This is a genomic window from Desulfatibacillum aliphaticivorans DSM 15576, assembly GCF_000429905.1.
In the GTDB taxonomy this organism is placed as follows: Bacteria; Desulfobacterota; Desulfobacteria; order Desulfobacterales; family Desulfatibacillaceae; genus Desulfatibacillum; species Desulfatibacillum aliphaticivorans.
In genome coordinates, this window is sequence record NZ_AUCT01000023.1 from 1 (window position 1) to 57671 (window position 57671).

General features: G+C 52.8%; 50 protein-coding genes, 1 tRNA gene and 2 CRISPR repeat arrays (1 of these 53 running past the window's edge). Of the genes, 10 read left to right on the forward strand and 41 right to left on the reverse strand.

Going from position 1 to position 57671, the window contains the following annotated elements:
* The first annotated feature begins 393 nt into the window (after positions 1–393).
* The 3 genes from G491_RS0118915 (at position 394) to G491_RS0118925 (ending at position 3817) form a co-directional block, all read left to right on the forward strand.
* Entirely contained in the window at positions 394–1287 is an 894-nt protein-coding gene (locus G491_RS0118915; protein WP_028315686.1) for a metallophosphoesterase family protein, read from the forward strand.
* A 523-nt stretch (positions 1288–1810) separates the two neighbouring features.
* Positions 1811–2896, forward strand: a complete 1086-nt coding sequence (locus G491_RS0118920) for a flavin monoamine oxidase family protein (protein ID WP_028315687.1) — start codon at positions 1811–1813, stop codon at positions 2894–2896.
* A gap of 489 nt (positions 2897–3385) precedes the next feature.
* The gene (locus tag G491_RS0118925; RefSeq protein ID WP_169829476.1) at positions 3386–3817 is read left to right on the forward strand and encodes a helix-turn-helix domain-containing protein; all 432 of its coding nucleotides are present in this window, start codon (positions 3386–3388) and stop codon (positions 3815–3817) included.
* 111 nt (positions 3818–3928) lie between these two features.
* Here the strand turns inward: G491_RS0118925 and G491_RS34215 are convergent, their stop codons facing one another.
* On the reverse strand, positions 3929–5128 hold the full coding sequence (locus tag G491_RS34215) for a GGDEF domain-containing protein (RefSeq protein WP_015946864.1): 1200 nt from the start codon (positions 5126–5128) through the stop codon (positions 3929–3931).
* Between the two features lie 272 nt (positions 5129–5400).
* Between G491_RS34215 and G491_RS0118935 the strand changes: the two genes are divergently transcribed.
* On the forward strand, positions 5401–7671 hold the full coding sequence (locus G491_RS0118935; RefSeq protein WP_028315689.1) for a cyclic nucleotide-binding domain-containing protein: 2271 nt from the start codon (positions 5401–5403) through the stop codon (positions 7669–7671).
* Here the strand turns inward: G491_RS0118935 and G491_RS0118940 are convergent.
* Positions 7668–8345, reverse strand: a complete 678-nt coding sequence (locus G491_RS0118940; protein WP_015946866.1) for a DUF554 domain-containing protein — start codon at positions 8343–8345, stop codon at positions 7668–7670. The genes G491_RS0118935 and G491_RS0118940 overlap by 4 nt on opposite strands.
* Before the next feature lie 50 nt (positions 8346–8395).
* Positions 8396–8815 carry a PilZ domain-containing protein gene (locus G491_RS0118945; protein WP_015946867.1) on the reverse strand — a complete coding sequence of 140 codons (420 nt, stop codon included), beginning with the start codon at positions 8813–8815 and terminating at the stop codon, positions 8396–8398.
* 284 nt (positions 8816–9099) lie between these two features.
* On the opposite strand from G491_RS0118945, the gene G491_RS0118950 reads away from it, so the two are divergent.
* Entirely contained in the window at positions 9100–11064 is a 1965-nt protein-coding gene (locus tag G491_RS0118950) for a peptidase U32 family protein (protein ID WP_028315690.1), read from the forward strand.
* Between the two features lie 30 nt (positions 11065–11094).
* Here G491_RS0118950 and G491_RS0118955 read toward each other — a convergent pair whose 3' ends face one another.
* The 7 genes from G491_RS0118955 to G491_RS31540 form a co-directional block, all read right to left on the reverse strand.
* A complete protein-coding gene (locus G491_RS0118955; RefSeq protein WP_028315691.1) occupies positions 11095–11463 on the reverse strand; it encodes a DUF6713 family protein in 369 nt (122 codons plus the stop codon).
* A gap of 155 nt (positions 11464–11618) precedes the next feature.
* Entirely contained in the window at positions 11619–13010 is a 1392-nt protein-coding gene (locus G491_RS0118960; RefSeq protein WP_028315692.1) for a sodium/glutamate symporter, read from the reverse strand.
* 271 nt (positions 13011–13281) lie between these two features.
* Positions 13282–14442 carry an acyl-CoA dehydrogenase family protein gene (locus tag G491_RS0118965; protein ID WP_028315693.1) on the reverse strand — a complete coding sequence of 387 codons (1161 nt, stop codon included), beginning with the start codon at positions 14440–14442 and terminating at the stop codon, positions 13282–13284.
* A 48-nt stretch (positions 14443–14490) separates the two neighbouring features.
* Complete coding sequence (locus G491_RS0118970) at positions 14491–15876, reverse strand: MmgE/PrpD family protein (RefSeq protein ID WP_028315694.1); 1386 nt, start codon at positions 15874–15876, stop codon at positions 14491–14493.
* Positions 15877–15933: 57 nt separating this feature from the next.
* The gene (locus G491_RS0118975) at positions 15934–16734 is read right to left on the reverse strand and encodes a CoA-transferase subunit beta (RefSeq protein WP_028315695.1); all 801 of its coding nucleotides are present in this window, start codon (positions 16732–16734) and stop codon (positions 15934–15936) included.
* Positions 16735–16767: 33 nt separating this feature from the next.
* Positions 16768–17703: a CoA transferase subunit A gene (locus G491_RS0118980; RefSeq protein ID WP_015946874.1), complete on the reverse strand. Its 936-nt coding sequence runs from the start codon at positions 17701–17703 to the stop codon at positions 16768–16770.
* Between the two features lie 96 nt (positions 17704–17799).
* Positions 17800–18336: a PadR family transcriptional regulator gene (locus G491_RS31540; protein ID WP_051327380.1), complete on the reverse strand. Its 537-nt coding sequence runs from the start codon at positions 18334–18336 to the stop codon at positions 17800–17802.
* A 392-nt stretch (positions 18337–18728) separates the two neighbouring features.
* On the opposite strand from G491_RS31540, the gene G491_RS0118990 reads away from it, so the two are divergent.
* Positions 18729–18816, forward strand: a tRNA-Leu gene (locus G491_RS0118990).
* Between the two features lie 8 nt (positions 18817–18824).
* Here the strand turns inward: G491_RS0118990 and G491_RS0118995 are convergent.
* The 20 genes from G491_RS0118995 to cas6 all read right to left on the reverse strand — a co-directional run bounded on the left by G491_RS0118995 (position 18825) and on the right by cas6 (position 42707).
* Positions 18825–19760 (reverse strand): tyrosine-type recombinase/integrase, encoded by a 936-nt coding sequence (locus tag G491_RS0118995; RefSeq protein WP_248635453.1) that lies wholly within the window; start codon positions 19758–19760, stop codon positions 18825–18827.
* A 269-nt stretch (positions 19761–20029) separates the two neighbouring features.
* On the reverse strand, positions 20030–20224 hold the full coding sequence (locus G491_RS0119000) for a hypothetical protein (protein WP_015946877.1): 195 nt from the start codon (positions 20222–20224) through the stop codon (positions 20030–20032).
* A gap of 302 nt (positions 20225–20526) precedes the next feature.
* Positions 20527–21117, reverse strand: a complete 591-nt coding sequence (locus G491_RS0119010; protein ID WP_028315698.1) for a tyrosine-type recombinase/integrase — start codon at positions 21115–21117, stop codon at positions 20527–20529.
* Positions 21118–21304: 187 nt separating this feature from the next.
* A complete protein-coding gene (locus G491_RS0119020) occupies positions 21305–22825 on the reverse strand; it encodes a DEAD/DEAH box helicase (RefSeq protein WP_028315699.1) in 1521 nt (506 codons plus the stop codon).
* A 350-nt stretch (positions 22826–23175) separates the two neighbouring features.
* A complete protein-coding gene (locus G491_RS0119025) occupies positions 23176–25941 on the reverse strand; it encodes a toprim domain-containing protein (protein ID WP_028315700.1) in 2766 nt (921 codons plus the stop codon).
* Between the two features lie 12 nt (positions 25942–25953).
* Positions 25954–26214, reverse strand: coding sequence for a hypothetical protein (locus tag G491_RS0119030; protein ID WP_028315701.1), 261 nt, complete (start codon positions 26212–26214; stop codon positions 25954–25956).
* Between the two features lie 66 nt (positions 26215–26280).
* Entirely contained in the window at positions 26281–26844 is a 564-nt protein-coding gene (locus tag G491_RS0119035) for a MerR family transcriptional regulator (RefSeq protein ID WP_028315702.1), read from the reverse strand.
* A gap of 123 nt (positions 26845–26967) precedes the next feature.
* A CRISPR array of direct repeats spans positions 26968–27660; the repeat unit is 35 nt; unit sequence GTCGCAATCCCTTCGTAAGTCAGGTCAATTCCTAC.
* Positions 27661–27901: 241 nt separating this feature from the next.
* Entirely contained in the window at positions 27902–28180 is a 279-nt protein-coding gene (gene cas2, locus G491_RS31545; protein WP_035219515.1) for a CRISPR-associated endonuclease Cas2, read from the reverse strand.
* A gap of 1 nt (position 28181) precedes the next feature.
* Complete coding sequence (cas2, locus tag G491_RS0119045; protein ID WP_028315703.1) at positions 28182–28457, reverse strand: CRISPR-associated endonuclease Cas2; 276 nt, start codon at positions 28455–28457, stop codon at positions 28182–28184.
* Complete coding sequence (cas1, locus tag G491_RS31550) at positions 28454–29599, reverse strand: CRISPR-associated endonuclease Cas1 (RefSeq protein WP_028315704.1); 1146 nt, start codon at positions 29597–29599, stop codon at positions 28454–28456. Before cas1 ends, cas2 (G491_RS0119045) begins: the two co-directional genes overlap by 4 nt.
* Positions 29600–29714: 115 nt before the next feature.
* On the reverse strand, positions 29715–30299 hold the full coding sequence (locus G491_RS0119055) for an EcsC family protein (protein ID WP_169829477.1): 585 nt from the start codon (positions 30297–30299) through the stop codon (positions 29715–29717).
* Positions 30300–30673: 374 nt separating this feature from the next.
* Positions 30674–32016: direct repeats of the CRISPR family, unit length 35 nt; unit sequence GTCGCAATCCCTTCGTAAGTCAGGTCAATTCCTAC.
* Between the two features lie 319 nt (positions 32017–32335).
* Entirely contained in the window at positions 32336–33649 is a 1314-nt protein-coding gene (gene csx2 / locus G491_RS0119065; protein WP_028315706.1) for a TIGR02221 family CRISPR-associated protein, read from the reverse strand.
* Positions 33650–33651: 2 nt separating this feature from the next.
* Positions 33652–34041, reverse strand: a complete 390-nt coding sequence (csx20, locus tag G491_RS0119070; RefSeq protein ID WP_028315707.1) for a CRISPR-associated protein Csx20 — start codon at positions 34039–34041, stop codon at positions 33652–33654.
* A gap of 326 nt (positions 34042–34367) precedes the next feature.
* Positions 34368–35801 carry a type III-A CRISPR-associated RAMP protein Csm5 gene (gene csm5 / locus G491_RS0119075; RefSeq protein WP_028315708.1) on the reverse strand — a complete coding sequence of 478 codons (1434 nt, stop codon included), beginning with the start codon at positions 35799–35801 and terminating at the stop codon, positions 34368–34370.
* Entirely contained in the window at positions 35782–36810 is a 1029-nt protein-coding gene (csm4, locus tag G491_RS0119080; RefSeq protein ID WP_028315709.1) for a type III-A CRISPR-associated RAMP protein Csm4, read from the reverse strand. Before csm4 ends, csm5 begins: the two co-directional genes overlap by 20 nt.
* 13 nt (positions 36811–36823) lie before the next feature.
* Entirely contained in the window at positions 36824–37522 is a 699-nt protein-coding gene (gene csm3, locus G491_RS0119085) for a type III-A CRISPR-associated RAMP protein Csm3 (RefSeq protein WP_028315710.1), read from the reverse strand.
* A gap of 16 nt (positions 37523–37538) precedes the next feature.
* Positions 37539–37958: a type III-A CRISPR-associated protein Csm2 gene (gene csm2, locus G491_RS31555; RefSeq protein ID WP_051327382.1), complete on the reverse strand. Its 420-nt coding sequence runs from the start codon at positions 37956–37958 to the stop codon at positions 37539–37541.
* Between the two features lie 42 nt (positions 37959–38000).
* Positions 38001–40457, reverse strand: a complete 2457-nt coding sequence (gene cas10 / locus G491_RS0119095; RefSeq protein WP_028315711.1) for a type III-A CRISPR-associated protein Cas10/Csm1 — start codon at positions 40455–40457, stop codon at positions 38001–38003.
* Positions 40458–40587: 130 nt separating this feature from the next.
* Entirely contained in the window at positions 40588–41718 is a 1131-nt protein-coding gene (csm6, locus tag G491_RS0119100; RefSeq protein ID WP_028315712.1) for a CRISPR-associated ring nuclease Csm6, read from the reverse strand.
* Entirely contained in the window at positions 41715–42707 is a 993-nt protein-coding gene (cas6, locus tag G491_RS0119105) for a CRISPR system precrRNA processing endoribonuclease RAMP protein Cas6 (protein WP_051327383.1), read from the reverse strand. Before cas6 ends, csm6 begins: the two co-directional genes overlap by 4 nt.
* A gap of 1079 nt (positions 42708–43786) precedes the next feature.
* Here cas6 and fliD point away from each other — a divergent pair.
* On the forward strand, positions 43787–45079 hold the full coding sequence (fliD, locus tag G491_RS0119110; RefSeq protein WP_028315714.1) for a flagellar filament capping protein FliD: 1293 nt from the start codon (positions 43787–43789) through the stop codon (positions 45077–45079).
* Between the two features lie 111 nt (positions 45080–45190).
* Here the strand turns inward: fliD and G491_RS0119115 are convergent, their stop codons facing one another.
* The 4 genes from G491_RS0119115 to G491_RS35575 form a co-directional block, all read right to left on the reverse strand.
* On the reverse strand, positions 45191–45385 hold the full coding sequence (locus G491_RS0119115; protein WP_015946906.1) for a hypothetical protein: 195 nt from the start codon (positions 45383–45385) through the stop codon (positions 45191–45193).
* A 10-nt stretch (positions 45386–45395) separates the two neighbouring features.
* Positions 45396–46493, reverse strand: coding sequence for an AI-2E family transporter (locus tag G491_RS0119120; protein WP_015946907.1), 1098 nt, complete (start codon positions 46491–46493; stop codon positions 45396–45398).
* Between the two features lie 93 nt (positions 46494–46586).
* A complete protein-coding gene (locus tag G491_RS0119125) occupies positions 46587–46994 on the reverse strand; it encodes a hypothetical protein (protein ID WP_015946908.1) in 408 nt (135 codons plus the stop codon).
* Between the two features lie 235 nt (positions 46995–47229).
* A complete protein-coding gene (locus tag G491_RS35575) occupies positions 47230–47421 on the reverse strand; it encodes a hypothetical protein (protein ID WP_157468404.1) in 192 nt (63 codons plus the stop codon).
* A gap of 144 nt (positions 47422–47565) precedes the next feature.
* On the opposite strand from G491_RS35575, the gene G491_RS31560 reads away from it, so the two are divergent.
* On the forward strand, positions 47566–48528 hold the full coding sequence (locus G491_RS31560; protein ID WP_035219520.1) for a LysR family transcriptional regulator: 963 nt from the start codon (positions 47566–47568) through the stop codon (positions 48526–48528).
* 92 nt (positions 48529–48620) lie between these two features.
* Here the strand turns inward: G491_RS31560 and G491_RS0119155 are convergent, their stop codons facing one another.
* From G491_RS0119155 to G491_RS0119175, 5 genes are all read right to left on the reverse strand, one after another.
* The gene (locus G491_RS0119155; RefSeq protein ID WP_028315718.1) at positions 48621–48998 is read right to left on the reverse strand and encodes a GxxExxY protein; all 378 of its coding nucleotides are present in this window, start codon (positions 48996–48998) and stop codon (positions 48621–48623) included.
* A 363-nt stretch (positions 48999–49361) separates the two neighbouring features.
* On the reverse strand, positions 49362–49949 hold the full coding sequence (locus G491_RS0119160; protein ID WP_169829478.1) for a DUF2284 domain-containing protein: 588 nt from the start codon (positions 49947–49949) through the stop codon (positions 49362–49364).
* Positions 49906–51186, reverse strand: a complete 1281-nt coding sequence (locus G491_RS0119165; RefSeq protein WP_028315720.1) for a GAF domain-containing sensor histidine kinase — start codon at positions 51184–51186, stop codon at positions 49906–49908. Before G491_RS0119165 ends, G491_RS0119160 begins: the two co-directional genes overlap by 44 nt.
* A gap of 12 nt (positions 51187–51198) precedes the next feature.
* Positions 51199–52350, reverse strand: a complete 1152-nt coding sequence (locus tag G491_RS0119170; protein ID WP_028315721.1) for a tetratricopeptide repeat protein — start codon at positions 52348–52350, stop codon at positions 51199–51201.
* A 135-nt stretch (positions 52351–52485) separates the two neighbouring features.
* On the reverse strand, positions 52486–54486 hold the full coding sequence (locus G491_RS0119175; RefSeq protein ID WP_028315722.1) for an ABC-F family ATP-binding cassette domain-containing protein: 2001 nt from the start codon (positions 54484–54486) through the stop codon (positions 52486–52488).
* 290 nt (positions 54487–54776) lie between these two features.
* Here G491_RS0119175 and G491_RS0119180 point away from each other — a divergent pair, with 290 nt between their 5' ends.
* A complete protein-coding gene (locus G491_RS0119180) occupies positions 54777–56096 on the forward strand; it encodes a DUF1015 domain-containing protein (protein WP_028315723.1) in 1320 nt (439 codons plus the stop codon).
* A gap of 80 nt (positions 56097–56176) precedes the next feature.
* Complete coding sequence (locus tag G491_RS0119185) at positions 56177–56545, forward strand: translation initiation factor Sui1 (protein WP_028315724.1); 369 nt, start codon at positions 56177–56179, stop codon at positions 56543–56545.
* Positions 56546–56573: 28 nt separating this feature from the next.
* Here the strand turns inward: G491_RS0119185 and G491_RS0119190 are convergent, their stop codons facing one another.
* Both G491_RS0119190 and G491_RS0119195 read right to left on the reverse strand, forming a co-directional pair.
* The gene (locus G491_RS0119190; protein WP_028315725.1) at positions 56574–57212 is read right to left on the reverse strand and encodes a hypothetical protein; all 639 of its coding nucleotides are present in this window, start codon (positions 57210–57212) and stop codon (positions 56574–56576) included.
* Between the two features lie 324 nt (positions 57213–57536).
* A protein-coding gene (locus G491_RS0119195) for a BON domain-containing protein (protein WP_028315726.1) crosses the window boundary here: on the reverse strand, positions 57537–57671 show its 3' portion. The gene runs 423 nt beyond the window's last position; 135 of the gene's 558 nt are visible here — the last part of the coding sequence; the start codon falls outside the window, past its right edge; the stop codon is at positions 57537–57539.

Below are 57671 nucleotides of genomic sequence, written 5' to 3' on the forward strand. Positions count from 1 at the left end.
ACAAAAACATTAGCCCGACCGTGTCATATCCCCGTTTTTTGACAATGCCGCTGCGTCTCAGGAGCGACCGGAATTTCAGTTCCCTGAATGCTGAATTGATTTCAGAATCCATGGAAATGCTGGTGTTTTGAATTTGTTTTTGCATTGAGAGGGAAAATGTTTTACTTGTATTCATAGCGGCTCTTTCTTGTGTGTTATTAGGTGTTTGGCGATGTCTAATATTACACAATTAAGGCCGCTTTTCAAGTATTTTTTATATTATTTCAAATGGTTATATCTGTCCCCCTCCCATATTTCTTGTGCGAAACTTGAGATATTTAGTTGCCACCGCATTTTCTCCCTGATATAAATTGCTAAACTTACAAAACAAGATCATAAATGGGAGAGAAGTATATGCCTAAGAAAACGTACTTTCAAATCGCCCATCTGACAGACCTTCATCTTACGAAGAAGGATTCCATGGCGCGGTCGGAACCCAAGCTATTTGGCAAGCTGAAAGGCATGAACAAATCCTTCCGGGCGATCATGGCCTCCCCCAAGATTCTAAAATCCGACTGGCTGGCGTTTACCGGCGACATTACCGACAATGGAGACCTGGACACATGGAAAATGTTCTGGGACGTAATTTCAAAGGCAAACTTTTCGGATAAATGCTCCGTCATCCCTGGAAATCATGATGTATGCAACCTGGGCTTTTTTCCGGCAAGCCATGAAAACGACACTAATGAAAGAATAGAGCGCGTGAGGAAGGGCCTTAAAATGGGAAAGCAGGAGGTCAGATTTCCCTGGGTCAAACAGATTCATGAAGCTGTCGCTCTCATTGGAATCGATTCATGCAACCATGGAAACTTTACCGGCGTGACAAACGCCGTGGGGAAAATTGGCTTCCACCAATTGGAGAAGTTGGCCAGGGACCTGAAAAAAATCAGGCATATTCCCGTTAAAATCCTAATGCTGCACCACAGTCCGAACATACCTGAAACCTGGACGGAGGAAGCGCGAGGCTTAAAACCGACTTCCAAAGCAGGCAGATGGGGGCATGAAGTCCCTGAGGAGGACCGGCGGGCGCTCCGATTATTATGCATTACCAACGACGTCCGGTTGATATTGCATGGGCATCTTCATCGTCAGGAAGACCGCCGGGTCAATGGAGTAAGAATCATCGGCGGGGCCGCAACGACGGCGCCGTCCGATCCGGATGAAAAGACCGGCTTTCCGGTAACGTTCTACAAAGTTTATACGGAATCAGAGAAAAAGATAATACGCCAAGAGCAAGTCCTCATATAGACGGCGTTGAAAAAGGCCCTCCCCAAAGTAGCAGACGACTAAGGGCGCGGCAAGCAGCGCCCCTACGGCGCGGGGACCGCGCAACTGCGGCGGGGAGACCCCGCAACTACGGCGCAGGGACCGCGTAACCACGGCGGGGAAACACCGCAACTACAGCGCAGGAACCGCGCAACTGCGGCGGGGAGACCCTGCAACTACGTAATGACGGTGTTGAACCAGCCTATTCGCCCGCCTGGCATCCTAAATTTAAACAATCATACAAGCCGCCCTTATTGGCCTGACGGCCTCAGGCATTGCATGCCGGGGCTGGCTATGTAACGCACTTGACGGTCTGATCCGTTTCCCAAAAAACGCAGGGCAAGGCCTATATTGCCAATTATACCTGTATTGGATTCATTGAATGTTTTGGCGCAGGCAGGGGGCGCCCCGCCTTGATTTTTCGGCCGTACAGGCGCATAAGATATGCGCTGTACAGGATTTTGCCGTCGGGAGGCAAAAAAATGAAGGGTTCCATTTATACAATATGCAAGCGGAAAAAGTTGATGTAATCGTTGTGGGGGCCGGCCTCAGCGGGCTGTATGCAGCCTGTCTGCTGGCGGCGCAAAATAAATCCGTCATCGTCCTGGAAGCGCGAAGCCGCGTGGGAGGCAGGATATTCTGCCCGGAGCACGAGGGCTTTTTCGCGGACCTGGGGCCTTCCTGGTACTGGCCGGCCTTGAACCCCAGGGTGGTCGCCCTTATTCAGGCCTTGGGGCTTCAATCATACCCCCAGTTTGAAAAAGGCATGGCCCGGTTCATGGCCAAGGACGGCCATGTGGAAAACTTTCCGGGCTATCCCATGGATCCCCCCGGACGCAGGCTGGAAGGCGGCATGGCCGCCCTGGTCAAGGGGCTGAGCGCCCGGCTTTCCCAGGACGTTGTCCGCCTGAATCATCCGGTCTGCGAAATCCAGCGCCAAGACCATGGCGTCCGGGTCCATGTGGGCATTCTGGATCAGGCGCCCCAATGCGTGCTGGAGGCGGGCCATCTTATACTGGCCATGCCGCCCCGGCTGGCGGCCAGCTCCGTCCTGTTCACGCCGGATTTATCCTACGACCTCACCCAGGCCATGCTGAAAGCCAGCACCTGGATGGCCGGGCACGCCAAATTTTTCGCCCTGTACGACAAAGCGGACTGGCTGAGCATGGGCTTTTCCGGCCAGGGCTTCAGCCTGTGCGGCCCCATCGGGGAGTTTCACGATGGCTCCGCCCCGGAAGGCGCGCCGTACGGGCTCACCGGCTTTTCAAACATCCCCGCCTTAAGGCGCAGGGACGACGAAACCATGATCCAGGCCGTCCTGGCCCAGCTTCCCTGTCTTTTCGGAGAGGACGCCGGAGCTCCGGTGAAAATCTACTACCGGGATTGGGCGCGGGAAAAATATACGGCCGCGGAATACGACCAGCGCTCCGCCCATAATCACCCCGAATTCCATCCGCCCGGAGGAAAAACAAGCATCTGGAACGGCTCCTTCCACTTTGCGGGCAGTGAAACCGCCGATTACTACGGAGGATACCTGGAAGGCGCCCTGTCCAGCGCGGAGCGGGCCGTATCGGCCATAGTTCAAAACTGAGGAACTGCGGAACTTCGAAAAAGAGGAACTGCGGAAAAGGATTTTTTTGCCTCCGGCGGCAAACTGCAAAGGAGTTGCCTTCGGCGATGAAATACAAAAAGACCTGCCTTCGGCGAGTCGCTTTCTTGAAAGAAAGCTCCGCAAAGAAATTTTCAATGGCGCTTCGCGCACGGGCGGATAGGCAATGAAAAGTGTTACGCCCCGGCTGGTATGTTAATGAACAGTATAGGATAGTCCAGAGCCCTGCAGTGGGTGGCCCAGGCATCGCAGTTTGATGCCTGGATTGCGTAAGCAACAAAAGGTGCGGCCTGAAAAGGCTATCAAAACCCCAGGCCCCTGGCGGACGAAAACCCCGACCGAAAAGCCATTTGTTGTTTTTTCAGAAGTACTGAGCAAGGAAGAAAATTATTGAGTTTTTGAGAGACGTCCCCCGAAATTCGGGAACTGCACACTCTGATCGGCTCTATCCTTATCAATAAAAGGGCTTTGTTGACCGGGAAGGAAATCATCTTCCTTCGCAAAAATTTAAGATTGCGTATCAAAGAATTTGCCCAGAGAATTGGGGTGCAGCATGAAACCGTGTCTCGCTGGGAGAAGGATGCGCAACAGCACAACATCCACGTTGATTTGGCAATCCGTTTATTTTACGCAACAAAGAAGGGGCTTGACGTCATAGGAGTGATGGAAAATGCGTGGCCCGCTGTCGCGGCGGGAGGCGATATTTCTGAGGAAGCCATTGTTCTACAGGAATCTGATTGGGTTAATCGTTCCCTTGCCCCTGGGCGCATGGCGCGCTCTGAACCGTCTTTTGAAGTTGCGGAACTGAAGGATGCCGTGCACACACTTGAGAAAAAAATTGACCACATAAATGATAAACTTGGGGAACATCATAATGTTTTCCATGAACCCAAGGATCTTTAACCCTCAAACTGTGGCTCAACACCTTAGGAATTCCCGAACACCCGTTTACGAGCATCCTGAAAACGCCATGAAGAAAACTTACCAGTAAGGCGCCAGCTAGCACACGGCAATTTACGCCGGCAGTTGTTCCACGCAGTTGCGGCCTTTGGTTTTGGCTTGATAGAGAGCTTTGTCCGCCCTTTGGATGGTGTCTTCTATGGACTCGCCGTGGGTGTACTGGGCCGCGCCGAAACTGGCCGTGGCTTTTACGCCGTGGGGAAAGGTATATTCTTCAATCAAAAGCCTCAGCTTGTCGGCCAGGGCCGCCGCATCTTCCAGAGCGGTTTCCGGCGACAATATGATGAACTCCTCGCCGCCCCACCGGAATAAGATGTCCGTCTTTCGGATGTTCTGCTGTATCAGCTCCGCCGTGTGCACCAGGACCGCATCCCCGGCGCTGTGCCCGGACTGGTCGTTAATGCATTTGAAGTTGTCAAAATCAAAAATAATCAGAGACAAGGGCCCTGCATGCCTTCTTGACCTGGCTGTCTCAACCTCTGAAATCTCCGCAAAACTCCTGCGATTCAGGACATTGGTGAGATGATCTTTGTTTGACAGCTCCAAAAGTCTTTGTTTTTGACTTTTTATCAACTTCCGGTTTTTAAAGTCCCGCACATGCGCATAATAAAGCACCCTGGAAAGCGCGACGGCGAGCACGGTAAAGGTGACGATGTTGATCTGCTGGATGCCGAAGTCCTTGCCCGTGTAATCGGCGGCGACATTCACAAAATAGACCATGACCGCCATATTGGAAAGATAAAGAAAGAGGCAAAACCGGTTGGAAATAATGAAAATGGCGGCGAATGAAAAAGCCATTCCAATATATGCGGCGGTGGACCCGCTAATCAATACGTCGGCGATGGAAATAGCGACCAAGTTCAACATGCCCAACCACAAAAACGCCGTGATGAGCACATGATGGTAATGGGACGGCCGCTCCGTTTTTTCCGGCCGTTTCATCCAGGCCAGACCGATTCCCCCGGACAAAAGCATGAAGACCGACATATGGGAGTAAAACAAAATGGGGTAGCCGATGGAAACTTCCCACTTGTCCGTCTGGTAATAATGCAGGTCGAAAAGCATGATAAGGCCGAAGGCGAAAATGGACAGCAGTCCGAAAATTGTCCCGCGAATCCAGTTCAGGTAAACCAGTTCGGCTTTAAATTCCAGGTAATCCTCGCCAAGCCCGTCCTTGACCCTGACGCCTGTTTTCACACGGGAGATGCAGTGGGCCCATGAATTTTCAACGTTGTCTTTTTCAGATAGATCCATAGCATTGTCAAATAGTTATTAGGACCGGCAATTATAAACACCCGTAAATTTTTAGGCAAAAAGCATACCATGCATGACGGAAGAGGCGGCCTGTCCCTACTTTAGTTACTGATATCACCTTTATGGCCTTGTTGGCGACCCCTTTTCAAAACGAAAATATTTTCATCTGAAAACCCTTTATTCAGATGGCATTTTACGATATACTTCCATAGCGTCAACAATCCCACTATCATTTGGGTCCAAATAATACTTCATGTTTAAAGAGGGACGAAATGAGCAATGACACGCCGCAATCCGCAATGCTTAATACCCTCAAGGGAACCTATTTATTCCGGGAAACCTTCAGCGACTCCCTGCTTGGGGAAATCCTGGAAAACAGCACCTTCATGGACCTGCCCAAGGACGCCTGCCTGTTTCACCAGGGAGATCCCGGGGACGCCATGTATATTGTCGCCGAGGGCGAGCTTCGCGTTGTGGTGGCTTCGGAAAACGGCGGGGAGTATTGCGCGGCCCGCATAGGCCCGGGAGAGCCCGTGGGGGAGATCCAGCTTTTGACGGGCGGCAAACGCACGGCGAGCGTTTTAGCGGAGCAAGACGCCAAACTTTTATGCATAAGCAGGGAATGCATGGAGCCTCTGGCCGCCGGGCGCTCCCAATTTTTCGACGAACTCAATCGCATTGTGTTGCAAAGGCTGCGGGAAAACCAATTACTGACCATCCTGCCTCACTTATTCGGACATTTGGATGGACAAAAACTCCAATTTCTAAAAAAGCAGTTGGATTGGGTCATCGTAAAAAAAGGGGAGAGGCTCTTTAGCCAGGGAGAGCAGAGCGACTGCTTTTATATACTGACCAACGGCCGCTTAAGCGTTGTCATGGAAGACGCTTCGGGCCGAAAAAAGCACGTGAACGTAATCCGCCCCGGGGAATGCGTGGGCGAAATGGGCATGATCACCGAAGCCCCGCGCAACGCCACGATTTTCGCCATTCGGGACAGCCAGTTGGTCAGAATGGATAAGGCCTCCTTTGAGAAGATAATCGATCAGTATCCCCGGATTTCCATGCATTTCATGCGCGGGCTTGTGGACCGGACCAAAAAAATGGAGGAGCCCGGGCATCAAAAGCGCACCCAGATCAACGTGGCCGTCATTCCCGCCAGCCAGGGCCTGTCCCTCACGGATTTCACGGTCCGCATGAGCCGGTCATTCTCCAAATACGGCAGGGTGCTGCATTTGTCCAGCCAGCGCTTGGACCGCCATTGGGGCATGCCCGAGATGAGCCAGGTTCCGGCGGAGGATCCCAAATACAACCGTCTTTCCACGTGGCTGGACGAGCAGGAAGACAAATACCAGTTCATCATATACGAAAGCGACCTGGCTTCCTCCAATTGGTCCAGCCGCTGCCTGCAGCAAGCCGATCATATACTGGTTGTCGGGCGTGCGGATGACAATCCCGCCATCAAGGAAATCGAGTGGGAGATCTATGCCGATTCCGACAATCTGACTCGCCCGAAAATCAGCCTCGTCCTGATCCATTCGGACGACTCCAGGCTGCCCCATGGAACCCGCCATTGGCTGGCCCCCCGGCAGGTGGACGTGCATCACCATCTTTGCTGGAATAAGGACGGGGATTTCGACAGGGTGGCCCGATTCGTCTCGGGCAATCCCGTGGGACTTGTGTTGGGCGGAGGCGGCGCCAGGGGCTTCGCCCATCTGGGCGTTATCAGGGCCCTGGAGGAATTCGGCATTCCCATAGACATGGTGTGCGGCGCCAGCATAGGCGCCATCATGGGAGGCTTTCTGGCCATGGGCCTGGACCACCAAACCCGCATGAAAGAATGCCGCAAAGGCTTTGTGGACATCAACCCCCTGGGCGATTACACCCTGCCCCTGGTGGCCCTGGTTAAAAGCAGAATCCTGGACCGGCAGTTAAAGCTCCAATACGGAGACGCCCGCATTGAAGACCTGTGGCTGAACTTTTTTTGCGTTTCATCCAACCTGACCAACGCAAAAATGGTGGTTCATAAGTCCGGCCCTTTGTGGAAAGCCGCCCGGGCCAGCATATCCCTGCCCGGTATTCTCATGCCCGTCTTCCACAGGGGAGGCCTGCTTGTGGACGGCGGGGTGATAAACAACCTGCCTGCGGACGTCATGAAAAACCGGTACGGCGGATTTATCATGCTGGTGGACGTGAGCCCGGACGAAGATCTGCAAATGCCCAAAGGCCTGGATAGAATTCCATCAACCCGGTCATTGCTTTGGAGCCGCATTAATCCGCGCAAGAAAAAAATTCAGGTTCCCGGCATTTTGGACATCATGATGCGGACCATCCTGCTTTCCAGCATCCATCAATCCGGAAAAATCAAAAAAGAGGTGGACCACTTTTTCTACCCGCCTACGGAAGGCTTCGGGCTTCTGGATTTCAAGCTGTTGGATAAGATTTACCAGGCCGGCTACGAATACGCCTTCCAGGAACTGCAGGGCTGGAAAATGCTGACGGAAGATCTATGGGAATTCAAGCTCTCCCAAAGCGCCCGCCATTAGCCCCAAAGCATCCCCCCTATTACGGCGTATACAATGGCGGGCAGCAGGTTGGCGGTCCGTATTCTTTTGACGTCCAGAATGGTGACGCCGATGCCCATGACCAGGATGCCGCCCACGGAAGTCAGGGCCGCCAGCACGGCAGGCTCCGTCAAAAAGACCATATAAGACGCGGTCAGGGTCAGCGCGCCCTGAACCACAAACACGGAAAGGGCGGAAAAAGCCACCCCGATCCCCAAAGAGGAAGCCAGGGCCAGGGAGCCCACGCCGTCCAGGATGGATTTGATGAACAACAAGGTAGGATCGTTTTTGACGCCGTCGTCAATGCAGCCTAAAATCATCATGGCGCCTACGAGGTAGATCACGGAGGCGGTCACAAAACCTTCCACAAAAGTCGGGGAGGCGGAGCCCATCATGTTTTTCAGCTTTTCCGCCAACTTCTCCAAAAGCCGCTCAATCTGCATCAACTCGCCGGTGACGGCTCCAAGCAGCACAGCTCCTACGGTTAGCAGAGCCTTCTCCCCCTCCAGGGCCATGCTCATTCCCAAATAAATGATGCAAAGCCCCATGCCTTGCATAAGAATTTCTTTAATCCGCGAAGGCAGACGTTTGCCTGCGGCCATGCCGGCGAGGCTGCCGGCCAGAATCGCCCCGGTGTTTACGATAGTGCCTAACACAATGGCCTCAAAACGAGAAAAACCGGGGCGAGGCAGGTTTGTTAAGCCTCTTATTCGCCCAGGCCTCCCATGAGGATCTTATAATCATCCTCAAAGATGTCCACGAATCGCACGCCCACCTCGTATCCCGAGCCGTCAGCCATTGGCTGGCACCGCACAACCTCCCCCTCCGCTGCAATGGGAATGGAGGAAACCGCAAGATACATAGGCAGGCGGCGTTTTACCTGGTCCAGGTCCGAAATCCGTATGATCAGGCCCAGTACCGCCTTAACCTCGTAAGGAATCCGGCTGAAAAAACACAAGCCGCCCTCACTGATATCCTTCCCCATTACCACTTCCGCAGCCCTGGCGCCACTTTCTTTTTTTCCGTAATCCAAAACGCTTAAGGAGCGGTCATTTATCTGGATGCTTATCTTTTTTGGAAACCGCGGATGCTTCCTTCTTTCCTCCCGGCCTTTCTCGACTGCCATTGGACGCCTCCCCCTCTTCATCCTCTTCACCCTCTGATAGGCGGCCCCTGCTATTTCTCTGGGCCTAAGAACATAAAACAGAAATTCATTAACACACCACACTGCAAATTTGTCAAGAAATCACGACAAAAATTCAATTTTGTAAAACTCGCCCTATTACAACGCGGAAAAAACTTTTATTCCGGAATCAATTATGACAGAATAAAAGTTTGGGCTTAGGCCGCCGAAACGCATGGGGCGAGCCGGCTGCAAAGCCCTGTTAAGACTGCAATCAAGGAAAGCCCATGGCTCTCGATAAACCGGAAATCCTGGCCCCGGCAGGCGATAAAACCTGCTTTTTGGCCGCCGTGGCGGGCGGCGCCGACGCTGTATACATGGGGCTGAAGCATTTCTCCGCCCGCATGGCTGCACAAAATTTTTCCATGGCCGAACTGGCCCAGTTGCGGCATCTGGCCGACGAAAAAAATGTGCGCATGTACATTGCCATGAACGTCATGGCCAAGTCCGGGGATCTGAACGCCGTGGGCAGGCAGGTGGACAAGCTCCGCCGCTACGCCAAGCCCGACGCTCTCATTGTCCAGGACCTGGGCGTGGCTGCTGCAGCCCGGCAGGCCGGATACGCCGGAGAAATCCACCTCTCCACCCTGGCCAACGTGACTCACCCGGCAGCCCTGCCCCTGGTGCACGAAAAACTGGGGATCAACCGGGTGATCCTGCCCCGGGAGCTTTCCATCGACGAGATCAAACAATGCGACCAGGCCTGCCCCGACTCCATGACCCTGGAGGTCTTCGTCCATGGCGCCCTGTGTTACGGGGTTTCCGGCCGATGCTACTGGAGCACCTACCTGGGCGGAAAAAGCAGCCTGAGAGGCCGCTGCGTCCAGCCCTGTCGCAGAATGTACTCCCAGGGCGGGGGCAAGGCCCGGCTTTTTTCCTGCCAGGATTTGAGCATGGACGTGCTGGCCAAAATCATGCACGAAGCCCCCAAGGTGGCGGGCTGGAAGATCGAAGGCCGAAAAAAAGGGCCCCATTACGTGTATCACGCAACCAGGGCCTATAAACTGCTGCGGGACGACCCCGGCCCGGAAGAAAAAAAAGAAGCCCTGGCCTTGCTGGAAAGAGCCTTGGGCCGCCAGGGAACCCGGTACAATTTCCTGCCCCAGAGGCCCATCAGCGCGGTGGCGCCGGAAAAATCCACGGCTTCCGGCCTGCAGATCGGCAGGACCAAAAGAGAGCGCAAAGGATTCTCCATATCTTGCCGGGAAAAGCTCCTGGGCGGCGACGTGCTGCGCGTGGGCTTTGAAGACGAGCCCTGGCACCAGACCGTCCTGGTCCGCAAAAGGCAGCCCAAGGCCAAGCCCCTGCCCTGCTCCGCCGTAAAGGCTCTGCCGCCGGACAACACGCCCGTGTTTCTTATCGACCGGAAAGAGCCGGAGTTGATGCAGGAAATCAAGGAATTGCAGGCGAAAACGGACAAATTTCCCAGTCCGAAAATTGAGCCTTCCCAATTTTCCGTATACAAGCCCAAGCCCCATAAAGGGCGCGTACGCACCCAGACCATGCACGTGAATAGGCGGGCGCCCCAGGGCAGAATTCCCGGCAATCGCGGTCTTTGGCTGGATTCGTTCAATTTAAAAAGCGTTCCCCAAAAATCAGTGTCCGACATCTGGTGGTGGCTGCCGCCGGTGATCTGGCCCAACGAAGAGGAATGGTTCGCCGGCATGGTGGGCAAAGCCCTGGCCAAAGGCGCCAGAAAGTTCGTGGCCAACGCCCCCTGGCAGGCGGCTTTTCTGCAATCATCCAAAAAGCCGTTGGTCGCATGGGCCGGCCCCTTTTGCAATGCAGGCAATGTATTGGCAATTAACCAAATGAAAAAGCTGGATTTCAAAGGCGTGATTTTAAGCCCCGAACTCACCCGGGAGGATTATTTGAGGCTGCCCCGGGAAAGCCCCCTGCCCCTGGGAATCGTCACGGAAGGCTTGTGGCCCTTGTGCGTGTCCCGCACCATCGCCGAGGGAGTTAAGGAGGAATCCGCCATCACCAGCCCCATGAACGAAACCCTGTGGGTGAGAAAATACGGCCAGAACTATTGGGTCTTTCCCGGCTGGCCCATGAGTCTGTCCGCGGAAAAGAAAACCCTGGCAAACGCGGGCTACGCCTTGTTCATCGCCATGCACGAGCCCTGGCCCAAGGCGGTTCCCCGCGCCAACCGCACCAGCCAGATCAATTGGAATTTGAAGCTGTTGTAGATGAAAATCGAGGTTAGACGGCCATGCTATTCATGTTGTTATTATGATCAAATGAATCAAACCGATCAGCGCCGCAGCCCCCATGATAATCCGTGAAACGGAATTGGCGAACTCGTTTTTGTCGTGCCCCTTAAGCAGAAGATGCAGGCCCAGGTGCACCACAAGAAAGCCGTCCACCACCGCTTGGAACCAAAACTGCACCGTGTCCGAGGGATGCCCGGCCAAAATCAGCAGCAGCAGAAACAATGGGATGTGGGCCAGGGCGAAGGCGGGATAAGCCACTTCCTCCCTAAGCCTGGACAGGCCGGGGAACATCCGCCATTCGTGCCGGTGGATGGCGTCCAGTTCGTGGACGAATAAAAGAGACAAGCCGCAATAAAAAAGAATCTCCGCCGCCATGGCCCTGCTCCTTGCTTGTTAAGATGATCCGCATACAATCTGCGCGAAGAATAGGGTAGCTTAGCAGCCCCTAAAAAGCAAGGGGCCTCCCGGCCGGGAAGCCCCCATATTCATTCCGTCATATTTGGATGCACGCCGACGAGGCTATGCGCCTATCACTCCTTGCGCAACTTTAATCGGCTGTAAATTACTGCGCCGACTATACACGCCGCACACACCCCGCCTGTCAGGCAGAATATGGCGAAGGAGTTTGGCAGCAATTTGATCACCGGCAGCAGCAGGGCGTAGCAAACCAGGGTGGCCAGGGCGTAGCTGATGGAAAAATCCTTCAACACCGGCGTGGACAGGTTGGAGTCGCAAATCCTCAGCAAGAGAATGCCCGTCATGATAACGCCCGTGCTCTGTCCGAAAAGGGCGATGCTGCGCTCGAACTCGTAATCCTTGAACAAGCGAATTCCCAGCACCATAATGATCAAATACACCATGAGCAGCCCCAGGATGAACATGACGATCATGGGAACGGCGTACTTGAGGACGGCGCTCACCGGCAGGCTGGCAATAGCCGCCACAATGGAATAATCCACCAAAAGGGACGCGAACTTTGTTTTGATTCTTCCGTCGATAAGAAAGCCCAGGTCCAGCCTTTTAATAATGTTGTTCACTATCAGCATCAGGGCGATGGCGTAAGCCCATTCGGCGATGTTGGAAAGCAGGGGCACGTGATGCGCTTTGAGAAAAGCCACCAGCACGTAAGAAACCCCGCATACTCCCAGGATGATGGCCACATGCAGGGCCAGGGAGTCCACGGAGGAGGAATGAGTTGTTTCGCGGCACACTGCGGTTTGTTCATCCAGACGCTGCTGGTAGCCCTTGCGCATTTCCTCGGGCAGGTCTCTGGGATCGGTCAGGTTGCTGATTTTGTTTTTCCGGGCCGCGATATTGATGAAAATCATCCCGAACAGGATGCCGAAGACCAGCCCCACGGTGGCGGACGTGACGGCCACGCCCTGGGCCACTTCCCAGGCCGGTTGATTCAGCTTTTGCAGGATGTTTCCGATAAGCCCGGCCGTTCCGTGGCCGCCGAAAAAGCCGAGCGCCAGCTCCATGCCAAAGGCCGGGTAGATTTCCAGTTCCGGCATGATGCGGGAAAAAACCATTTTTGTGGCGAATCCCAAAGCGAAGAGCCCGAACGCGCAGCCCACGCTTAATAGAAACATGGGCAGCACCTGGCTTTTCTGCTTTTTGTCCAAAGGCGTCTGCATGGGGTCCAACCCAAGCCCCAAAGGCACGGACGCGATAATGGGCAGAATCAGTATGCCGGGAATCAATGCAAAGTCCTTGATGAATTCGTCCGGTATGGGCAGGACGGCGTGCGTCTTCAAAACCACGGGGCCCAGCAAAAGGCCTAAAAATCCGCCGATTACCGACGCGGGAAGAAACAGGTTCTGAAACAGTTTGATTTTAGCTCGCAGAAAAAAACCGGCCAGCAGCAATCCGCTGAGGATGCTGAATTCCTGAACCAAACGGGTGAAAAGTTCTGACGTCATTGGCGCCTCCCCTGGATGTATTTGGTTAGACAGGCCTTGGCCCTTTGCGGGGCCGCCCCTGTATTGACGGAAGGGAAGAGGAGCGTTTACCCCCTCTGATGCTGCGCTAAAGTCCTTTGCCTGGCGTATAAAGATTTAAAACCGAAAAGATTTCCTGCGGCATGGTATCCCCCCCTCGCCTTGAACCTTGTGCGTCACGGCGCCGCGCCGGAGAAGGCGAAGCCCCCCCCCGGCATGGCGACCGTTAAAAGTCTGTTAAAAGTCTTGTTTACTAAGCCCGCTGATTGAAGCGGCGGCCGAATAACACGCTGGCTATGGTGACCCGGAGCATTTGCAGGCTTCCTCCCGCCACCTGCCACGCTCTGGCGTCCCGCACCATTCTTTCCAGGGGGTAGTCCGTGCTGTAACCGTATCCCCCGAGGATTTGCAGGGCGGCGTCGGTCACTTCCTTGACCATTTCGTTGGCGTAGCACTTGCCCATGGAGGCCTCGTAAATGGAGGGCAGGCCCTGCCCAGCCCCGGACGCGGCCCGGTAGACCAGCAGCCTGGCGGCATCCAGTTTCATGGCCATGTCCGCGAAGGTGAACTGCAGGCCCTGGAACTCGCAGATAGGCCTGCCGAATGCCTGGCGCTCCATGGCGTAACGGCGGGCTTCCTCAAAGGCGCCGCCGGCCGTTCCCAGGCACATGGCCGCGTTGCCGCAGCGCTCGATGTCAAAGGCCAGCATGAGCTTTCCGAAGTCTCCGGCTTTTATCACTACGTTTTCCTTGGGGATTTTTACGTTGTCGAAATACAGGGCGCAGGATGGCATGCCGCGCAATCCCAAAAACACCTCCTGCTTGCCAAAGGTGAATCCCTCGGCGCCGCTTTCCACCAGCACCGCGCCAATGCCTTTATGCCCCTTGATCCCCTCGAACCGGGTATAGACCAAATAATGGCTGGCCATGCCTCCGCCGGTGATGAACACCTTGGTTCCGTTCAGGACGTAGTGACCGTCTTTCTCCTCCACGTTGGTATCCAGGCTGGTAAGGTCGGAGCCGGCCTGGGGCTCGGTCATGCATACGGAGACGCTCAGGTCTCCCGAGCATACGCCGGGGATCACGGCTTTTTTCTGCTCTTCGGTCCCGAACAGGCTGATCACCCGGGCCGGCCCCACATTGGACTCAAACACGGGAGCCGCGATCATGGGGCTGAACTTGGCAAGCTCTTCAATGGCCAGGATCGCCGTAAGGGCGTCCATGTCCGCGCCGCCGTGCTCGGCCGAAAGGGTCATGCCAAGCAAATCCATCTGGGCGTATTTTTTCATGAGTTCGTGGGGGAACTCGCCGGTTTTGTCGATTTCAACGGCCAGCTCCTTAAAATTTTCGCGTTTTCCCATGTCCCGGAGGCTTTCCAGCAACATGGCTTGTTCTTTGGATAGCGAGAAATCCATTTATATCTCCTTGCAGCAAAATTTAACGAAATAACAAACTATTAAAAATCAGATCATGGCCGCCAGCTCCCGGACGTCATCCATCTTTTCCAGGTTGAGGACAGCTTCTCCGATGCGCTCCATCTTGGCGTCATCCCTGTGGCCGGAGAATCTTTTCAGCTTGTCCAGGACGTCTCCGTATTCCATGGGATCCCTGGGATCTCCCTTGGGGATGTCCACTTGCTTCACAAGCTCCGTCCCGTCTTTCAGACGGATCATCACCCGGCTGGACGTTTTTTCGGGATAAGCGGCGTTCAACTCGTCGTCCGCCTCTACCGTCACTTTTCGGGAAAACGCCACAAGCTCTTTGTCGGCCAGGCGCTTTTCCGTAAGCTGGGAAGGCCCCAGGTCGCCGTCAAACAGGCATGCGGAAACCACGTAGGGGATGGAAAACTGGGCGGAGACAAAGGTGTCTTCCGGCGCGATTTGCTTGCCCACGGCCAGTTGGGCGATGCCGTAAGTGAAAACCTTGATGGATTCCACGGCTGCCGGATCTATTTTGCTCTCCCTACAAAGGCCGAGAGTCGCCTGGGCGGCCCCGTGGGTGTGGCGGCAGGCGGTGTAGGGCTTAAAGTAAACGTCTTCCAGGGAATACGGCTCGCCCAAGTTTTGCACGAGCCTGTTTAGGGTGGGATCGGCGGCCGTGGTGATCTTGGCGAACCCGCCGTTCAGGTGGGAGCCTTCCACAATATAAGGCGCGCCGGTGATGTTTCGTTGAGCTAGGCCCGCGGCCATAAGGCCTGCGCTGGCGGATTGGCCGCCTTGAACGATTTTGACGGTAAAGCCGCCCATGAGGGTTTCGGCCGTGGATATGGGCAGCAAATATCCTGCATTGCCGAACGCCGAAGCCATGACCGCCGGTTCGAAATCAAGCAGCCTGCCCGCGGCGGCGGCCGCGCCGAAGGTTCCACAGGTTCCGGTGGGTAAAAAGCCTCCCAGGGTGTGCCAGGGATGCATGGCCGCGGCGATTCGGTCGGCGGCTTCGTATCCGGCGGCGATGGCTTCGATCACCTTTTTTCCGTCCAGGCCTTTGCTTTCGGCCAGGGCCAAAGCCGCCGGAATGACGGACACGCCCGGGTGATTTCCGCCAAACCGCACCCCGTCCTGGGCCTCGATGGCTTCGGCGGCGGTTCCGTTAATAAAAGCGGCGTTGTGGATGTCGGTCCTGAAGCCGCAGCCGAAAGCCGAGGCGGCGCCGCTGGTTCCCAGGGATTTGATGTATTCCACGACCTGGTTTACGGCGTCCATCTCCAAAGAGCCGTAGATGTTGGCGATATAATCAAGGATGCAGAGCTTGGCTTTGAGCGCAATTTCCGCGGGCAAAGCCTCAAACCGGATGTTTGCGCAAAACGCGGCCAGTTGCTCCGTGTATTTAACTTCTTCAGGTGCATTCATAGACAACCTCCCATTTTTCAAGGCCGGAAAGGCGGTTCAATGCATTAGACGGCGACGCTATACATATCCTTTTTTCTCGTAGATGGAGATCATGCGGAAGGGGTCCAATTTCTCCCGGAGCGCCCTCAACTCCTCCTCCGTGGGGGGCAAGGTTTCGTGAACCGAATCCGAAACCTTCAAATCCCACGGGGTGTTGTCCCTGATCTCCTCAATGGTGCTGCCGGGATGGTACGAGGCCAGGTAGGCCTCCTTGGTATCCTTGTCAAAACGCAGCACCGCCTTGTTGGTGATAAGCACATGAGGGCCGGTGTTTTCCGGCATGCCCCATTTTTCCCGGGCGCCCGGGCCGTCGATGTAGCCGGGCGTGGTGATGAAATCCACCTTATGGGCCAGCCTGCGTTTGTCGTGCAGGGCGATGATGAGGGTCTTCCTGGCCAGGCAGCCGATAGGATTGGCGCCCCCGCTGCCGGGAAGGCGGGTTTTCGGCGCCTCGTAAGGGCCGATGACCGTGGTGTTGATGTTCCCGAACCGGTCCACCTGGCTGCCTGATAAAAACCCCACGTCCACATGGCCTGCCTGAAGCAGCATGCCCATGATGTCCACCAGGCCGCCGATCATGGCGGCTCCGGGGTTCAGGCAGGGATCGCCCACGGAAAGCGCCGGCCTTTTGGGCTGGGCGTCGATCACGCCGGACTCCTGCATCAAAACCGCATTGGGCGCATGGGTGTATTTGGCGATGTTGGCCGACATGGTGGGGAACCCCGTGCCCACGATCACCACATTGTTATCCTCAATCTCCCGGGCGCCGCAGCACGCCATAAGCTCGGGCTTGATATAATCTCCGGAAAAATCGCTCATTTTCATTCTCCTTTTGCAGCAGATGAGATTCCCTTAATAGGCGTAGCTTACGGGAAAGCTGTAATCGAACTCGGCGCCCAGTTTTTTGTAGGCTTCGTATCCGAACTTTTGGATGTAGTGCTGGATATACGCGGTGCGATCCTCCATCCCATACACCCACTCATCCAAAAAAGCCTTGAACCCCTCCTCCGTGTTGGAGGCCTGCTGGTAAAGATATCCGAACGAGAAATCCGCGTCGTAAAAGCCCGGCGTGTAACCGGGATGAGAGCCGTAGGGTTCTTCCACCACCGCAACCACTCTGCCGCCCGGCACGATGGTCCGGGAAGGGTCTTTGCCCACGGTCTCGCGGCTTACGATTCTCTCGCATGACACGATGACCTTTTTGGATGCGTTGGCCCCGTACATGCAATCCCCACCGATTCCCCACATCTGGGCGTTGCCGAACTCGTCCGCCTGCTGCACATGGATGATGCCCACGTCAGGATTCAAAGCCGGAACCAGGATGGTGGGCCTGCCGTCAAAGGGGGATTCGATCAGCTTGTACTTGTCCTCCCCCATGAACGACTTGACCTTAAGAAGGTCGCTGCCCGCCATGTCCCGGATGGGAACGAAAGGCATGCCCATGGCGCCGGCCATGAGCATCATGGGCAGGGCCAGGTTGGTGTACTCCTCCAACTCAATCTTACGGGGAATCCCCTTTTCCAAAGAGCGGCGGAAGCATCGGCCGAGACCGTACACTCCCAGAGAAAGAAAGGTTGCAATAAAACGTTTGACGCATCCCGCTCCGATCATCATGTCAAAATCATCCGCCGCATTGCTGCGGGTGATGGTCAGATCCGTAATCCTCTGACGGATGATTTCATGAATGGCGGAAAATGGAGTGCGGCAAACATAGCCGCCAATGAACAGAAAATCTCCGCTGCGCACATTGGCTGCTATGGCCTCCTTCATGGACATGACTTTGCTCATAAGTCGCCTCCTCCCAAACCGACTGCAAAATTCCAAACATCCATTCCCAAAGGAATTGGGTGATTATTCAATTCCGGCGGACGGCCCGCCGATTTCTTATTGATCCTGAACCTCGGCCGCGACCTTTTGGCGGGTTTCCTTCAGCCAGGCCAGCATCATTTTGTTCATTTCAATGCCCAGTTCGGCCAATTGATTGACAAAAACGTCCTTGGTCCGCCATTTTTCCTTTTTGGAAAGCCGGCCGGCCAGGTCCCATTCGTAGGCTGTAATTTGCTCGTCTATAAGCTCCAGAGCGCGTTCCTTGTCCCCGAATCCGAAAAAAACGAACCGCATCAAAAAGGGATCGCGCAACAGCATGCTTCTTTCCGGCGAACCGGCCAGCCATTCCTGAAACGCATCCCGCCCCGCCTCGGTCAGGGAGTACAGTTTTTTCGGCGGCCCTTTTTTGCCGTTCTGGACCTCTTCCCGCATGGATATGAGGCCTTCCTGCTCCAGTTTTTTCAGGTTGGGATAAATCTGCCCGTAGTTTACGGACCACATATACCCGAAATTCTTCTCAATATGCTCTTTGATACGGTATCCGTGCATGTCTTCGTAATGAAGCAGGCCGAGGATGGAGTATTTAACCGACATGATTTTCTCCGTAGGGGGATTGGCTTTGAAAGCAATATATACTTTCAATATATTAAAAGTATATATTAGCCCCAACCCGTCCGTCAAGACGCTTTTTCAAAATAAATCGCCGTAGGATCTTAAAAATGCACTCTCATCCGAAATTTTTCGGGACGTCGGAACGGCTTGTTAAAAAAAGATGAGGCTTCAAGCCTTGGGAATGCATCAATATGTTGCGCGGGAAAAGGCTTTGTGTTATGCCATTTTTCGCTGGGCGACTATTGATTTTTCGGTGCACAAGGGCTATGGACCCGCCTGACCGCTTTTTGGGAAGACCTGCGGTTGGACGAATCATTGGCCGCAGCCGAAAGGCCGATAATCAACCGGCGGTCGGATTATACAATTCAGGAATTGCCCGGGTGGCGGAATAGGTAGACGCAAGGGACTTAAAATCCCTCGGTGCTGCGCACTGTACGAGTTCGATTCTCGTCCCGGGCACCAAAAATCCTTTATAATCCCGAACGGTTGCGATTTTTACCATCGCCGCAGCCAACCTGCGTGTTTTGCTCCAACCCCGAAATTGCGCCTAAATTGTGCCCGCAGCATTTTGCCAGGTATTTCTCACGTAGTTCTGTAGCCATCAAAAGATCCCGTTCATCCACTATATTGTAGCGGTCAAAAACCGCCCGGGTCTTATGTCCTGACACCCGCATAGCCACATTTTCAGGGACTCCGGCCCTGACCATGTTTCGCACCGCAGTCCGTCTTAAATCGTGAAACAGTTTGTACGAGACCCCGGCTTCTTTCAGGGCGTTTTTCCAGGCAAATCTGATTTCCACTATTTTTCCGGTATGCCTTCGGTTTGGAAAAACATAAGGTAAAATGTTTATGTGTTTGGAGCGCTGCTTCCATTGGGTCTTAAAGATCTCAATCAGTTCCGGATCCAAAAACACCATGCGCCCGGCCTTGTTCTTGGTAGTCCCGACTTCAAGCCGTGCGGTCCAGCGGTCTCGATCAACCTGCGCCCAGGTCAGACCGGCTATTTCCTGAAAGCGCCACCCATATTTGTATCCGAAGGTGACAAAGCCTTGAAGGTAGTCGGGAAGCGCATCTCGGACGCCCAAAAACTCATCATGCTCGAAAAAACCCGTTCGGACATTATCCTCTTGCAGCATTTTGATTTTTGGAACTCTATCCACTAACGGCGGCGTCTGTTCTGCGCCCAAGTTCAGCATTCTCTTTAATGCTGATAGCTCCCGATTGATGGTGGCGTTGGCCGCTCCTTCCTCCATCCGCTTTTCAATGTACTGATTGATGCGAGGGGTGGTTATGGCTGGCACAGAATCCCTGCCAAAACTGCGCTTCAGTTTTCGTACGCACAGGTCGGCTCTGGCCAAAGAGCGCTTTTTGTTGATTCGGTAGTCACGCAAAAAGTCTTCTGCCAAATCCTTGAAAAGCACCTTCTCAAAATGAACCCCGGGCGTCCTTCCATAGGCTATATCGGCCTCCCTTTTGGCAAGCAGTTCTTTGGCAATCATTTTCTTGCCGCTGCCCGAACTTTCCCGGACCATCTCTCCATTGTGGTAATACTTGATCCACCATGTTTTCCCCCTAAGGTATAAGGTTCCCATATATTCCTCCATCAAGAGCCTGGCGGGCGCAAGATGGATGCCGTAAGCATCTCACATCCCGAGCCTGCAATCAAGGCTCCCGTTCAGTTGGCAACGTGCTTGTTCTGCTCGATAAACGCCTCAATGTCTCGTCTATCCAGCAACTGTTTGTTGCCCGCTGTGAGAACCGGCAGTTCTTTCCGCCATACACGGGTTCTCCAAAACCATAGGGTTGCTCCGTACTCTTTCACCACTTCCTTCAATGTCATCAAACGCGGTTCTTTGCTTTCAGTCGCCATTCATAATGCCTTCTCAAATTTGCGGCCGATCGAATCTCGGCATGGTGGAGTGCTGATTGTCTGCGCACCCGTGCAGTTGAATGGATTTGATTTGGAACTCCCCTACGCAAGGCTGCTGCCCCCCGGGCCCCCGGGTCATCCGCCATAACGCCTGCGGCTGACAAAGCCTAAAAACTTTGAAAAATCCCATGCACACCAGGTTGATAGGGGGGGAGGGAGTCCCAGTCCTGGGGTTTTTGTCCTGGTGCATGATTTTGTCCAAGGGCAGGCATGGGCCCGCCCATAGTCGATATATGTGACGCCTATATCTCATTGGCATAGATGCTCCTCACTTCCTCCGGCTGGATGCAGAGGTAATCCAGGGTTTGCTTCTGGGAACTGTGGTTGAAAGCCACCATCAATTCCGGAAGCCCGACTCCAAACCGAACCCGTTGCTGATATCCAAAAGTCTTGCGCAGGGTGTGGCTTCCATAATTGCCCTTCAGGTTGATGGCCCTGCACCAGCCCTTCACCAGCCGATTTACGGACGGCACCGTCAATGGGCCTCGTTGCCCGGTAAAGAGAAGGTCACCATCTTCCATGGGCCTGGATTCCAGCAACTGGGTGATGGCCGTGATGCAGGCCTTGTTCAAGGAAATCCTCCTGGGCTTGCCGGTCTTCTTCTCGTTGATTTCGATCTCGTCCAAAGGTTTCAGCCCACGTACCTGGCCTGCACGGATTCGGAGAAGGTCGCTGGCCCGTAAGTTGGTATTGATCCCCAGGGTGAACAGGGCCAGGTCCCGGGGCTTGTTCGCCAGCAGGGTCTTGATGGCTTTGATGTCCTTTTCCTTGCGAATGGGCTCCACCTTGATTTTTGATCCCTTGACCGGATGATTCGGGTTTCTTGGGCTCATGATTTTGACCCTCATTTGTTGTTAAGTTTTATATTTAAAATATATAAAACTTAACAAGTAATCAAGGCCTATTTCTATAGCTTCTCTGGGTTTTTGGGGATAACCACTCAATATTGTTTCTTATTGTCATCATTTTTAGTGCCTGAATTCTTGTTAACTTTTATGATAAAGTTAACAAGTTTGATTTTCATTTTTCGTCTTTTTCCAGGGTCGTTTCATGAGCCAGGCCCATGGATCTGTAATATTTTACCCGCTGCCTCAAAGAGTTCATAAGCACCTTGAGCGGATCCCGATAGTCGTGGATCACCAGCTGATCGTTCTTGGGCGCCGCCTTCATCAGGGCGCCCATGGCCTGGAACAGGTGGTCGCCGTATTTGATGGGAGACGCCACAAACAAATGATTGGTCCGGTTGGTTTCCAATTTGTGGATGCTCTTTTGGATTGTGATGATGACCTGCAGGTTCCCTTGGCCATATTTTCGCTGGACTGATTCAATCTGCGATCTGGGAGTTCTTCCCTTGACAATGGCCGCCTTGGCGAACCTGGCTTCCAGCAAATCCTTCAAAGTTTGGGCGTGTTCAATCCGGTCGCAGACCACCAGGGTTCGTGCCTGAGGGTTTGCAATGCACTCCAGGATGTCCGTAACGACCAAATCGTTTCTGGTTTGATCCTGGATTAGAGCGGTGGTGAGTTCTCCATAGTTATCCAGAAAATCAAACTGGAAATCCGTAGGCCTCACCACAAGGATGAGGTTTCCCGTCCCCTCTCCCCCGGTTTTGGAAGGACACTTAAGCTCGCAAAGCAAAGGGCCCAGGCAGGCCTTCATAGGGCCGTCCAGACCGTCCAGGCGCTTGTCAGAACGTCCCAAACCCAACAGGTAAGCCGACTCCATGGGTATGACGGCATCCGTGAAGATCTTCAAATTGGCCCGTTCGCATTGATCCACAATCACCATGCCGGCCTGGCTCTTGAGATTGTCCACATGCCTGTACAAAGTCCGGTCTATGGCGATGGCGATTCCCTCGCCAAAATCCTGGCGTCCGTCTCCCAGCATCCCAACCTGGCTGCCGTGGATATTCAAAAACCGGCATGCCGCTTCCTTCCACTGGTACATCCTGGCTTTGGTCTTGACGATCACCAGGGCGTCCACGTTTCGGGCGGCCGCCAGCTTTAGCGCCAAAACCTTTTTGCCCGATCCCCTGGGCCCGGCCACTATGCCGAACCGCCTATTACGTATGGCTTCCAAGGCCTCAATTTGGTCCGGGTTGAGACTTCCTTTGAATTTCAAACAAAAGGATTGGGGACGCACAGTCCGATTCTGGATCTCGAACTGCACCCTGTTTGCGTGAAAGATCCTAATCAGTTCGTGCATGAAGCCCCTGGCCAAGATCAGCTTGCCATCCTGGTTCCAGGCGTATTGGAGATACCGGGTGGTTCCTGGCTTGATGCGCCCAAACCGAGCCTCGTGAAAGTACCGTGGATTGTCAAAGGTCAGGCGCTTCATGATTTCCTCGTGAACCTTGATAGGCAAGGCCCTGGCTTCCATTTCAATCACATTGCCCAAGGCCACAGTCACGGGTCCTGACGGAGCCTGCTCCTCCGGAAGAGACTCCAATGCCGCCTTTGCCTGGGCCTCCATGGCTTGCGCCGCTTCCTCGGCTTTCTTCCTGGCCTCAATTTCCTGAATCAAATTTTCTAAGAATGACATATATGCCCCCAGCTCCTAACATGTACGACAGCTCTAACAGACATAGCCGCAAGGAAGTAATTGGATAACATTTTGAAATCAAAGAAATTATTTCTTATATCTAACAATCTAACGCCATTTTCCAAAAACAATACCAATGGCAACCCTCTATTCAATGGCTTTATAATGGACATAGGATTCATGCTTCTTTTTTTCGTATAGGTTGTTTTTATATTTTGGCGTCATATGTGTTGGATTGAATTCCCTTTCTATATATAATATATTAATATTATTAATAAAAATATATATAAAAGAAGGGTTTTTAATCTAACGTTCACTCTAACAAGCCCCTGATCAACGATGTTAGCTTGTTAGATGGACGCCTCCTCATCCGAGCTCAAAGGGTTGGGATCCAGGCCAAAAAGCCCCCAGGGAATTACGTATCCCCTTTGCTGGCGCCTGGCTATGACGCGAAATCGCGCTTTTACGCCTTCCACTCTCTTTAGAATGGGACCGATGCTCAGCTTGTGCCATTTGGTGTCCTTCAGGAGTTTGTTGGCCACAACCGTGTGATGAAGAAAAACGCCGTCCTCGCAGCGTTTGACGCCGCATGCTTCCAAGACATCCTTATTCATAGAATACAAAGGTTCCGCCAAGGCCTGGCTAACGGTTCTTTCTGTTCGAATGATGCGTGTATAGCCGTTTGGGTCGGATTGCTCTTGAGCGACTTGAACGACGGACGTCAAAATATCCTCCACCAGACTTTCCTCATCCTCCAAAGGCGTCTCATCTTCGTTTTGCTTCCATTCTTCCAAATAGTTTTTTACCATGTATTGCAAACACTGCTTTGGATTGGAATCGCTCACGGCCAGCATGGAGTAGGGGACGGCCACGCTTTCAGCAAAACGGTTGTCAACGCCTTCAAAACGTCCAATCTCAGCCACGGCCTTTTTGGCTTTTTGAATAGCCCATAACGCGTAGGCAACCATGTCCGTTCTTACTTCTTCCAATTCGCGCCAATCCGGAATCTTCGGTTTTCTGGCCGGGTCCTTTTTTGTGCAAATGGAGAGAAAGCGGGAATTGTCCGCAGCTCTGGGCAGGCTTTTTTCGATGCTCGCCAGAAGCACCATGTGCCTGGACTGAAAAGAAACCGCCTGCTGATGCGTTGTGCCTTTGTAGGTTGTCCCTCCCCGGCCTGCGCTTCTGAAGATCTCGATCAGCCTCTCTCTGGATTGGGACTGTTCAAATTCATCGATCATGCAAAGCCGGGAGTCATTGCCCACGCTTTGCCTGAATCCCGCTTCCGTAAGAGACTGGCCCTCATGGCGCAACGAGAGCCTGCCGCCAAGGGCCTCAAAGAATTGTATAAGGCTGGTTTTTCCGCTTCCCTGGGGGCCGGTCACCCACAAATGAGGCCGCCATTTCCATGAGGTCTGGACAACCTGAGCAAGAGACCATCCAGCAGCTAAGATATGGTCCTGATTTTTTTCAAAACCCCATTGACTAAACAGATTTGCCAGGCGGGTCAGGATCTGGTTGCCTTTATCGGTATCCATAGACGCGGTTTTATTCTTTACTTTTTCAAAATCAATCCACTCCCAGCCTTTTTGGATTTCTATGACCTTGCCGTCCGATAGGGGGATGTCCTGATACTGAAATCTTCCGCCTTCCCATGTGTAAATGTTCGAGCCATTTACAACCAAAAGGATATCGCCGCCGATGTAATGCACCCCCTGGCCGATCATTTTAAGGTCTCCTAACTGAGTTTTGTTTGCCCGAAGAATGATCTGCCTCTTCAAATGATCAAAGTAAATCTTGCCCTCCGCTTGTTTGCGGGACACTGCGCCCGCCACTTCTTCCCCCCCGATCTGAATCATTTGGTCGTACCGCAGGTCCCGGAGGCCCACCGTGTACACCTTGCCGCTAACCCGGCTCCACATAACGATGCGCGATAGCTTGTCCTCTCCCAAGACTTCGAAAGACTTGAAAGCAGCTAATAGATCCATAGGTGAGTCTTGTTTGCTTGAGGCTGGTTGCAAAATTTTTGCGGAATCAATCAGGCATTGAAAGGCGTCCTCAGGATTTTCAGAAGAGCGAAGATACTCGTCAATATCCTTGTGAGGAGAAGGGATTTCCAGCTTGAAGGCCTGGCCGTTCGCAGCATGGATGGCGGCTGCAAACCTGCGGGTGTATTTATCCCCGGCCTGGTCATTGTCAAACGCCAGGTAAAAGGTCCAGCCTTGGCAGTTTTCTTTGATGTGTTTCGAAGGGGCGGTGGTGTTGGCGTTGCCGTTAGTTGCAATCACCCGGGGCCATTTGCCTTTGTCCACCACAGACAAATAATCGTTCTCGCCTTCCACGATCACCACTGGCCCTTTGCTTGTCAGGCAGTCCTGTCCAAGACATACATACCCGGGATCTTTGAATTCCTTGTTGAGTTGGTATTTGAGCTTGCCGGCGGGATCCTTGAAGGTGAAAAAGCGAACCTCCCCGTTTCCAAAATGGGGAAACACATAGGCGCCCTGCGGGATGACCAGGCGAACGCCATTGTCTTTGGGCTTAACAAGACCGACGCCCTTCAAATCCTCCACGGTATATCCCAAGGATTTGGCATGCTTGATTAGGTTTCCGGAGGCGTATCCAACTTGACATACATTGAGGATTTCTGAGGAGTGCTTCCTTTTGGACGTCAGATATTCTAGTCCCTTGGGATTGGAAAAAAGCTGGGCATGATAAAACTCGGCGGCCATGCGACGGATTTCAAAGGCCCTGGCTTGCTCTAATTTGGGAATCATGGAGTCGTTCTTGTTTTCTGCTTTGGACGGTCTGAATGGCGGTTTAGATGTGTTGGCGTCAATGTTGTACTTTCCAGCCAGGCGTTTAGCGGCGTCTCCCGGGCTTTCATGGCCATGAATGATCTGCTCTGCATTGATGACATCGCCGGTTATTGTGCAGGAAAAACAATGAAAGGTGTGGTCCGAGTAAAGGGTCAGGCAATCGTTGTGACCGCAGGCAAAACATGGGTTGACCCGTTTGGTTCCATCCCCGACCGGCTTGATCTGGCATTGGACTTCCGCCGCAAGGTAGCTTTCCAACGGGATTGCTTGTTTCAGGCGATCAAACAACGAATTATCCATACTTTTTTCCCTTTAAGCTGCACTGAAATATTTGATGCCAAAATCCGCGAAAACGATCTTTTTCCGCCAAAATCCTCTACACGAGGCATGTCTCTCGGGCTTTTCGCCCCAATGACCGCCTTTCCCGCCCCAGAACGCGTGGTCCGGCGGCTTTGGGGGCGGTTTATTTGTTTTGTTAGGTGTCTCAGAAAGATCGATTCTAAAGGGATCTTTCTTTACAAAATTATTCAGGGGGATGGGGATGTAACCCACATAGACGATTATGTCATTCATAGAAATTAAAACTCCATGGCCTAAATATCATTTATCAGTGACATTTGATAACTTGATTGAAAAAAATTAACTGGATTGGATAGAGCGTTTTTCTGGGGTCTCATTGGCCCAATTATCGAGATTAACGCCCGCCATTTCCATAGCTTGTTTTTTTATACGGCCTATAAACAGAATTGAAAAACCGATAACAGCTTCGGTTTCTGAAAACGGTTGAACAAGATTTTCTAACCCTGCAAAGTCCTTACCCTTTTCTTTAGTCATGACAATCAATTGATTGCCGCCTCCCATTGACGATGCGTTGATGCTCATGACATATAACATCTCTTTGGAATTTCCATAAGAGGGATCTGTGTAAAAATCTTTGAATCCACTTGGCGTTTCTCCCAAGTCGTCTTGACGAAGAAGAAGAAACATGGACTGCAATTGGGTTAATTTAATATTGTAGTCCTTCGCCAAAATTTTAACCATAGCAAACTCCAATAGATTGCGCTCGGAATAGAGCCTGGCGATACCTTTCCCTGAGGCAGCCCTCACATCTGGAAAAACTATTCCCTGGTCTGTCCAGAGTTGAATAGTTCTAATGGGCAGATTAAGTTTTTCGGCGATTTCCCGTTTTGTAAGTTCAAGCATTGACCGCTCCTTTCTGTTACCAATGATAACTGATAATACAGAATGCTATAACACATTGTCAACTATTTTTTCATGGTTCCAAAAGCAGTTCTTTTTATACCCTATAAAGATTCTGAAATCTTGGTCGCAATCCCTTCGTAAGTCAGGTCAATTCCTACCTTGATAGCAACGTTTCGTTGCAAAATCAACAAAATCAAGTCGCAATCCCTTCGTAAGTCAGGTCAATTCCTACACCATGAGTGAAAGAGTAGTAAGAGTCTATCAAGAGTCGCAATCCCTTCGTAAGTCAGGTCAATTCCTACGATAGATATGGGTACTATGTTGCATCCCACAGGGGTCGCAATCCCTTCGTAAGTCAGGTCAATTCCTACTCATGCAAGACGCAATGTACCAATACTTTGGACTGTAAGTCGCAATCCCTTCGTAAGTCAGGTCAATTCCTACGTGCGGCAAGCCCGTTAGGGCTAAGGGATTATGCAGGCAGTCGCAATCCCTTCGTAAGTCAGGTCAATTCCTACGAAATCTGTAGTGGCTTCAGACCTATCAAAAGCACCTTCAAGTCGCAATCCCTTCGTAAGTCAGGTCAATTCCTACCCCATTATCTGGGAATGGACATGCAACACTCTTTTGGAGTCGCAATCCCTTCGTAAGTCAGGTCAATTCCTACAAATGAATATCGACGACTTAACCATCAAGCAGGCCCGCGAGTCGCAATCCCTTCGTAAGTCAGGTCAATTCCTACTCAAGAAGCAATCGCGCTGAATGACGTTCCCGAAAAATTGTCGCAATCCCTTCGTAAGTCAGGTCAATTCCTACTGCACCCTTAGAATAGGCTTAAAAACCAGCCTATTGCAACCCCATTTCCGCAGACCTCCGGGAAAAAACTCATGTATTCCATAAAACGCCTCCTTTTCTGTTGTGGGTATAGAGCTTAACTATTTGAAAACATGTATGATTTCCCATTTCCGCAGACATCCTGATGGTCGATTTCGGTAAATGTCGTTATTTCAGTAGGTTATAAAAATCGCCTCTTTTCGCCCGGAGGTCTGCGGAAAAGTCACAGAATCAGGAATTCATGGTCCGGGTCCAGAAAGTGGCCCTGCCCGATGACTTCCAGGGTTCCGGCGCATTTTTCGCACAGGGGAAAATACTTGATGCCGTCCGTCTTTGGGTCGATAATGCTTTCCAGGCGCTTTTTCATGAGGAAGAAGATTCTTGCGTCCGCCTCCACTTCGAAGATGGATTTTTGGACCCTGGTTCCGTAGTCCTCCATGGTTTTAGCCACCTTGGCCAGCCTTTTGGGATCGGTAATGTCGTAGGCGACGATCATGTTCATATCAAACCACCGTATAGTCCAGTTGGGTGATTTTCAGGCCCTGGCCCGAGATTTCCACCTTTTGCATGCATCGGGAGCATATCTTGTAGATGCGCACCGAATCGTTGATCAGGTCCAGTTTTTGGGAGCAGTACCGCCGGATGCGGGCCAGACCGTCGGCGTCCAGGTCGCATTCAAAAACGGAGTACTGGGTGTTTTCTCCGAACTCCTTGAGGAACTTGTTGAGGCGCTGCAGCCTTTTGGGTTCGGTAATGTCGTATGTGATGAGTGTGATCATTTTAAAAGTATGGGCTGATACACCCGAGCCTCTCCCTCGATGACCTTGCGATACAGGCTGGCCTGAAAGGCGACGGCCTGGGCGTAGCTCAATTCCTTTTCCGCCGCGGGATGGTAAAACCGGGCGGACAATTTTTTCTCAAAGGCTTCAATCACCTTGTTAAAGGCGTCGGGCTTGAGTGTGACGGGTTCTTTGGCAGGTGCGGGCGCCGGCTTTGCAATCTCCTCCATCCTTTGTTCCGGTAAATCAAAGTGTTCCCGTTCATGCTCGGGGCTGGCCATTTGTCCCAACGGATCCTGGTTGACGTCAGGAAGGGGGGTGGCGTGTTCAGGCTCCGGCGTGCGCGGGCTCTCCATAAAATCGTCCTTGGAGAGGATTTTCAGGTTGAACAGGGACAGGGTGAGGGTGTCGGCGATGGTAGTGCGAAATTCCTCCATAAGATCCAGGACCAGGGAGTGGCGGCCGTAATCCAAAGCGTGGAGAAACCCCGGATAAGGATCCAAGCCTGCTGCTCTGACTGCGGCGTAAACCCGATTCATGACAAAAGTGTACAAGAGGGAGAGCACCGCGTTGACCGGGTCCGTGGGCGGTCTGCGCACCCGATTTGTAAAGCCCATCTCCGCCACAAATCCGAGAGGCAGCCCCTGAAAATATAAAGCGGAGGCCTTGCCTTCGTATCCCCGCACGGAATCAATGGAGGGCGAGGATTGCAGGCCGGAGCCAAGATCCATAATCTGACGCGCCAATGACCCCGCCCTGTCCGCCTTTTTGGTGCGTTTGATGCGTAAGAGCAGGGTGGCCATATTGGCCATTTTTCCCGAAACGATGCTTTTGGCCATGTTCAGGCCGAACTCCGGGTCGTCCAGGAGCAGGAACTGCTGCTTGCGCAGGAAGACGTTTTTGGGCTCCGGACTTTCCACCCGTCCGAGATACCGGCCGTTTTTTGTGAGAAACACGGTGTCGATGTTGTTTCTCATGAGTTGGATCAAAGCGCTGTGGGTCATCTGGATATTTCCGAAAAGCTGGAGCTGTTCCAGCTTGTAGGTGAACAGGGTCCGATGGGTATCGTTGCCCTTTTTAACCAGAATATGCCGGCCTTCCTTTACCAGCTTGGATCCCTGGGTGGTGACGTATGCAATCATAAAAATTCTCCTGTTGATGAAAGCGGCGGGGCGGGGGCGGCTTGCAAGCCGCCCCCGCCGGACAAGGGTTGTTCCCTTCAGGCGGCGCCGTAATAACGGACAGCCGTCTTTCCCATCAATTTTGTGGCGCCCAGTCAGTACCAAACCCGATGGGCGCGCCAATCAGCGGAACCAGCTTGGTGAAGCTGGTGAAAGACTTCTCGCCCGCCTTGGTGATGATTTTCCGGCTCAGGATTTTGTTGATCTTTTTCATGACCGCCCGGGTGACGTATTTGTCCACAATTTTTTGGGTCAGTTCCTCGGCCGCAGCCATGCCCGCCCTTTTCAGAGCCTGGGAGGCGGCGTTGCCGGCCATGATCAACAGGATGTCCTCGGCAAATTCCTCCGAGGATTTTTGCACACCATAATCGACGGCAACCGTCAGGGCCATGCGCACCTGGATTTTCCATGTGCATAGAAGATCCGTCGGGACCGTATCCGGCAGGGTGATCGCCCCGCCCAGACCGGTTGCAGCGCCTACCATCCCGCTTTTCAGGGAAGCCCTGGAAACAATCTTTCCGGCAAGTCCATGGGCGTTCAAGCCGGGATTTTTCACCCGGAGCATCTCAATGTGCTCTTGCACGGGTTCGATATTGGCATCCACAATCCTCGTCAAAATAACGGGCAGCATGGTCGTGAGTTTTTCAAGACTGTTTTCCATAGGCCGCCTCCTTATGCGTCCGGTTTCGGACAAAAAGGGTTTGTATTCATAAAACATGTTTGGGGCGCCTCCTTTCCGACCGCCGGCCCTCAGCCTCCTGATTTGTTTTTTGAGGGAGGCCTGCACGGACAGGGTGGCAGCTCATGCTCGCCTTGTTCTTCTCGGCGAAACCGGAACGCACTATACCCCGGGAAATAATGCATTACACGCTTTGCAACGTTTCCATTTTTAATAACCAGGCTTAAATTAAATGCTTTATAAATAGCGGGTTATGTGCGGCCCCAGGGGAGAAGGGCTGCATGGGGCGGAAACGTTTCCGGGGCGGATTGGAAACGGTGAAAAAAAAGGCTCTTTTTTAACGCCAAAAAGAGCCTTGATTCATCCCTTCGTAAGTCAGGTCAATTCCTACAACCGCAGCTCAGCTTGATGGATAAGCTGAAGATGGACGTCGCAATCCCTTCATAAGTCAGGTCAATTCCTACCGTGGATGACGAAGAAAATGTTGCAACCATAGGGCTTGTCGCAATCCCTTCGTAAGTCAGGTCAATTCCTACGGACAGGGATGAATAATGTGTCCCCTGTGTGGTCCCGTCGCAATCCCTTCGTAAGTCAGGTCAATTCCTACCCTGTATGCAACTGGGACTTTCCTCGCGTTTAACGGCGGTCGCAATCCCTTCGTAAGTCAGGTCAATTCCTACACGAAAGGCGCAAGCGTGAACATAAAACATACCGGGCAGTCGCAATCCCTTCGTAAGTCAGGTCAATTCCTACATAGTGTCTATATCGGCGGCTTTTGCAGCCATTGCGGCGTCGCAATCCCTTCGTAAGTCAGGTCAATTCCTACTGTAGGGATCTCCCCGGAGACTTACGACATGTATCGGGTCGCAATCCCTTCGTAAGTCAGGTCAATTCCTACATCGACTGGGCAGCCGAGGGCTACGGCCCGAAATAGTCGCAATCCCTTCGTAAGTCAGGTCAATTCCTACGAATTAGAGATGGATAATCTAATTAATGACTATCAAAGTCGCAATCCCTTCGTAAGTCAGGTCAATTCCTACTTGACGAAACAGTGCTCCATCAAAGCGACCGGGGACAGCGAGTCGCAATCCCTTCGTAAGTCAGGTCAATTCCTACCTTACATGCCCAAGTTGAATATGAGAAAAGCCCTAACGTCGCAATCCCTTCGTAAGTCAGGTCAATTCCTACGTGAATTGATCAAAGCTTTAATGGAAAATAAATTGCCTGTCGCAATCCCTTCGTAAGTCAGGTCAATTCCTACTGGCCGCAAGAATTTTGATAATTGGGAGCCTGGTCAAGTGTCGCAATCCCTTCGTAAGTCAGGTCAATTCCTACACGAAAGGGAGTAGGAGACATGGACAAGATATTCAGGTCGCAATCCCTTCGTAAGTCAGGTCAATTCCTACTTTGGGTTTATATGGCGCAATGCAAGCCCGGCGTGAGGTGTCGCAATCCCTTCGTAAGTCAGGTCAATTCCTACCCGTGAACGCGGTTATGGGAAACTCTGGGAAGCTGTGGAGGTCGCAATCCCTTCGTAAGTCAGGTCAATTCCTACACGAAGAGCGGATCAAGGATTTGGAAAACGGCATAGAGTCGCAATCCCTTCGTAAGTCAGGTCAATTCCTACATGGATACGGGTATATCGAATTTTGCGGCGGGAGTGAGTCGCAATCCCTTCGTAAGTCAGGTCAATTCCTACCGCACCCTTAGAATAGGCTTAAAAACCAGCCTATTGCAACCCCATTTCCGCAGACCTCCGGGAAAAAACTCATGTATTCCATAAAACGCCTCCTTTTTTGTTGTGGGTATAGAGCTTAACTATTTGAAAACATGTATGATTTCGCATTTCCGCAGACCTCCTGAATGGCGATTTCGGTAAATATAGTTATTTCAGCATGTTATAAAAATCGCCGCTTTTTCCCCGGAGGTCTGCGGAAGCCGCCCATCCCGCCGGCAAGTTGCCGCTGTATATCAGTTTTTCCAAATCATTCCCCGAACACATGAATCCATGTAAGGCATCATGACAGGCCCAGGGCCGACTCCACGTCTTCCAGGATGTTTTTCAATTTGCTTTCCACGGATCTTGGCGGCATGGCCGATTGGGTGAAACCCGCGTGGTTGATGTCATTGCGCAGGCCCGCCAATTCCAGAATTTTATCTGCAAGGCCTTCTGAACCGTCAAAAAACGCCAGGCACTTTTTTGTTTTTTCCGCATTGGATCTGGCTTCCGGCTTCCAAAGGTCCTCCAGGAGGTTATCCTTGAAAATTTTGGCGGCCTGGTTGGCGATAATCCGGTCCTTCCGTTCCTCAGGGTTCAGCCCGGCTTCCGCCGCAACATGGGAGACCAGGGTTTCCGACAAAATGGTGAATCCCTGTTGATAGAGGCTATGGTCCAGGCACCAGCGGGCGGCGGCCACGCCGTCCCGCGTGGCGTCCCCCGCGAATGGGGCCATGCGGGTTTCCACCTTTTCCAAAAGGGGAATCATTTCCGCCTGAACATCCACTTTTTTGCAGTCGTTCAGTCGTTCCTGCAGCCTGGATGCGGCGCCTGAAATGCCCTTTCCCCGGCACGTGGCCAGGGTGAGGGTGAAATCCTCCAAGCGATCCGCCATAATTCTTACGGCGGACGCCACGGCGTCCTTGCCCTGGGTGGCCTTAAGCATGGGCATGACGCCCTTGCGGGCCAAATCGCTGACGGGTTTGGCGTCGCCGGCGCCGATAAAGCGGTCGAAGGCCAGAGACCAGTCCAGCAAAGTTACAAAGGGAGTGAGATCGAAAATGGGGACCAGCCGCTCTTCCACGGGAATGCTTTTGACCTCCCACGGCGTTCCCAACGCCTCAAAAGCGCCGTAGTAAATCCCTTCAATGGATGCCTCCTTCACCACCTTGGCATAGTGCAGCACCACGGTTCCTAATAAAGGGATGGAACGGAAGGCGTGGGTGATGTCCAGGTACAGGCTGCTTTGATCCTGGATTGCGTCCAGAACCGTGGAAAAAATTTGCCAGATTTCGTCCTCGCTCCCGCCTTCGGGGATGATGATGCTTTCCACCTTGCAGGGCAGGCCGCGCCGGGACAATGCCTGCTCCAGCCCAAGCCTTTCCAAGGGCTTGCCTTCCCGGTCTCTTTGTCCGTTGTCCCGCCAGTTTTTTTCCAAGGCGTCCCGGGTTGTAAAGACGGTGATCCGGTCCTCCCCGCTCCAGCGGCGGCACAGGATCTCCGCCATGGCTTCCTGGACGAACCGCACTTCCGGCGTCATTTCCTCGCCGGTCCGGTAATAGGTGCAGGGCAGGTAATCGTTGGTTCCCAAAAAAGATATAAAATGACGGGCCATGGTTATTCTCCATATTTTCTGAACAAGGTGTGTTTGAATTGATGGCTCATGCGCACGGAGCCGTCGGGAAGCGTTTCTTCCCGGGCCTTGCGTTCGGTTGTGGAATACACGGGAACCAGCCCCCGTTCCCGGGCGTACTCCACCATCAGCGCACACGCCCCAAAATCCCCCTGGATCAAAGCCGCATCCCCGGCGACGGATTCCCGGGCCAGCCACTGGCGCACAGGCTCCAGGAAATCGCCTATCTCCGACATGTCCGCCGGGATCTGGCGCCACAGCCGGGCCAGGTCCGGGGGCAGTTCCACAATCTCCTCCACCTCCAGGGAGGCCCTGGCGTCCGCCTCCTGCTCCGGTGTGAATTTGTGGTTGAACAATAAAAACAATTTTTTCAATCTTCCTCCTGCATGGCAAATGGTTGGTTTTTTCATCCCTTCAAAATCAGGTCAATTTCTACATGCTAATCTTTGTAATGCTAATCTTCCTGATGCTGTCGCAATCCCTTCGTGAGCCAGGTCAATTTCTACGAAAGTGGCCAAACGGTCGAAGTGAGCTTCAAGGCTCCGGGGTCGCAAACCCTTCATAGGTCAGGTCAATTTCTGCATCATTTTCCAATAGCCTGATATCTGCGAAAACATGGATTATCCATGATTATCGCCTGCATCAGGCCTGGAAATAAATTGTCAAAGAACCATTTCCGGATATCCGCCCAACCAGGCAGTTAGTCGTCCATGTTGGACAGGACATCCAGCTTGCGGGGATGCTTTTTCCACATGCCCGCTTTTTTGAGCTTGGCGATGATGGCATTGCCCAAGGCGGTTTTGTCCTGAACTTCCGACAGCCTTTCCAGGGCATCAATCATGCGGTCCATGCCCACCTTGTCGTTGGGTTTGAGCAACGTCAACTGTTTTAGTAAGGGCTCCAGCCGGGAGGTTTCCTTCACCTGGGTCGGAGGAATCCTGGACATGGCGGATTTTGCCGCCTCCCCGGTTTTTGTGGGGGCTTGAGGCGATGCGCCGGCTTGACCCGGGGCGGCCGCAGCGGACAGTTTTTGCACCGGAGCGTTCTCGGAGGCGGCCAGATTATTGGGCCAGGGATAGGGCTTTTTGTCCTTCAGGGGAAGTGCGGGAAAGCGCACCTTTATCCACCCAAAGGGAAAAAGCTGATTGGCCAGGGTCCGCGTGGTTCCGAACGGCATGGGCCTCCCATTTTTCATACGGGTTTTGGGCGCCCGGACATCATCCAGGGTCATGCATTCCACATGGGAGAACCTGCCGACCCGGAGGATCGCTTCGTTGGAGGCGAGGTTTTTGACGATGCAGTTGACGGGCTCCAGAATTTTCCCCACTCTGGCGACAGGGCCTGCATTATAAAACCTCAAGGCTTCCTGAACATACTTATGCACATAAAAATCGTTCAGCGCATCCAGGAGGTACTGGGCGTCCACCGTGTTTCCATGGAGGGGAAACGGGGCCAGGGATAAAACCGCCGAGCGCTTGTTGGGTCTGCCTGTCGCCAGGGCGTGAGCGGCTTCCACATGGCCTTTGGGGGTGGGAGACTTGTCCGGCTTGTTTGACACTTCCACGGGCTCCACAATGACGGTGGCGTCCGGGCCCAGGGAAATGTCCGGGATTTTGAGCCAGCGCATGGGATCGTCCTTGATTCTCCCAAATATTTTTTCCGAGGCGTCCCTGTCTCCTTTTCTCACGCGGGCAGGGCCCACGCAGGGGTTGGCCAGGGCCGTCCGAATGGCGCCTTTGACGCTGGATCCCGGTATGTATGCCTGGCCTGTGACGAAGTTTCGCATCATGGGGCCCACCAGCACCTGGTTTTGGGGGTCCCGTTCTTTGATGGCCTTTTCATAGGTTTTTAGGAGCTTATGGGACTCCACCTTGACGGATCCCATGCCGGCCTTTTCAATGGAGACATTTTCGGCCACAAAAGAGCGCAGGACCGCAAAGTTGTCCGTATCCGTCATACGCAGCAGGGTTTCCTGGTCTTCATAGGATTCCATCCATTTAACCAGATCGATGAAATGCAGGCTTCCGTCCCGGATCACGTAGGAAAAGGGATCCAGTTCCTCCCCGGTTCCGATGTGGACGGGAGTCAGGAGTTCAAACTCCGCCCTGTGTTTTTCAAATTGCAAACCATTCATGGAAATTTTCCTCTTTGATGGAAAACGGTATGGTTAAGGGGATGCCGCAATGGCGGATCCTTTCATCCGAGTGCACGTTTTTAAGCAGGCCGACCTCGTCCAACCGGCTGTCGCCGCCAAAGACCGCTCCCGGGGCAAACATGAGGATGGGCTTTTTAAAGGGCCTGGGAGGCCCGCCCGTGGGGCTGGAATAGGCAAAGTCGCCCCCCAGCTTTCCAAAGCGGGTTGTCAGGCGGTACAGTGCAGGAAGCTCTTCCATTCCGCTGAAAGCGCAAAAGGAGAGCGACATCTGCACGTTGGGGTTTTCGGCTTCCAGAGACGCAGGATCAAAGTCCGAATCCTTTTCAATGTCCAGGACCCCCATGCCCGCCGACTTGTCCGCCCCGTAGCCGGAGGCCGGAAGATATTCCGTCAAGAACCAGTCCGCAACGGCGGCTGCTTCCGATTCTCTGGTCCTGACGTACAGGTCCAGTACGGTATCCCGGGCGTACCAGGTTTTATCCCTGACAAAAAGGCCGCCTTCCTGCACGGTCCCGCTCTCCCTGTTGATGGTGTTGTGCATGGTGGAGTCCTGAACGGGCGCAGAGGCTTTTGCCTCGCCCTCGGAGTCCCGCCGGCTCAAGAACAGAGAGTACAATTTCAGCGGATCGTACTCGCCCTTAAGGCTTTGCCAGTCTTCCAGGGATATCCGGCCCGCCTTGTTCCATTTTTTAATGGCGGAGAGGCCGTTGAACAGGTCCTGTTGGGTTTCGCCAAACCCGGACTTTACAAATTGAGCGGTCTGTTCCCTTGTGGGAGGAGGCAAAACAGGCCTGGGCAGGGTGTCGGCGGCAAAGCAGGATGAAAATATGATCGGCGCCGGCCCCTGGCCGTATTCCTGCAGGAACTTTTCCAAAGCCTCCTCGCCATCCCGATACCGAATGGCCCAGCACAAATGGCCGAAAAGGGTATCGGACGCCAAAGGCGTGATGACCGGCGAGCGAGGCGTGATTTTATACCTGTGCAACATGGGCGCCTCCTGTTTACAGGCTCAGGGATTCCAGGAAATCTTCCGACTGTTCCACGCCGTCGATCAGCAGGGGGCAAAATTTTATTTGCCCGCATCCCCGAGAGCCTGCTCCTCCCAGAGCGTCCAGTTCCAGCATTTTCATGGCCTTGAGCAGGTTCTGGAAGTAATCGTCCGGGTCTTCATCGAATTTTTTAAAGGAGATGTTGAAATCAAACTCCACGCCGGCGGGGACGCGTTCCAAAGGCCGGGGATTGGCCATGCAGGAAATGCGGTTGATGGAGTTTTCGTATTTCACCTCCATGGGGAGATCGCCGTCTTCGAACCGCTTTTTCCAGTCGCTGGAAAGCATGGCGTCCCGTACCACCACACGGGTGGGCCCCTGCACATCGTTGCCGTTCCGCCCCTTGTCTTTTGAGGCGGAAGTTCCAAAGACCGGACAGACCGGGCAGTCTTTTTGTCCGCAATCGCAAGGGGCGCCGTCTGCCCTCCCTTTTCCCATTACATAGCGGCCTTCCTTGATCTCCAACAGGCTGCGGAGCTTGCCTTTAAGGGACGAGCCGGGAATATAAGGCGCGCCGCTTTCCGGCAAGGGGTCCTTGATGATGGGATTGTCCATGCCGCCGATTTCGATGGTTTCACTGGCGGCCCCGATATGCAGACCGGTGATCACTTTTATTTTGCCGGAAATCTTGATGATTTTTTCCAGTTTCATTCTATCCTCCTTGATTTTATCGCAGCTTTTTAATACCCGGTAATCCATAGTAAAAGCCTACCACAGCCTCAAAATGAAGCATGAAGGCCTCGAAGTCTTCCGACATGTCTATCCTATCAATATTTTCAACCAAGAACGACTTGAAATTACGAGGGATTTTGGGATTGTCTTCTCTGGCTGCATAATTGGCCTTGGATTTCACCATTTTTATGAGCGGCTTGACAGCTTCAAAATTCGTTTTGGATTTGACCTTTTTTTCCAGTTGCTTGAAATCATTATAGAAGCGGCGCAACTGGGTAGGGGTTAGCGAACCTTTCTTGTCAGGCTCATTGTCTCTGTGAGGCTTGTACTTTATAAAGCTGCGAGCCAGTTTTAGAGCATCCTCATCTAAAAGGTTGCATCTAATGTTATTATTCTCATCGCGATAGTAGCTCATCTTCGAACCTCCTTTGGGGTTTTATATAGAAAAAACGTTTGGTTATTCTTTCCTGTTTCGGTTGATGGCGTAATAAAGGGGCACATGCAGGTTATCCAGTAGGGGCCGGGACTCGGCGCCTACCGCAAAAATGGAATAAAGCATGTCCACCTCGGCCTGGTTGCCTCCCCTGGGGTCTACAATGTTCCTCCCGATGTCATAGTGAGCGTGGGAGAGGTATCTGCCAAAACGGATTTCGTTTTCCTGGATGAACCGTTTGTACATCCTCTGATATTCAAGCAGGCGATAAACAAAGCTGGGAGTAAACCTGGTTCGGTCTTTTTCCTCCATGGCTTTTTCAAAGTTGCCGCCCAGAATCATCAGATCCCGCATGTCCGCCCAGGAAAAGGCCTCATCCAGGAAGCACAGCTTGTCTTTTTCCGGGCCGGAGTCTTTTGCTTTATCGAGCCAGTCCTCCACCAAAGCCGCCGCCTTGCGCATGGGCAGGCGAGGCTTGGCCGGCATCACCGCCGCGGACAGGGTCAGGTCCGGGTTGTTCCCGCAAAATTTTGCGAAATCCTCCCTGACCCTGAGTGCAAACACCAGAGTCTGATTCCATGGCCCCACCATGAACAGGTCGTCTCCGCCGGCAAACACCGTGTAGATGTCGGGAAAGTCTTTTTCGCACAAGGTGGTCAGGTAGTCGGAAAAAAAGAAGCTGAGCATGCGTGACAAAAACGAAAAACGCGCCACGGAAAGCCTGTCTCCCAGGCCCATGCTGAATACCAGCCCCAGGTTGTCGACGTCTGCTTTCATGAAGCCCAACAGCGCTCTGCCCACCAACCCATCTCCGGTTTTTTTCCTGGCTTTGGCGGCTATCATTCCAAAGGTTTTCACCTGGCCAGCCTCCAGGGGGATTTCTCCGTTTTCATCGTCCAGGGCGGAAAACCAGTCATTGTCCATAAGCTCTTCTTCAGTGATGGAAGGAAGGCTTCTGGCTATGCGGGCATGGGCCATGCCGGGCGTGTTGGCCGGCGTCTCCATGGCTAATACGCTTTGAAAATGAGAAGGCGGCTTTGCGTGCATGGAGAAATGCACTCCGTCGAACAGTTCAATATCGCCCTTGTCCGCATAGGTGTAATATGGCTTTTTAGGCAGGTTGGCGCCGATTTCCACAATCTGCTGGAAACACTCCCTGCACAGACTGATTTCCTGGCCTTCCTTTTTTGCGATTGATTCGGTGCATTCCAGGTCGGATGGATTGTACCCGCATATAGTACAATTGCCGCCTTCCCGCTCGTCGTAATCTTCTGTGATGACGGGGCCGTCATTTGCTATGGCTGTTTTAATCTTTCTGAGCTTGGCGACTTCCAGCGCGTCATGGGTTTGATCCAGTTTCTTCCTGAATGTTTCCGGTTCGAAATCCTTTTGAGACAGCGTGGTTTGCCAGGACAGGCTCATGCTTAACAGCCCTTTAAAGCGTCCCTTGAACCAGCCGTGCATTTCTTTCTCGAGGACAGACAGTTTTTCCTGCACTTCCGGCAGCAGGGGGAGAAGCAGCATGAACTTCCCGCCGGAATCCATAAGCCGGCACACGCCATGAACACCTATACGCTGACATATGGACAGGATGACGGATCGCACCACCGCCTGCAGGTAAAACGAACGGGCGCGGAAAATCTTTGAAACGCCTCTGCCTGAGTTTTTGCTTATGCCGAATATATAATCCTGTATGCCGGATAAATCGCCTCCCAGGATGATGAATTTGTCTTCCTCATCCTTTTCCCTGGGCGCCGTCCCCTTATTCCGGTGAAACAAAAACAAGGCCTGGGCGATGGATGCCGTTGTGAATCCATGGTCGTACAGCGATATGTCAGCCAGGGTCTTATACGTGGAGGAAGGGATGCACCATGTGTATCCTTCCAGAGTCGTGGCCAGAGCCTCCAGATACAGATCAAAGGGCAAGTCCTGGCTGATTTTTTTGATGTCCGACATAAAGCTGTCAAAGAGCTCCGCATATTCGTCAGGATCCCCGGATGCTTTGGCCTGAATGGGAAAAAACTGATTTTCCCGCGGATCCAATGGAACGAGACGGTGAAACCATTCCCCTGGCGGGTTGAACTCATGCCGTCCCATCTGGACCTGGTCAAAGACGGAAACCAGCCGGGCTTCCCTGAAAGAAGGCGGCTCTTCGGAATGTGCGTGTTCTTCCCTTTCACCTGAACTCAACCGGTCCGCTATCATGATGGACATTTCGGCCGCGTCGTCATGGTTGGGTTTGTGGTGGGCTGAAGCCATCCTGGCAACCTTGGACCTGTCCTCCCTTATGTCCTTGGGGAGGGGGAGGTCATTTTCAATAAAATAGTCTGTATAGACTGTGTGCCAGTGCCCGGCTTTGCCCTTGTAGTTTGTAAGGTACTCTCCCTCCATGTCCTTGGAATACGGCCTTTTCGCCCTTTGGGCGAACTTGCCGATGTCGTGAAGCAGCGCTGCAAGTACAACCCGTTTTAATTCCTCCATGATTATCGTCCTTTCCCGATTGCTTTAAGATCCAGGGTAAAAAGGCGGTTGCGCCCTTTAGCATCGGTTTTCGATTTCATTTTAAGCACGCAAAAAACACATGTTAAAGTTTGGAAACGTTTCCGTATGCCTAATATTCCAGCCTGAGCAGATTCTTGTCCAAATGGATCCCGTATCGGATGTTGTCCCCGGATCGATCTGTGGCTATGACAAGAAATTTTTTGGCGAACTCCCCAAAACTACTGATTAGTTGTTTATTCGCCTTAGATTTGTAGCCATTAAAATTTTCGTAAGAGATTGACATTATTCCGTCTTTGCTCATCTCGCCGACAGGGCGAGTCCCAGCAATTTTTTGGTACACATTTGTGATTTCAGGATGCTTATCTTCAATGTCGTCCCACTCCACAAAACAATCCGTACAATTTTTGCAGGAAGCATCCTTTTTCTCGGGCCTGCATTCCTTTTTTTGTGAAGCCAGGAAAAAGTACAGCGCCATATGCGCCGGCCTTAAATCGCACTCCCTTCCTTTGTATTTTATTTTTTTGTCAGCCAGACTGACGGTAACCGGCTGCTGGCCGCCTTTCACCAGAGAAAGCATCAGGGTCGCGGGATCAGCCGGTTCTATCAAATGCGCCGGGGTCAGACGGTCACGAACGGAGATGAAAGGCAATGGTATAAGACTTACCTGAGCACGCCCGGTCTCCATATGTATGGGGAGGTTGTCTTTATCACGGACCTCAATGAGGGCTGATTCTTTAGGCGGAAAATAAAAGTCTCTGTTGCTTTCAAACTGCGGGCTTACCAGGACATGATAAAGCCTGTCCTGGGGCCGGCCATACATCTGTGCAGCCAAGGCCAGGCATGAACTCATGGTCTTCCTTCCTCCGGCAACGGAGAAGAAGACTGCGGATTCAGGGTCTTTTGTTAAATGAAAGGCTTTGTCCATGCACAGCCGCAGCAATAGTTCATTGTCTTCCCCGTCAATAATGTCGGGAATTTCGTTCCCGACGGAATCATGAATCACGTGGACGTTATGGTGGGTGAATTCGATTGAAGCCGGATCGATTTCATAATCCCTCAAATATTTCTGGTAGGCGCTGTTTTCTCCTCCAAGAAGATTTGCGTAGACTTGTTCCTTCCCATCACGCGTCGTGATTATGTGAATGGCATGAACCTCTTTTTGCTGCTGGTGCAGAGCATACAGGGCCTCTGTAACCACCTGGGGGCTTAGGCCGACAACCGCCAGAAGAATATTTTTCATCGCATCACCTCCATACGAAATTCGCCTAAACCGAAAGTGGTCTGCTTACCTACATGAAGCAGTTCCGCCAGACGCAGGATAGGAAGAAACTCTTCCAACTTCCCAAAATAATCCACGGAGCCGCTTATCCCTCCCATGAGCATGGATTTGTCCTGCCTGTTAGAATACCGTTTCCAATCATACCAATGGAGGTTGGAATCTACTGCTTCCACTTCCTGAGCCCTTTTCACCAATCCCTTGTAATCCAGGTCCGGCTCCCCTTCTCCATACTGGTTGAAGAGGGTGGATATTCTGCGAAGCGCCGCCCGGATAAGTACGTGAAACGGAAGATCCGCCTGAAGATGATTCCCAAACTTAAGTCGCAGGGGCGTTTCCAAAAAAACTTGGACTACAAAAGGTTCGTCCTTGGGGGCCGGAGTTTTTCCCAGTCCAACTGAATTTCCGTAAGTCCCCCCTGTCAAGGTTTTCTCCTCATCGGTGTATATGACTTCTTCATTATGCAGTATTTCGTTTACAACGAATCCCGCCCTATGCCCGTCAATCCGCTTTCCGATCCCCAAATTCCCTATTTCCGAAAACGCATACACAAAGTAGGGCAGCTCCTTGTTTACATCTCCAAAAAGCAAAAGATGAAAATCAAAGGCATCTCCTTCGAGCATATGGCTGTTAATAGTTTTCGGAGGCTTGATCACATAAGGCTTTGGTATGCTTGGGGCCCCCTTTTGCTCGGGATCGAACGTACTCTCATCAATGAATATCTTGGCGTAAAGACACCGGTTATTAAGCAGGCACTCATGGCACTCTTTGTTCTTAAAAGTGCACACTACCCTTTTAAGGGAATGGCCGAATACCCCCCGAAAGGTGGATCCCTTATAAGCAGGCAACAACGCTTCTCTGGTAAGGGTGCACCGGAAGTGATAGTCGCCAACAACCATTCCGGGGCCGTTTTCCACTTCCGTTTTCTGGTCAGTTTGGCGTAAAATAGACATTTGGATATCCTTTCAATAATTGAATGCTTGATGTTTGGGGCCATCTTGGGAAGCAAAATTATTATCGTATGGGGCAAACGGCAATAAAGGAAACGTTTCCATGATCGAATTTTTCTATCTGGTTGCAAAAGAATGCTGCCAAAAACTATTTCCAGAAAAATGCATGAGAATGAATAAACGTCTATCACTAACCGTGTTAAACGTCAAACTTAGTGCAGTATTGGATGAATCTATTTTATTGCAGCAGTTTCCAAATAGGAAATTCCTGAGAGAAGTAGGGCTCCAAGGGCTTTCTACGTCCTGGCCCTGTGCCTAAATTGTGCCCGCCAGGCTCGAAAAAGTTCTAAAAATATCAAACAGGGCCAAACGGCCATGCTTAGACTATCAATGATTTCAAGTGTTTGAAAAACCTAAAAATTTCTTGTTCAAGATTTTTCGTACTTAAAATCCCTCGGTGCTGCGCACTGTACGAGTTCGATTCTCGTCCCGGGCACCAAAAATCCTTTATAATCCCGAACGGTTGCGATTTTGACCCTCGCCGCAGCCAACCTGCGTATTTTGCTCCAACCCCGAAATTGCGCCTAAATTGCGCCCGCAGCATTTTGCCAGGTGTTTATCAATAAACGCGGTTTTTTAATTTCAATTGCCAGTTATCATGCCTTCTCAAATCTTTGGCCGACCGGCTCTCAGCCTGGGTGGGTGCTGATTGTCTGCGCACCCGTGCAGTTGAATGGAATTGATTTGGCCCCCCTATCCAAGGCCGCGGTCCCCCGGTCCCCCGGTCCCCCGAGTCATCCGCCATAACTCCTGCGGCGGACAAAGCCCTAAACCTTTTTAAAATCCCATGCGCGCCAGGTTGATAGGGGGGAGGGAGTCCCCGTACGAACAATATGGAAAAAGACGTCCTGTAGACAAAAAAGGACTCTATTAGAAATAATTTCAAGGGACTAAAAAAAATTTCTTTTTTTAAATTTTTTTCTAAAGTTTTAAGTGCAAGGCGCCGATAAATAAATGGGAGTGTATATTCGGCCCCATTGGTTCATGAATCAATCATCCTCTCCGTCCAGAGGAGGCGGCGTATGAATATTACAGGAACCTACAGCAATTACCTCACCATAAGCAGTCTGTTGGCCCCGCTCGGGGCGACCAGTTCGGAATCCACCATATCCACCCTTTTCTCCTCGGTGGTGACCAAGCTCCAGGATCAACTGAACGAAGCCGCCTTTTCCCGGGAGTCCAGCCAGGCCTTGTCCGAGTTCTATGTGGGAGCGGCCGACTTGGCCGCCAAAGCCGGCGTGTTGACCCTGGGGGATTACGGGTCCGTTTTTTTCGACCGGACCGCCGCAACCTCCGACGCCAGCGTGGTCACGGCCCAGGCCCGGAACGCCCTTTCCTCGGAATCCGGGGCTTCCACGGGGAGCTACGCAGTCACGGTGGAGCAGCTTGCAACAGCCCAGGAGAACACGGGGACGGCGCTGGCCAACACGGAAGTCAGCGTGGTGGAAGAGGGCATTGAACGCTTTAAAATGATCATTGAGGACACCGAGTTTCTGCTGGAAGTGAAGGTGGAGACCGGAGAAACCAATTACAAAGTCCTGGGCAAAATTGCGGACGCCATCAACGAGGCCGGCGCGGGGGTTACGGCGCAGGTGGTGGACGGCGAGGCGGAAGGAACCAGCGCCTTGCAGCTTACATCGGAAACGACGGGGAACGCGGGCGTATTCCTGCTGGAAGACGTATCCGGAAACGCCGTAGCCGCCACGGGCGCCGCGCTCGTCAGCCAGGAAGCCCAGAACAGCGTATATTCCATAAACGATGAGGACTACACCTCGTCCTACAACAATATATACTTGGACGGCGGCCAGTTGGCATTGAGCCTGAACGGAGCGGGCGAGGCGGCCGTCACCGTGGCGCCGGATTCGGAAAACGCGACGAACGCGATCCAGGCTTTTGTGGGCGAATTGAATTCGTTCATCGAATTCTTGCAGGATAACGAGCAATACATCACAGGGGACGTGCTAAACTCCCTGACCTCGTATATTGAAGATCAGAAAAGGGGACTGGCGGCCATTGGAATAACCCTGAGCGAGGACGGGTATCTGCAGGTGGATGGGGCGGCCTTAAGCCAGGCTGCCTCGGAAGACCTGGAAGGGGTGCAGGATTTGTTTGCCGGCGTGGACGGGCTGGCGGTGCGTGCGGCCAATTTGACCAACCAGATTGGCGGCGCCCTGCCCTTGAATTACGCCCGGGAGGCGGCCAGCGTCACAGCTTCGGACCTGTTCGACTTGGGGGTTTACAACTCCTCGTCCTATATCCTGCAAAGCCTGTTGCTGGATCAGGTCCAGGGAACGGTGATTAACACCTATGCTTAAGGACGGGCCGGGATTTCAGGGGACGTGACCTTATCTCCGGAAGAAGATAGATTTGCCAAGCATGACGATTGAGATAAGGATTGCGTCCCCGTTTCAGTCAAAAAGCGATTATCAATCCTTGGGCATTTCCACCCAGATGTCGGCTTCGTTGCCGCACTGGGAGCACGTGGCGTGGCCCTTTTGCTTGTCTTTTTCCTGGGGATGCTCCTCCACTTCCACCAGGGAGCATGTGATGATCATTTCCGCTTCATTCCCGCATTTTTCGCACTTGCAAACCTGCTTGAATTTCTTCGTCGTCTCAGCCATGACACTCTCCTTATGGGTTTTCGGGACCGGCGGGGGAGTCCCCCTTACGCCCGGACCCTTCGTATTTATCCAGCCAAATTCTCAGGAGCACATTAACCAGCGTTGCAAGGGGTATGGCGAAAAACAGGCCCCAGACCCCCCATATTCCGCCAAAAAAGAGTACTGCTATAATAATAGCCACGGGATGGAGATTGACAACCTCGGAAAGAAGCAAAGGCGCCAGGATCTGCCCGTCGAAAATCTGTATGAATCCGTAGGAAGCCACAGCCCACAAGGCTTTCGGCTCCACGCCCCATTGAAAAAATGCGATGAGCCCCACGGGAAAAAACATGACCGTCACCCCGATGTAGGGAAAGATCACGGACAGGCCCGTGAACAGGGAAAGCAGCAGGGTGTAGTTGAGATCCAAAAATTTGAACACCGCGAAGCTGAGGCCCCAGATGATGAGAATCTCCCAGCCCTTGCCCCGGACATAGTTGGAAACCTGCCGGTTGACGTCATGCCAGACCGACCGGGTCAGCCCCATGTCGCTGGGGCGGAACCGAAGCATCCATCCTATGATGATCTCCTTGTCCTTTAAGAAGAAAAAGACCAGAAAAGGCACCAAAACCAAATACACCACCAAAGTCACCAGGGTGTACACCGAGGCCACGGACAGGGAAACCGCCCGTTTTGCAAAGGCCGCAGCGGCGGAATTGCCCATTTCGAAAATCTGATCCACCTGGGCCTTGGATATGAACTCGGGATATTTTTCCGGCAGATGCATCAACTGCTTCTGCCCTGTGGAAAGCATGTCGGGGAGTTGTCTCAAGAACTGAATGATCTGCTTGGAGATTTGAGGCAAAAGCCAGACCACCAAAATCACCATGGCGCTCAAAAAAAGGACGAACACGATGATCACGCAGGCCAGCCTGGGAATTTTAAACTGCTGCAAACGGACCACAAGACCGTCCAGCAGATAAGCGATGACGATGCTGACGAACACCGGCATGAGCATTTCACCCAAATACAGGATGGAAAGCAGCCCGGTGATCAGCATCAGCACCAGGACCACCATCTGGGGGTCGGACAAATACCGGTCCACCCAATTCTTGATCATGGAAATCATATTTTAAGCAATTCCTCGCAATATACCTTGTCGCACCGCACGCAGGCCGCAGGTCCGCTGCCCTTTAAAAGGCCGCCCCCTCAGCACGGAAAATCATCCCTGCCACAGGGTTATGGCGGCTTTGCGCCTGGAACGGAAGCGCACCATGACTTTTTCCAGGGGCGACTCGTGGGGGCCTATGGTGATGAGCGGGGTCTTTTGCACGTCCTCCTCCACGGCGTACGTGCGCCCCACCCCCACTTCCTTGCTTGATCCGTCCTCAAAAAAAGCCTTGATTTTCGCGACATAAATGGAAGCCCCCTCGGTGGAGATCCGGAACGCGGTCGCGTTTTTTCCCGCATCAGTGATGTAGATGTAGCCGTTGCCCAGCTTGTTGTTCGCCTCCGGCTTGGGGCTGCCCTGGCCCATCATCAGGGGTTCGCCTGCAAAAACCAAAGCAAGGGATAAAAGAAAGAACATGCAGGCGGACAAAGCCAGCCGCGCCAATCGTGCTTTTTTCATCTTGGACTCCTGGATTTGTTGCTGTTTTGAAGCATAAAGGGCGCCAGCCCTCTAGCAAAACTATCTTGAAAGGATACCAAAAATGCAGGGAGGAGGAAAACAAAAAAGGAAAAATCCAGGGGGCTGAACGGAAAAGGCCCGCCAACGCCGGCTTTTCCCAGGGATTTGGGAGCCCAATGCGCCGCAGGCCCTTAAAAAACGAAATGGACGAATTTTCGGGGGGAGGAAAGAGCCCCTACAACCTGCCGATCATCATGGCAAGCCCCACCGCTGCGCCTATCCAAAATAGGGTTTTGATGCATCCCATGCAACGGCCCAGGCCAGCCCGGTCCATGTACCCGGTTCCCAACGAGGTTCTCCGGGTGGAATCCTCGGGAGAGCAAAGAATGTAAATATAATACAAGAAGTTATCAATATTTATGGCCATGTCCGCCTCCTGAAACTACGGGTCCTTATGATTTGCACGTTTGTCCGTGAACATCCTTGAAAGTTCATTTGTGCTTGCCATAATAAACCCGGAGATATATATTAGTAAAATTAAATTAATTTTTATTTTGGATTAGAAAATCTAATGCTGCCGGACTTCAATCGCCTCAAACTTTTCTACCATGTATACGCCCGCCGAAGCGTGGCCGGGGCCGCCAGGGATCTGCACGTAACCCAATCCGCGGTCAGCCAGGGGCTCGCCAAGCTGGAGGAGGAGCTGGAAACCCCGCTCTTCACCCGGGTGCACAAGGGCATCGTGCCCACTCCCGCGGCGGAAAGCCTGTTCAACATGGTCAAGCCCTTTGTGGAGGAGTTGGAAAGCGAGCTGCGGAGTTTTGCGGCTTCCAAGAAGCAGCCCTGGGGGCTTTTGCGGGTGGGGTCGCCCCGGATGTTCGGCAAGATTTACATGCTCCGGGTCTTTGCGTCCTTTCGGGAGAAATATCCGGAGGTCAGCTTTTTTCTAGAGCTCGGAGGCCAGGAAAAGCTGTTGAACATGGTCCGGGCCGGGGACCTGGATTTTACCTTTTCGGACATTTTTTTTGCGGAAAAGGCGGATTTGTCCGGCCTGCGGGATTTCGCGGTGGAGCCGGTGATCGAGGAGGAGGTGATCCTGGCTTGCTCCACCCGGTATTATGAGGAGCGCATTCGGGGGGATCATTCGTTAAAGCATCTGCTGACATTGGATTATCTGGCTTTCCGGCCGGACCAGTTGATTCTGCGGGGATGGTTCAAGCACCATTTCAAACGCCAGGCGCCGCGCCTGAACATATCCCTCACCGTGGACAACATTCAGGCCGTCATCGCGGCCATCGACGAACACATGGGCCTGGGCGTGATCGCCTCTCACCTGGCCTGGGAGCAAATCAGCCGGGGGGACATCATGGCAGTCCATACCAACAAGCCGCCCATCTCCAATACGATCTCCCTGGTGCAACTGGCTAACAAAGTCCCCAGTCTCACGGAAAAAGTCTTCCTGCGGCATTTCCACAAATCCATGGCCGCCATGGAAATGCACAAGGACTTTTTCAAGCTCTGGCCCCAGCCTTGAATCGGTTATCGGCATATTTTTACTTGAAATGTCCAAGGGATTGACACGCTGCATCTATATTTTAACCACGGAAAACACGGAATACACGGAAATTAAAACGCGAAACGCTGGATTTGGGCTTTGGGGTAGCTTCCGAAATTTATCAACAATCCCAACTTCAGGCCGGAGCCTTTCAGATAGTTAATTATCTGAGCTTGATGTTCTGCAGCAATTTCTTTAACCGCCTTGATTTCAAGAATAATCTGACTGTAGCAAACCAAATCAGGCTTATAGAACTGCTGTAATATACGCCCTTTATAATTGAGTTTCAGGTCGGGCTGAGCCACAAAAGGTACTCCCCTTGCCGACAACTCCGTTTCCAAGCATTCCTGATAGACGGCCTCCAGGAATCCGCAGCCCATTTCACTGTATACCTCGAATACTGCGCCTCTGATGACATAGGTCTCTCTTTCAAAGATCAAATTGCTCATTTCTGTGCCTTCCGTGTTTTCCGTGGTTAATCCTATTGATGCATATTTTTACATCCGTTGCATCACATTGGACCCACACGACCAGCCGCCCAATCTTAAAAACCCAATTACTCCCTATTGATGCCCTATAGGAACAAAAAAGGCATTCATGCCGGTTATCCGGTTACATGCTCCGAATATAGGCTTTTGATCAATTTGATTTATGAGACAAGTGAATAGTAGCAAATAAAATCAGGCATGTACAATTGAAACAGTCCCGGGACACCGAACACCTATTCAGGGAGGGAACGACGATCTTCCGTGTCTTCCGTGCTTTCCGTGGTTAATTGACTTTTTTTTACGACAAGCTCAAAACGATTCCGATCACCCAACAATCAGCAAGCCGTACAGGGGTATGAAGTCTTCTTTGCCGGCGGCGCCGTTATTGACCACCAGGGGAGGCCAGTCGGCGGCTTTGGCCAGGGCGGAGACGTCGATGCCGTAGCCGGACATGGAGGGCCGGGCCAAGTCGGGATTCCGGCAGGCGCCGTTGCGGGCCGTGACGTTGCAATCGGGCTGATCGGCGCAGAACATGTTCTTGCACGATCCTCCGGCAAAGGCGCGGGCTTTGTCAAAGCCCAGTTCCAGGGCCCTATTCTCCAGGCTGGCGGCGATGGTGTGAACCTGGCCTTGAATATCGTGGATTTTAGAGGAGTAGACGTCGTCTTTTTTGGCCATTAGACGAAAAAACAAGGCCTTAGTGTAGGAAGGCAATTGCTTTTTCAGGGATTCGGGGCCGCCCACGTGAGGGGGACAGCTGGCGGCGACGCCGTAATTGGGGCACCTTGGATTTTGGCAAAGGGCGGCCAAATTCTCTTTAGCGTCAATAATTGTTGCGTCAAGGAGCACGGCGGAGTCCGCACCCAGTTCACAAGCGAAATTCTGTAGCTCCGTGAGATTTTTTTGTTCCACCGCCATTATCCATAGGCAAAGTAAAAGAAAAGCGGGCGCCCGCAGGTGTGGCGTTTTCCGCGCGAATAGTCCCGTTGTGGGCTATAACGGCCATCTGGCAGAAAGCCAGGCCAAGGCCGGTCGAATAAGCCCTGTTCTGGTCAGCCTCGTTCACGCGGACGAATTTGTCAAATATTTTCTCTTCAAAGCCGTCGGGGATTCCCGGGCCGCTGTCCTCCACAAAAAAGACAATCTGGTTGGGTTTGGGGGTGCTGTACCCCAGGATAATGCCCCCGCCCGCGTCCGTGTAGGATATGGCGTTGACCAACAGGTTTTGAAGCACCCGCGAAAGAAGGATTTTATCGGCATTGAACAGGCAGTTCTCCCCGTCATGAGGGATTTCCTTGGCGAACCGGATTTCCTTGATCATGGCCATGCCTGAAAGGCTGGACAAGGCGTCGTCGATGATTTCAATGGGGTTGACCGGAGTCAGATAGAGCTTTAGGCGGCCCTCCTCCATTTTGGTGATTTCCAGCATGTCCGACACCATGCGATAAAGGCTGTCGCAGGCGGTGCGGGAGGACTGGATGAACTCCAGGTTTTCGCCTTTAACGGTGTAGGTGAGGAGATCCAGGTTGGCCACCATTTCGGAAATAGGGCCTTTAAGGTCGTGCACCAGCATATTGAAAAGCTGATCCTTGGCTTTTTCCACCTTGCGCAGTTCCAGGTTTTTTTTACGGAGCTTTTCCTTGCTTTTCTTAAGGGATTGGGTCAGGCGCTGATTTTCGATGGCCATAATAAAATGCCCGGCGATGTTCAGCACAAACTCCTGCTCTTTGGGGGACAGGAGATCCAGCACGACCTTATCGGTAAGGTTAAGCACGCCCATGACCTTTTTCCCGGCCATGAGCGGCACGGAAAAATAGGCGTTCTTTTTGTAATGGTCAAATTTTTGAGGAAACTGGCAGTCCAGGGCGCAATCCACATAAAGGGGCTTTTTATTCTCGGCCACCCAGGCGGACGGGCTGTTTTCGTCATCCAGGCTTTGGGAGACGCCGATCAATTCGGGCCTGGACGAGGCGGCCACCTGCAGGGATTTTCTCCCTTTCATGAGCATGATGGAGCCCTTGGCCATGCCCGAGCATTGCATGATTTCTTCAAGGATTTTTTGAAGTTTATCCTCAAACCCGATTTTTGCGTCATTGGAAATACTCACGACGCGGGCGAAGGTTTGAAGCACGTCTGCAGCGTTATCCATTAAAACCTCTCATCACAAGCATTGCTGTAACATTTCCCGGGCTTCTTCATTTTCCGGGTCGGCTTTAAGAACCTGATTCAAATATTTTTCGGCCCACATGGGGCGCTTCATGGCCAGATAATTGCGCGCCAGATGCATTTTGATCCGCGGATCCTTGGCGTCCAGGTCCGAGGCAAGGGTCAGGCGTTTGACGGCCTCCTGATTGTCCCCCAGTTCCTCCAGAAACAGGCCCAGCCTGACCAAAAGGTCCGGCCTGCCTGGAGTGTTTTGGAGTATTTCAATCAAAAGGTTGGCAGCGTAGCGGATGTCCCCTTCTTTTTCGCAGATGTCCACGATCATCTCCCGGGTTTCGTTTTGCTCCCGGGAAACGCTGATGGTTTTGTCAAAGGTTTGGCGGGCCTTGTCACGCATCCCGGTCTGAAGCAGGACTGTCCCTAAACGAATCCCCCGATCCAGCTGCCTGGGGCTGATTTTCATGGCTTCGTCCAGGAACTTGGCTGCGTTTTCAAAATCCTGACGCTGCATGTAAAGCTCGCCCAATTGATTGAATGAAAAGACATCCAATTTGTTGCGGTTTATGGCGGCCAAAAAGCATTTTTCGGCATCATCCAAATTATTGTTTTTTAAGAAATAATATCCCAGCTGACGGATGGGCTTCGTGCTTCCGGGGTCCATTTCCACGGCTTTTCTGGCTGCGGCCACGGCCTCTGCGAGCTTTCCTTCATTATAGAAATTTCTGGCGTGGCGTAAAAGCTGGACCGCCGGGGGGGGGTTGTTGTGATGGTGGATGACCCGGGCCACCCGGTCCCCCAGAGACTTGACCGTGAGAGGCTTAAGAAGATAGGCGTCAATGTCCGTTTCCGCCACTTCCGCCACGATTTCCGGGTCAGCCTCGGCCGTCACCATGACCACCGGCATATCCCACATCCCATTGTCATCCCGGATGTTCCGGAGCACGTCCACGCCCTTCATGATAGGCATGTTCCAGTCAATGATGGCCAAGTCCACTTCTTCGGTTTCCAGCTTCCTCCATGCCTGGGCGCCGTTATTGGCGAACACGAAGTCGCGCCCATATCCCAGGAGTTTCATGATTCCCCGAATAGACTTGCACATGCCGGGCATGTCGTCGGCAATCAGGACCTTCATGGTATTGATGTCAATCATTGCAGCGCCTTTGGGCTAAATAATACGGGAAAAATTGAAACAGCAATCCAACGGCCACAAATTATGCAAAGACCATGCCCTGTTTTAAAAATATTGTATGGCGTCATGTAGAAGGGAGGGGGCGCCCGCCGCGCGTCAGGCGTCCAGTTCCGCCTGCAACTGGGCTTCCAGTTCCTCAATGGCTTCCTGGTCGGCCTCCCAGGCGGTCATGAGAGTATCCAGTCCGTCTTTAACCTTTTGGTATTCCTCCAAAAGAGGCTGACTTTTTTCGGAGTCGGAAAACACGTCCGGATCGGCCAGGAGCTCGGAGATTTCCGCTTCCCTGGCTTCCAATGTGGAAATTTTCTTTTCCGCTTCCTGAACACGTTTTTGGATGGGGCCTATCTTCTCCCACCTTAACTGGCGAATTCTGGCCTCAGCCTGTTTGCGGGCTTTTTTCTCGGCCCGGGTTCCGCCGGCGGGATCAGCCGCGTCCTCGGCCTGGGCGGGCTTGGCTTCCTGACGGCCTTGGGCTTCCTGCTTCTCTTCCAGCCGGTCCAGGTGGTCAAAGTATTCCGTGAGGGTTCCCGGATATTCCTCGATGGTCTGGTTTTTGATGTCCCAGATTTTGGTGGCCAGCCTTTTTACAAAGGACTGGTTGTGCGAGACGAAGATCAGGGTGCCGTTGTAGTCCTTGAGAGCGTCGGTGAGCATTTCGGCGGCCACGATGTCCAAATGGTTGGTGGGCTCGTCCATGAGCAGGCAGTTGCCCGGGTTGACCAGGAGTTTGGCCAGGGCCACCCTGGCTTTTTCGCCGCCGGAAAGCACGCCGACCTGCTTGTCCACCTCGTCGCCGGAAAAAAGAAAAGCCCCGCACACGCTGCGCACAAAGGTCTGGGTGGCCTTGGGCACGGCGGTGAAAACCTCCTCCACAATGCTGCGGGAGGCTTCCAACTGCTCGGCCTGATGCTGGGCGTAGTAGGACAGCGCAACCCCATGGCCCAAATCCACCTGGCCCTCTCCCGCCTTCATTTCTCCGGCGAAAATCTTAAGCAGGGTGGTCTTGCCGGCGCCGTTGCGGCCGATGATGGCGATGCGGTCCCCGCGCTGGGCGTTCAGGCGCACGCCTTTATATAATACATGGTCTCCAAAGGCTTTGGTCAGCCCTTTAGCCGTGACCACGTTCTGGCTGCTTCGGGGGACTTCGGGAAAGGAGAAGCTCATGCTTTTCTGGGGAGCATGGGTCTTGATCATCTCCATCTTCTCCACCAGCTTGAGCTTGCTTTGAGCTTGCCTGGCCTTGGTGGCCTTGTACCGGAACTTTTCCACGAACTTCATGGCGTCCTTGACCCGCTGCTCCTGCTTTTTGGCCTGACGCTCCAGAACCTGCTCCTCTTCCGCGCGCTGGGAAAGATAGGACTCGTAGTCCCCCCGGTACTGGCGCACGCCTTCCATCTCAAAGCTGATGACCCGGTTGATCTGGGAATTCAAAAATTCCCGGTCATGGCAAACCAGGATCAGGGCGCCTTCATAGCGCTCCAAAAACTGGCCCAGCCACCGGACCGAGTCCATGTCCAGATGGTTGGTGGGTTCGTCCATGAGCAGGATATCGGGCTTTTGGAACAACAGCCCGGCCAGGGCGGCGCGCATGCGCCAGCCGCCGGAAAGTTCGGCCAGGGGGCGGTCCATGTCCTCCATGAGAAAACCCAGGCCGGAGAGAATCTGCTCAGCCACGTGCTTGGCGTATTGGGTTTCAAAATCCGTCAGGGTTTCGGCCAGCTTGGCGATCTTATGGCCGATTTCCGCCTGTTCCTCCTGGTCTTCGGCCTGAGACAGGGCCTCTTCCAGGCGTTCCATGCGCTTGTCCAGTTCCACCCGTCCCGGGACGGCCTCCAAAACGGACTGGAGCACGGTTTCGTCCGACGGATCGGAGATATCCTGGGCCAGGTAGCCCAAACGCATGCCCTTGGTCACCCGCACCTCGCCGGCGGTGGCCGCCGCCTCGTTCACCATGATCCGCATGAGGCTGGTTTTTCCGGTGCCGTTCCGGCCTATCAGACCGATGCGGTCTTTTTCCGACACCTGAAAGGTGAGGTTCTCGAATATGGTGCGCCCTCCGAAGGAAAGGGACAGGTTGTTGACGACCAAAAGACTCATAATAAACGAATATCCAAAGTAAAAAGTTTAAAGGCGCCCGCGAAGAGCGCACTCGTCCGGCCCGGAAAGGGCGTATCCTGCGCGGCTCGAAAATCTACGGCAAACACAGCCTCTTGTCAAACCTTTGGCCTGCAAAAACCTTAAAATAACTTGCTTGTCCGGGCTTTATTGTGTATCAGGGGCGTGATTCTTGCACTATCTTAAAAAGCGGCCACTTGGGGGCTGCAAAGCATAACCTCTTTGCGGGAGCGCCCGCAAGCAATCAAGAAAACAAAGGAAAAACAGTTATCATGGCATTCATCGCCCCTTTCAAGGGTATCCTGTTCGCCCCGGAAAAAGTCAAGGACATGTCCAAGGTTCTGACGCCTCCGTATGACGTCATCAGCCCCGAGGAGCAGGAGGCCTTTTACCAGGCGCACCCCAATTGCGTTATCCGCCTTATCCTTGGCAAAAAAACCCCTGAAGACAACGAGGAAAACAATCCTCACACCCGGTCCGCCGCCTATTACAAGGAATGGCAGGAGCAGGGAGTGCTGACCAAGGACAAGGAGTTGTGCTTTTACCTCATCGCCACGGAATTTGAAGCTTTGGGCAAAATCCACGAACGCCTGGGCCTGGTGGCGGCGGTCCGCCTGACGCCCTTTTCCGAAGGCAAGGTCCTGCCCCATGAGCAGACCTATTCCGGGGTGAAATCCGAGCGCCTGGCTCTGTTTAAAAAGGTGCACGCCAATTTTTCGTCCATATTCTCCCTGTTTCCCGATACGGACGCTGGAGCTTTTGAAAAAATGCACCAGGTCGTCCTTGAGCAGACGCCGGACGTGGACGTAGTCGACTACGCCGGCCACCGTCAAAGGATGTGGCGCATCACGGATCCGGAAACCCAGGAGTTTTTGAGCAAAAAGGTGGGCGAAGAATCGGTATACATTGCGGACGGCCACCATCGCTACGAAACCAGCTTGGCCTTTATGGAGTTTTTGGAGGCGGAGAATCCAGGCATGCCCGACGATCATCCGGCCCGATACGTCATGATGTACCTTTCCTCCATGGCCGACCCAGGCATGATCATCCTGGCCGCGCATCGTATGCTGGCCAAGTTGAGCGACAGCGCCAAGGCGGCTTTTCTGGAAAAAGCCCCGGAATATTTCGACATCACGGAATTCGACGCGGAAACCGGCCGGGAGGATTTTCTGGCGGCCCTGGAAAACCAGACCGAAAGAACGGCCATCGGCGTCGCCCTGACCGGCGAGCCCCTGAGGCTGATGGTCATCAAGCCCGGAGCCATGGATAAGGTGTTCGAAGGCAAGATCGCCCCGGAACTGAGAGACCTGGACGTGACCGTCCTGCGGGACTTGATTTTCCTTAGGCTCCTGGGACTTACCGAAGCGGACATGGACGACCACGATTTTATCAGCTACGACACCAAGCACGGGGCGACGCTGGACAAGGTCGCAAGCGGCGAGGCCGCAGCCGGATTCATCCTGAACGCCACCAAAATCCAGCATGTAAGGAACGTGGCCAAGGCGGGCCTGACCATGCCCCGGAAGTCCACCTATTTTTACCCCAAGGTCATCACCGGCATGGCCATGAAAAGCCTCAAGGCGGACGAGTAGTTTTTTATTGTTGAAAAATCCAGCGCCGGATAAGGCCCCAGGCGGGCTTTTTCCGGCGTTTTTGTTATAGGGGGTTGATTATGAGCAACAGCCGATTGGTATACTCCACGGAGACGGGCCGCATGTGCCCTGACTGCGGCAAGCCCAAAGCCAAATGCTCCTGCAAGAAGAAAAAGAAGGGCAAGGAAACGCCCCAGCCCTTTCCCCAGGACGGAGTGGTGCGCATCCGCCGGGAGGTCAAGGGCCGCAAAGGAAAAACGGCCATCGCTATATTCGGCCTGCCCCTGGAAGGATCGGACTTGAAGGATTTCGCCAAGTTCTTGAAGCAGAAATGCGGGTCGGGGGGCTCCGTCAAGGACGGCGTGATCATCATCCAGGGCGACCACCGGGAAGCCGCCGCCGAAGCCATCAAGGAAAAGGGCTACAAAGTCAAGCTGGCGGGGGGATGATTGAAGAAGGACGCCGCAAATTAAAAGGCTATTCAATAGCCTGACTTTCAAATTTTTTTATAACCTTTTTTAAATGCTCGTTATCTTCTTCCAACAATTGGATGCACAGGTCTTTTTCCTTTGAAAACTCGTTGGATTTGACGGCCTTTAACGAGGCGATTCTTCTACTATTTTCCTGAATTGTCTTTTCAAACTCATCAACATATTGGTCGCCGGTGGCTGTCACGATGCTGCTTAGGAGCAGATGCCTGGGGTCTTCTATGGTGTAGTACTTGTGGATCAGTTCCAAGAACAAATCCGGGTTTACATTGACGATTTCGCCCCGCAGATCATTCAAGGCCTCTACGAACGATGCGTTGTTGCGAAAAAAATCAGCTAAATCAAAAGCCAGATGGCAGGCGTAATAGTCCCCTTGTCTCACAAGGCTATAGAGAGAGCGCAAAAACTTCCAGGATTCTTCTCCGATCAGTTTTTTAGGAGTCTGATGCTTCAGCCTCTCTTGCTCATCCATGGATTGCATCCTGGCGATGATCGCCTGATAATGGGCTGAATTGGGCTCGGCGATAAAATCGTCCCATATGCTGTTTTGAGCCTGGGCAAAAACCGGTGGGGCAGTCAGGAATACGGTCAACAGAATGAACAGGTTCGAATATAAGGGGCGTTTCATCCGGGTGATTGCCTCCGAATTTTCAGAATCAATTTATTTGATAACCAATTAGATTTTATATGCTTATATATGCATTCTCACGCAAGGCATGGGAATGAGTTCTAGTTATGTATGCATTCCACGCAAGTCATGGGCATGAGTATTTAACCAGGGCCTGCCGTCCGCCGGAATTGCTGGGTTCCTACTGTCTTCAGCGGCCGCACCTACTGTTGCTAAAGCAACCCTGGCACGATACTGCTGTGCCAGGGCCACCCAAAAAAAGGGCAAGGACGCTGGATTCCCGCTAAAAGCATGCGGAAATGACGGACGGGGCGAACCCCGCGCCTATTGGATTACGATAAATGATTTAACCTTTTTGACGCCTTCCACGGACCTGGCGATGGCGATGGCCCGGTCCCTGTCCGCGGGGCTGTCCACGATTCCCAAAAGCACCACGTGGCCCAGCACGCTTTCAATCTT

Coding starts and splice junctions, on each gene's coding strand:
- G491_RS0118915 (WP_028315686.1), top strand. CDS start 394: ATGCCTAAGAAAACGTACTTTCAAATCGCCCATCTGACAGACCTTCAT.
- G491_RS0118920 (WP_028315687.1), top strand. CDS start 1,811: ATGCAAGCGGAAAAAGTTGATGTAATCGTTGTGGGGGCCGGCCTCAGC.
- G491_RS34215 (WP_015946864.1), bottom strand. CDS start 5,128: ATGGATCTATCTGAAAAAGACAACGTTGAAAATTCATGGGCCCACTGC.
- G491_RS0118935 (WP_028315689.1), top strand. CDS start 5,401: ATGAGCAATGACACGCCGCAATCCGCAATGCTTAATACCCTCAAGGGA.
- G491_RS0118945 (WP_015946867.1), bottom strand. CDS start 8,815: ATGGCAGTCGAGAAAGGCCGGGAGGAAAGAAGGAAGCATCCGCGGTTT.
- G491_RS0118950 (WP_028315690.1), top strand. CDS start 9,100: ATGGCTCTCGATAAACCGGAAATCCTGGCCCCGGCAGGCGATAAAACC.
- G491_RS0118955 (WP_028315691.1), bottom strand. CDS start 11,463: ATGGCGGCGGAGATTCTTTTTTATTGCGGCTTGTCTCTTTTATTCGTC.
- G491_RS0118960 (WP_028315692.1), bottom strand. CDS start 13,010: ATGACGTCAGAACTTTTCACCCGTTTGGTTCAGGAATTCAGCATCCTC.
- G491_RS0118965 (WP_028315693.1), bottom strand. CDS start 14,442: ATGGATTTCTCGCTATCCAAAGAACAAGCCATGTTGCTGGAAAGCCTC.
- G491_RS0118970 (WP_028315694.1), bottom strand. CDS start 15,876: ATGAATGCACCTGAAGAAGTTAAATACACGGAGCAACTGGCCGCGTTT.
- G491_RS0118975 (WP_028315695.1), bottom strand. CDS start 16,734: ATGAGCGATTTTTCCGGAGATTATATCAAGCCCGAGCTTATGGCGTGC.
- G491_RS0118980 (WP_015946874.1), bottom strand. CDS start 17,703: ATGAGCAAAGTCATGTCCATGAAGGAGGCCATAGCAGCCAATGTGCGC.
- G491_RS31540 (WP_051327380.1), bottom strand. CDS start 18,336: ATGTCGGTTAAATACTCCATCCTCGGCCTGCTTCATTACGAAGACATG.
- G491_RS0119000 (WP_015946877.1), bottom strand. CDS start 20,224: ATGGCGACTGAAAGCAAAGAACCGCGTTTGATGACATTGAAGGAAGTG.
- G491_RS0119010 (WP_028315698.1), bottom strand. CDS start 21,117: ATGAGCCCAAGAAACCCGAATCATCCGGTCAAGGGATCAAAAATCAAG.
- G491_RS0119020 (WP_028315699.1), bottom strand. CDS start 22,825: ATGTCATTCTTAGAAAATTTGATTCAGGAAATTGAGGCCAGGAAGAAA.
- G491_RS0119025 (WP_028315700.1), bottom strand. CDS start 25,941: ATGGATAATTCGTTGTTTGATCGCCTGAAACAAGCAATCCCGTTGGAA.
- G491_RS0119030 (WP_028315701.1), bottom strand. CDS start 26,214: ATGAATGACATAATCGTCTATGTGGGTTACATCCCCATCCCCCTGAAT.
- G491_RS0119035 (WP_028315702.1), bottom strand. CDS start 26,844: ATGCTTGAACTTACAAAACGGGAAATCGCCGAAAAACTTAATCTGCCC.
- cas2 (WP_035219515.1), bottom strand. CDS start 28,180: ATGAACATGATCGTCGCCTACGACATTACCGATCCCAAAAGGCTGGCC.
- cas2 (WP_028315703.1), bottom strand. CDS start 28,457: ATGATCACACTCATCACATACGACATTACCGAACCCAAAAGGCTGCAG.
- cas1 (WP_028315704.1), bottom strand. CDS start 29,599: ATGATTGCATACGTCACCACCCAGGGATCCAAGCTGGTAAAGGAAGGC.
- G491_RS0119055 (WP_169829477.1), bottom strand. CDS start 30,299: ATGGAAAACAGTCTTGAAAAACTCACGACCATGCTGCCCGTTATTTTG.
- csx2 (WP_028315706.1), bottom strand. CDS start 33,649: ATGGCCCGTCATTTTATATCTTTTTTGGGAACCAACGATTACCTGCCC.
- csm5 (WP_028315708.1), bottom strand. CDS start 35,801: ATGAATGGTTTGCAATTTGAAAAACACAGGGCGGAGTTTGAACTCCTG.
- csm4 (WP_028315709.1), bottom strand. CDS start 36,810: ATGTTGCACAGGTATAAAATCACGCCTCGCTCGCCGGTCATCACGCCT.
- csm3 (WP_028315710.1), bottom strand. CDS start 37,522: ATGAAACTGGAAAAAATCATCAAGATTTCCGGCAAAATAAAAGTGATC.
- csm2 (WP_051327382.1), bottom strand. CDS start 37,958: ATGAGCTACTATCGCGATGAGAATAATAACATTAGATGCAACCTTTTA.
- cas10 (WP_028315711.1), bottom strand. CDS start 40,457: ATGGAGGAATTAAAACGGGTTGTACTTGCAGCGCTGCTTCACGACATC.
- csm6 (WP_028315712.1), bottom strand. CDS start 41,718: ATGAAAAATATTCTTCTGGCGGTTGTCGGCCTAAGCCCCCAGGTGGTT.
- cas6 (WP_051327383.1), bottom strand. CDS start 42,707: ATGTCTATTTTACGCCAAACTGACCAGAAAACGGAAGTGGAAAACGGC.
- fliD (WP_028315714.1), top strand. CDS start 43,787: ATGAATATTACAGGAACCTACAGCAATTACCTCACCATAAGCAGTCTG.
- G491_RS0119115 (WP_015946906.1), bottom strand. CDS start 45,385: ATGGCTGAGACGACGAAGAAATTCAAGCAGGTTTGCAAGTGCGAAAAA.
- G491_RS0119120 (WP_015946907.1), bottom strand. CDS start 46,493: ATGATTTCCATGATCAAGAATTGGGTGGACCGGTATTTGTCCGACCCC.
- G491_RS0119125 (WP_015946908.1), bottom strand. CDS start 46,994: ATGAAAAAAGCACGATTGGCGCGGCTGGCTTTGTCCGCCTGCATGTTC.
- G491_RS35575 (WP_157468404.1), bottom strand. CDS start 47,421: ATGGCCATAAATATTGATAACTTCTTGTATTATATTTACATTCTTTGC.
- G491_RS31560 (WP_035219520.1), top strand. CDS start 47,566: ATGCTGCCGGACTTCAATCGCCTCAAACTTTTCTACCATGTATACGCC.
- G491_RS0119155 (WP_028315718.1), bottom strand. CDS start 48,998: ATGAGCAATTTGATCTTTGAAAGAGAGACCTATGTCATCAGAGGCGCA.
- G491_RS0119165 (WP_028315720.1), bottom strand. CDS start 51,186: ATGGATAACGCTGCAGACGTGCTTCAAACCTTCGCCCGCGTCGTGAGT.
- G491_RS0119170 (WP_028315721.1), bottom strand. CDS start 52,350: ATGATTGACATCAATACCATGAAGGTCCTGATTGCCGACGACATGCCC.
- G491_RS0119175 (WP_028315722.1), bottom strand. CDS start 54,486: ATGAGTCTTTTGGTCGTCAACAACCTGTCCCTTTCCTTCGGAGGGCGC.
- G491_RS0119180 (WP_028315723.1), top strand. CDS start 54,777: ATGGCATTCATCGCCCCTTTCAAGGGTATCCTGTTCGCCCCGGAAAAA.
- G491_RS0119185 (WP_028315724.1), top strand. CDS start 56,177: ATGAGCAACAGCCGATTGGTATACTCCACGGAGACGGGCCGCATGTGC.
- G491_RS0119190 (WP_028315725.1), bottom strand. CDS start 57,212: ATGAAACGCCCCTTATATTCGAACCTGTTCATTCTGTTGACCGTATTC.